56 protein-coding genes and 1 pseudogene (2 of these 57 cut by a window edge) are annotated in these 55,684 nt (G+C 64.5%); 36 read left to right on the top strand and 21 right to left on the bottom strand.

What is annotated here, in order from left to right; genetic code table 11:
- Positions 1-1,151 carry the 3' portion of a M20/M25/M40 family metallo-hydrolase gene (locus tag ACVW1C_RS06665; protein ID WP_456757720.1) on the top strand. 250 nt of this gene lie to the left of the window's left edge, so only the last 1,151 of its 1,401 coding nucleotides appear in the window; its start codon lies beyond the left edge, outside the window; it ends in the stop codon at positions 1,149-1,151.
- 103 nt (positions 1,152-1,254) lie between these two features.
- On the opposite strand, the gene ACVW1C_RS06660 is transcribed toward ACVW1C_RS06665, so the two are convergent.
- Both ACVW1C_RS06660 and ACVW1C_RS06655 read right to left on the bottom strand, forming a co-directional pair.
- On the bottom strand, positions 1,255-2,034 hold the full coding sequence (locus ACVW1C_RS06660; protein WP_173641786.1) for a class II aldolase/adducin family protein: 780 nt from the start codon (positions 2,032-2,034) through the stop codon (positions 1,255-1,257).
- A gap of 169 nt (positions 2,035-2,203) precedes the next feature.
- Positions 2,204-3,853 (bottom strand): glycosyltransferase family 39 protein, encoded by a 1,650-nt coding sequence (locus tag ACVW1C_RS06655; protein WP_456757719.1) that lies wholly within the window; start codon positions 3,851-3,853, stop codon positions 2,204-2,206.
- 342 nt (positions 3,854-4,195) lie between these two features.
- Here ACVW1C_RS06655 and ACVW1C_RS06650 point away from each other — a divergent pair, with 342 nt between their 5' ends.
- Together ACVW1C_RS06650 and ACVW1C_RS06645 are read left to right on the top strand one after the other, a co-directional pair.
- Positions 4,196-5,074 (top strand): DUF308 domain-containing protein, encoded by an 879-nt coding sequence (locus ACVW1C_RS06650; protein ID WP_456757718.1) that lies wholly within the window; start codon positions 4,196-4,198, stop codon positions 5,072-5,074.
- Positions 5,075-5,253: 179 nt separating this feature from the next.
- Positions 5,254-5,667, top strand: coding sequence for a MucR family transcriptional regulator (locus tag ACVW1C_RS06645; RefSeq protein ID WP_176532526.1), 414 nt, complete (start codon positions 5,254-5,256; stop codon positions 5,665-5,667).
- Positions 5,668-5,672: 5 nt separating this feature from the next.
- Here ACVW1C_RS06645 and ACVW1C_RS06640 read toward each other — a convergent pair whose 3' ends face one another.
- The gene (locus ACVW1C_RS06640) at positions 5,673-6,104 is read right to left on the bottom strand and encodes a SufE family protein (RefSeq protein ID WP_173641789.1); all 432 of its coding nucleotides are present in this window, start codon (positions 6,102-6,104) and stop codon (positions 5,673-5,675) included.
- Between the two features lie 143 nt (positions 6,105-6,247).
- Positions 6,248-6,625 (bottom strand): DUF5330 domain-containing protein, encoded by a 378-nt coding sequence (locus ACVW1C_RS06635; protein WP_456763007.1) that lies wholly within the window; start codon positions 6,623-6,625, stop codon positions 6,248-6,250.
- A gap of 435 nt (positions 6,626-7,060) precedes the next feature.
- On the opposite strand from ACVW1C_RS06635, the gene ACVW1C_RS06630 reads away from it, so the two are divergent.
- The gene (locus tag ACVW1C_RS06630; RefSeq protein WP_456757717.1) at positions 7,061-8,872 is read left to right on the top strand and encodes a PAS domain-containing sensor histidine kinase; all 1,812 of its coding nucleotides are present in this window, start codon (positions 7,061-7,063) and stop codon (positions 8,870-8,872) included.
- Positions 8,865-9,629 carry a peptidoglycan-binding domain-containing protein gene (locus tag ACVW1C_RS06625; RefSeq protein ID WP_456757716.1) on the top strand — a complete coding sequence of 255 codons (765 nt, stop codon included), beginning with the start codon at positions 8,865-8,867 and terminating at the stop codon, positions 9,627-9,629. The genes ACVW1C_RS06630 and ACVW1C_RS06625 overlap by 8 nt, the downstream gene beginning before the upstream one ends.
- Positions 9,630-9,693: 64 nt before the next feature.
- On the opposite strand, the gene ACVW1C_RS06620 is transcribed toward ACVW1C_RS06625, so the two are convergent.
- A complete protein-coding gene (locus ACVW1C_RS06620) occupies positions 9,694-11,337 on the bottom strand; it encodes a hypothetical protein (RefSeq protein ID WP_456757715.1) in 1,644 nt (547 codons plus the stop codon).
- Between the two features lie 226 nt (positions 11,338-11,563).
- Between ACVW1C_RS06620 and ACVW1C_RS06615 the strand changes: the two genes are divergently transcribed.
- Positions 11,564-11,908, top strand: a complete 345-nt coding sequence (locus ACVW1C_RS06615) for a DUF1491 family protein (RefSeq protein ID WP_176532524.1) — start codon at positions 11,564-11,566, stop codon at positions 11,906-11,908.
- On the opposite strand, the gene ACVW1C_RS06610 is transcribed toward ACVW1C_RS06615, so the two are convergent.
- Complete coding sequence (locus ACVW1C_RS06610) at positions 11,905-12,837, bottom strand: DUF2336 domain-containing protein (RefSeq protein WP_456757714.1); 933 nt, start codon at positions 12,835-12,837, stop codon at positions 11,905-11,907. The two genes, ACVW1C_RS06615 and ACVW1C_RS06610, sit on opposite strands and share 4 nt — an antisense overlap.
- 295 nt (positions 12,838-13,132) lie before the next feature.
- Here ACVW1C_RS06610 and ACVW1C_RS06605 point away from each other — a divergent pair, with 295 nt between their 5' ends.
- A complete protein-coding gene (locus tag ACVW1C_RS06605) occupies positions 13,133-13,327 on the top strand; it encodes a hypothetical protein (protein WP_298367447.1) in 195 nt (64 codons plus the stop codon).
- 4 nt (positions 13,328-13,331) lie between these two features.
- Entirely contained in the window at positions 13,332-14,099 is a 768-nt protein-coding gene (locus tag ACVW1C_RS06600) for a hypothetical protein (RefSeq protein WP_456757713.1), read from the top strand.
- Here the strand turns inward: ACVW1C_RS06600 and ACVW1C_RS06595 are convergent.
- Positions 14,096-14,956: a LysR family transcriptional regulator gene (locus tag ACVW1C_RS06595; protein ID WP_456757712.1), complete on the bottom strand. Its 861-nt coding sequence runs from the start codon at positions 14,954-14,956 to the stop codon at positions 14,096-14,098. The two genes, ACVW1C_RS06600 and ACVW1C_RS06595, sit on opposite strands and share 4 nt — an antisense overlap.
- A gap of 91 nt (positions 14,957-15,047) precedes the next feature.
- On the opposite strand from ACVW1C_RS06595, the gene ACVW1C_RS06590 reads away from it, so the two are divergent.
- Entirely contained in the window at positions 15,048-15,884 is an 837-nt protein-coding gene (locus ACVW1C_RS06590; RefSeq protein WP_456757711.1) for an MBL fold metallo-hydrolase, read from the top strand.
- Between the two features lie 52 nt (positions 15,885-15,936).
- Here the strand turns inward: ACVW1C_RS06590 and ACVW1C_RS06585 are convergent, their stop codons facing one another.
- Genes ACVW1C_RS06585 through ACVW1C_RS06575 form a run of 3 tightly spaced genes read right to left on the bottom strand, consistent with a single transcriptional unit; the run spans position 15,937 to position 19,407 of the window.
- Positions 15,937-16,557, bottom strand: coding sequence for a DUF1254 domain-containing protein (locus ACVW1C_RS06585; protein ID WP_456757710.1), 621 nt, complete (start codon positions 16,555-16,557; stop codon positions 15,937-15,939).
- Entirely contained in the window at positions 16,554-17,132 is a 579-nt protein-coding gene (locus ACVW1C_RS06580; protein WP_456757709.1) for a DUF1214 domain-containing protein, read from the bottom strand. Before ACVW1C_RS06580 ends, ACVW1C_RS06585 begins: the two co-directional genes overlap by 4 nt.
- 1 nt (position 17,133) lies before the next feature.
- On the bottom strand, positions 17,134-19,407 hold the full coding sequence (locus ACVW1C_RS06575) for a transglycosylase domain-containing protein (protein WP_456763006.1): 2,274 nt from the start codon (positions 19,405-19,407) through the stop codon (positions 17,134-17,136).
- Positions 19,408-19,695: 288 nt separating this feature from the next.
- On the opposite strand from ACVW1C_RS06575, the gene ACVW1C_RS06570 reads away from it, so the two are divergent.
- The 7 genes from ACVW1C_RS06570 to ACVW1C_RS06540 all read left to right on the top strand — a co-directional run bounded on the left by ACVW1C_RS06570 (position 19,696) and on the right by ACVW1C_RS06540 (position 28,265).
- Entirely contained in the window at positions 19,696-20,217 is a 522-nt protein-coding gene (locus ACVW1C_RS06570) for a YcgN family cysteine cluster protein (protein ID WP_456706424.1), read from the top strand.
- A 182-nt stretch (positions 20,218-20,399) separates the two neighbouring features.
- The gene (locus ACVW1C_RS06565) at positions 20,400-21,995 is read left to right on the top strand and encodes an MDR family MFS transporter (protein ID WP_456757708.1); all 1,596 of its coding nucleotides are present in this window, start codon (positions 20,400-20,402) and stop codon (positions 21,993-21,995) included.
- A gap of 383 nt (positions 21,996-22,378) precedes the next feature.
- Positions 22,379-23,602, top strand: coding sequence for an ABC transporter substrate-binding protein (locus ACVW1C_RS06560; RefSeq protein ID WP_456763005.1), 1,224 nt, complete (start codon positions 22,379-22,381; stop codon positions 23,600-23,602).
- Positions 23,603-23,696: 94 nt separating this feature from the next.
- Positions 23,697-24,572 carry a branched-chain amino acid ABC transporter permease gene (locus ACVW1C_RS06555; protein WP_050404977.1) on the top strand — a complete coding sequence of 292 codons (876 nt, stop codon included), beginning with the start codon at positions 23,697-23,699 and terminating at the stop codon, positions 24,570-24,572.
- A gap of 1 nt (position 24,573) precedes the next feature.
- The gene (locus ACVW1C_RS06550) at positions 24,574-25,500 is read left to right on the top strand and encodes a branched-chain amino acid ABC transporter permease (protein WP_456757707.1); all 927 of its coding nucleotides are present in this window, start codon (positions 24,574-24,576) and stop codon (positions 25,498-25,500) included.
- The gene (locus ACVW1C_RS06545) at positions 25,501-26,982 is read left to right on the top strand and encodes an ATP-binding cassette domain-containing protein (protein WP_456757706.1); all 1,482 of its coding nucleotides are present in this window, start codon (positions 25,501-25,503) and stop codon (positions 26,980-26,982) included.
- Positions 26,983-27,020: 38 nt separating this feature from the next.
- A complete protein-coding gene (locus ACVW1C_RS06540) occupies positions 27,021-28,265 on the top strand; it encodes an ABC transporter substrate-binding protein (RefSeq protein ID WP_456757705.1) in 1,245 nt (414 codons plus the stop codon).
- Between the two features lie 123 nt (positions 28,266-28,388).
- On the opposite strand, the gene ACVW1C_RS06535 is transcribed toward ACVW1C_RS06540, so the two are convergent.
- Positions 28,389-29,603 (bottom strand): NAD(P)/FAD-dependent oxidoreductase, encoded by a 1,215-nt coding sequence (locus ACVW1C_RS06535; RefSeq protein ID WP_456757704.1) that lies wholly within the window; start codon positions 29,601-29,603, stop codon positions 28,389-28,391.
- A gap of 82 nt (positions 29,604-29,685) precedes the next feature.
- Positions 29,686-31,320 carry a thiamine pyrophosphate-requiring protein gene (locus ACVW1C_RS06530; RefSeq protein ID WP_456757703.1) on the bottom strand — a complete coding sequence of 545 codons (1,635 nt, stop codon included), beginning with the start codon at positions 31,318-31,320 and terminating at the stop codon, positions 29,686-29,688.
- 318 nt (positions 31,321-31,638) lie between these two features.
- Between ACVW1C_RS06530 and ACVW1C_RS06525 the strand changes: the two genes are divergently transcribed.
- From ACVW1C_RS06525 to ACVW1C_RS06515, 3 genes are all read left to right on the top strand, one after another.
- Positions 31,639-31,803 (top strand): Flp family type IVb pilin, encoded by a 165-nt coding sequence (locus tag ACVW1C_RS06525; RefSeq protein ID WP_173641805.1) that lies wholly within the window; start codon positions 31,639-31,641, stop codon positions 31,801-31,803.
- A gap of 135 nt (positions 31,804-31,938) precedes the next feature.
- Positions 31,939-32,610, top strand: coding sequence for a transposase (locus ACVW1C_RS06520; protein ID WP_456757702.1), 672 nt, complete (start codon positions 31,939-31,941; stop codon positions 32,608-32,610).
- Between the two features lie 149 nt (positions 32,611-32,759).
- Positions 32,760-33,158 (top strand): Imm1 family immunity protein, encoded by a 399-nt coding sequence (locus ACVW1C_RS06515; RefSeq protein WP_456757701.1) that lies wholly within the window; start codon positions 32,760-32,762, stop codon positions 33,156-33,158.
- A 699-nt stretch (positions 33,159-33,857) separates the two neighbouring features.
- On the opposite strand, the pseudogene ACVW1C_RS06510 reads toward ACVW1C_RS06515, so the two are convergent.
- Both ACVW1C_RS06510 and ku read right to left on the bottom strand, forming a co-directional pair.
- Positions 33,858-33,949: pseudogene (locus tag ACVW1C_RS06510) on the bottom strand (oxidoreductase); the annotation flags it as partial.
- Between the two features lie 63 nt (positions 33,950-34,012).
- The gene (ku, locus tag ACVW1C_RS06505) at positions 34,013-34,990 is read right to left on the bottom strand and encodes a non-homologous end joining protein Ku (RefSeq protein WP_456757700.1); all 978 of its coding nucleotides are present in this window, start codon (positions 34,988-34,990) and stop codon (positions 34,013-34,015) included.
- Positions 34,991-35,245: 255 nt separating this feature from the next.
- On the opposite strand from ku, the gene ACVW1C_RS06500 reads away from it, so the two are divergent.
- The 8 genes from ACVW1C_RS06500 to ACVW1C_RS06465 all read left to right on the top strand — a co-directional run bounded on the left by ACVW1C_RS06500 (position 35,246) and on the right by ACVW1C_RS06465 (position 39,781).
- Entirely contained in the window at positions 35,246-35,398 is a 153-nt protein-coding gene (locus tag ACVW1C_RS06500; RefSeq protein ID WP_173641807.1) for a hypothetical protein, read from the top strand.
- Between the two features lie 440 nt (positions 35,399-35,838).
- Positions 35,839-36,015: a hypothetical protein gene (locus ACVW1C_RS06495; protein WP_456757699.1), complete on the top strand. Its 177-nt coding sequence runs from the start codon at positions 35,839-35,841 to the stop codon at positions 36,013-36,015.
- Positions 36,016-36,176: 161 nt separating this feature from the next.
- Positions 36,177-36,374, top strand: coding sequence for a hypothetical protein (locus tag ACVW1C_RS06490; RefSeq protein ID WP_456757698.1), 198 nt, complete (start codon positions 36,177-36,179; stop codon positions 36,372-36,374).
- Between the two features lie 157 nt (positions 36,375-36,531).
- Positions 36,532-36,807 carry a hypothetical protein gene (locus ACVW1C_RS06485; protein ID WP_456757697.1) on the top strand — a complete coding sequence of 92 codons (276 nt, stop codon included), beginning with the start codon at positions 36,532-36,534 and terminating at the stop codon, positions 36,805-36,807.
- Positions 36,808-36,862: 55 nt separating this feature from the next.
- Positions 36,863-37,279, top strand: coding sequence for a hypothetical protein (locus ACVW1C_RS06480; RefSeq protein WP_456757696.1), 417 nt, complete (start codon positions 36,863-36,865; stop codon positions 37,277-37,279).
- A 97-nt stretch (positions 37,280-37,376) separates the two neighbouring features.
- Positions 37,377-38,405, top strand: a complete 1,029-nt coding sequence (locus ACVW1C_RS06475; protein ID WP_456757695.1) for an NAD-dependent epimerase — start codon at positions 37,377-37,379, stop codon at positions 38,403-38,405.
- Positions 38,406-38,512: 107 nt separating this feature from the next.
- Positions 38,513-38,725, top strand: a complete 213-nt coding sequence (locus tag ACVW1C_RS06470; protein WP_456757694.1) for a hypothetical protein — start codon at positions 38,513-38,515, stop codon at positions 38,723-38,725.
- A gap of 843 nt (positions 38,726-39,568) precedes the next feature.
- A complete protein-coding gene (locus ACVW1C_RS06465) occupies positions 39,569-39,781 on the top strand; it encodes a hypothetical protein (RefSeq protein ID WP_092125205.1) in 213 nt (70 codons plus the stop codon).
- Between the two features lie 194 nt (positions 39,782-39,975).
- Here the strand turns inward: ACVW1C_RS06465 and ACVW1C_RS06460 are convergent, their stop codons facing one another.
- Positions 39,976-40,164, bottom strand: a complete 189-nt coding sequence (locus ACVW1C_RS06460; RefSeq protein ID WP_456757693.1) for a hypothetical protein — start codon at positions 40,162-40,164, stop codon at positions 39,976-39,978.
- Positions 40,165-40,831: 667 nt separating this feature from the next.
- On the opposite strand from ACVW1C_RS06460, the gene ACVW1C_RS06455 reads away from it, so the two are divergent.
- A complete protein-coding gene (locus ACVW1C_RS06455; RefSeq protein ID WP_456757692.1) occupies positions 40,832-41,206 on the top strand; it encodes a helix-turn-helix domain-containing protein in 375 nt (124 codons plus the stop codon).
- 42 nt (positions 41,207-41,248) lie between these two features.
- On the opposite strand, the gene ACVW1C_RS06450 is transcribed toward ACVW1C_RS06455, so the two are convergent.
- Positions 41,249-41,554 carry a hypothetical protein gene (locus tag ACVW1C_RS06450; RefSeq protein ID WP_456757691.1) on the bottom strand — a complete coding sequence of 102 codons (306 nt, stop codon included), beginning with the start codon at positions 41,552-41,554 and terminating at the stop codon, positions 41,249-41,251.
- Between the two features lie 95 nt (positions 41,555-41,649).
- On the opposite strand from ACVW1C_RS06450, the gene ACVW1C_RS06445 reads away from it, so the two are divergent.
- Positions 41,650-43,092 carry an undecaprenyl-phosphate glucose phosphotransferase gene (locus ACVW1C_RS06445; protein ID WP_456757690.1) on the top strand — a complete coding sequence of 481 codons (1,443 nt, stop codon included), beginning with the start codon at positions 41,650-41,652 and terminating at the stop codon, positions 43,090-43,092.
- Between the two features lie 40 nt (positions 43,093-43,132).
- Here ACVW1C_RS06445 and ACVW1C_RS06440 read toward each other — a convergent pair whose 3' ends face one another.
- From ACVW1C_RS06440 to ACVW1C_RS06420, 5 genes are all read right to left on the bottom strand, one after another.
- Positions 43,133-43,729 (bottom strand): hypothetical protein, encoded by a 597-nt coding sequence (locus ACVW1C_RS06440; protein WP_456757689.1) that lies wholly within the window; start codon positions 43,727-43,729, stop codon positions 43,133-43,135.
- Positions 43,722-44,501, bottom strand: a complete 780-nt coding sequence (locus ACVW1C_RS06435) for a metallophosphoesterase family protein (RefSeq protein WP_456757688.1) — start codon at positions 44,499-44,501, stop codon at positions 43,722-43,724. The genes ACVW1C_RS06440 and ACVW1C_RS06435 overlap by 8 nt, the downstream gene beginning before the upstream one ends.
- 7 nt (positions 44,502-44,508) lie before the next feature.
- Entirely contained in the window at positions 44,509-45,792 is a 1,284-nt protein-coding gene (locus ACVW1C_RS06430; protein WP_456757687.1) for a hypothetical protein, read from the bottom strand.
- A gap of 125 nt (positions 45,793-45,917) precedes the next feature.
- Entirely contained in the window at positions 45,918-46,181 is a 264-nt protein-coding gene (locus ACVW1C_RS06425; protein WP_456757686.1) for a hypothetical protein, read from the bottom strand.
- A 127-nt stretch (positions 46,182-46,308) separates the two neighbouring features.
- Positions 46,309-46,524 (bottom strand): hypothetical protein, encoded by a 216-nt coding sequence (locus ACVW1C_RS06420; protein ID WP_456757685.1) that lies wholly within the window; start codon positions 46,522-46,524, stop codon positions 46,309-46,311.
- A gap of 306 nt (positions 46,525-46,830) precedes the next feature.
- On the opposite strand from ACVW1C_RS06420, the gene ACVW1C_RS06415 reads away from it, so the two are divergent.
- The 7 genes from ACVW1C_RS06415 to ACVW1C_RS06385 form a co-directional block, all read left to right on the top strand.
- Positions 46,831-48,033 carry a polysaccharide biosynthesis/export family protein gene (locus ACVW1C_RS06415; RefSeq protein ID WP_456757684.1) on the top strand — a complete coding sequence of 401 codons (1,203 nt, stop codon included), beginning with the start codon at positions 46,831-46,833 and terminating at the stop codon, positions 48,031-48,033.
- A gap of 494 nt (positions 48,034-48,527) precedes the next feature.
- Positions 48,528-50,801 (top strand): polysaccharide biosynthesis tyrosine autokinase, encoded by a 2,274-nt coding sequence (locus tag ACVW1C_RS06410; protein WP_456757683.1) that lies wholly within the window; start codon positions 48,528-48,530, stop codon positions 50,799-50,801.
- Positions 50,802-50,879: 78 nt separating this feature from the next.
- A complete protein-coding gene (locus ACVW1C_RS06405) occupies positions 50,880-51,638 on the top strand; it encodes a class I SAM-dependent methyltransferase (protein WP_456757682.1) in 759 nt (252 codons plus the stop codon).
- 3 nt (positions 51,639-51,641) lie between these two features.
- Positions 51,642-52,757, top strand: coding sequence for a glycosyltransferase family 4 protein (locus ACVW1C_RS06400; RefSeq protein ID WP_456757681.1), 1,116 nt, complete (start codon positions 51,642-51,644; stop codon positions 52,755-52,757).
- Positions 52,754-54,046, top strand: coding sequence for an O-antigen ligase family protein (locus tag ACVW1C_RS06395; RefSeq protein WP_456757680.1), 1,293 nt, complete (start codon positions 52,754-52,756; stop codon positions 54,044-54,046). The genes ACVW1C_RS06400 and ACVW1C_RS06395 overlap by 4 nt, the downstream gene beginning before the upstream one ends.
- A gap of 26 nt (positions 54,047-54,072) precedes the next feature.
- A complete protein-coding gene (locus ACVW1C_RS06390; RefSeq protein ID WP_456757679.1) occupies positions 54,073-55,362 on the top strand; it encodes a polysaccharide transporter in 1,290 nt (429 codons plus the stop codon).
- Positions 55,359-55,684, top strand: partial view of a class I SAM-dependent methyltransferase gene (locus ACVW1C_RS06385; RefSeq protein WP_456757678.1) — the 5' portion only. It continues 301 nt past the right edge of the window; only the first 326 of its 627 coding nucleotides appear in the window; the start codon lies at positions 55,359-55,361; its stop codon lies off the right edge, out of view. Before ACVW1C_RS06390 ends, ACVW1C_RS06385 begins: the two co-directional genes overlap by 4 nt.

The following is a 55,684-nucleotide window of genomic DNA, read 5'->3' as shown; positions in this document are numbered from 1 at the left end:
CGCATGTGCTGTTCTACGGCCACTATGACGTGCAGCCGGTCGATCCCCTTAATCTCTGGCACCGTCCGCCGTTCGAGCCCGTGGTGACCGACCATGCCGACGGGCGCAAGATCATCGTCGCGCGCGGAGCCGAGGACGACAAGGGGCAGTTGATGACCTTCATCGAGGCGTGCCGCGCCTGGAAGAAGGTGACGGGATCGCTGCCGATCGACATCACCATCATCATCGAAGGCGAGGAGGAGATCGGCTCGAAGAATTTCGTGCCGTTCCTGGAAGCGAACAAGGCCGAGCTCAAGGCGGACTTCGCGCTGGTCTGCGATACCGGTATGTGGGATCCGAACACGCCGGCGATCACGACGTCGCTGCGCGGCCTGGTCTATGACGAGGTCAAGATCAAGGCCGCCAATCGCGACCTGCATTCCGGCGTGTTCGGCGGCGGCGCGCAGAATCCGATCCGCGTGCTGACGCGGATCCTCGGCGGCCTGCATGACGAGAACGGCCACATCACCATCCCCGCGTTCTATGACGGCGTCAAGGATCTGCCGCCGGACATTCTGGCGCAATGGAAGCAGCTCAATCTGACGGCGGACAGCTTCCTCAAGCCGATCGGCCTGTCGGTGCCGGCCGGTGAGAAGGATCGGCTTCTGATCGAGCAGGTCTCCTCGCGGCCGACCTGCGACATCAACGGCATTGTCGGCGGCTATACCGGCGAGGGCTCCAAGACGGTGATCCCGGCGGAGGCGTCGGCGAAGGTCTCGTTCCGGCTGGTCGAAGGACAGGACCCCGAGAAGATCCGCCAGGCGTTCCGCGATTACGTGACGGCGCGCGTGCCGGCGGATTGCAAGGCCGAATTCATCGATCATTCCTCTGCGCCGGCGATCGCGCTCGACTGGAACATGAAGCCGCTGGCGGCCGCCCGCCGCGCGCTGACCGACGAATGGGGCAAGGAGGCGCTGCTGGTCGGATCCGGCGCCTCGATCCCGATCGTCGCCGACTTCAAGCGCACGCTCGGCCTCGACAGCGTGCTGGTCGGCTTCGGGCTCGACGACGACAACATCCATTCGCCAAACGAGAAGTACGACCTCAAGAGCTACCACAAGGGCATCCGCTCCTGGGCGCGGATCCTGGCGGCGTTCGCCGACGCCAAGTAGCGCGACGGGCCGAACGTAGAAACGCCGCCCGGAATTGGGCGGCGTTTTGATTCAGGTCGTGCAGAGGGTGTTGGCGACGACCTTACCCGAAGATTATGAAATTTCAATCACGGTAGCCGGGATTGACCCGGTCGAGCTTGCGCAGCAGCGGCGGCCAGACCAGCTGGGTCGAGCGCAGCTCGGCGCGATCGGGGTTCGACAGCAGCTCAGTGTTCTTGTCGATCGCGTGCTGGTCGACCGGATAGGCGCTCCCGCCAAGCGCGCGGGTCGCCACCTGCATCGAGCAGGCGCGCTCCAGATGGTACATCCGCTCGAAGGCGGACGCGACCGAGCGGCCGACCGTCAGCGTGCCGTGATTGCGCAGCAGCATGTGGTTCTTGGTGCCGAGATCGCGCTGCAGGCGCGGGCGCTCGTCGTGGTCGAGCGCGATGCCTTCATAGTCGTGGTAGGCGAGGTCATGGGTGACCAGCTGCGCGGTCTGGTTCAGCGGCAGCAACCCATCGGGGCCGCTCGACACCGCGGTGCCGTCGACCGTGTGCAGATGGAGCACGCAGCCGGCGTCCTCGCGCACCTCGTGGATCGCCGAATGGATGGTGAAGCCGGCCGGGTTGATGCTGTAGTCGCTCTTCGAGAGCTGATTGCCGTCGAGGTCGACCTTGACGAGACTCGAGGCGGTGATCTCGTCGAACATCAACCCGTAGGGGTTGATCAGGAAGTGATGCTCGGGTCCCGGCACGCGCGCTGAGATGTGAGTGTCGACCAGATCGTCCCAGCCGTAGAGCGCGACCAGTCGGTAGCAGGCAGCGAGATTGATCCGCTGCTCCCATTCCGCCGCACTGATATCCGACGGCACTTCCTTCAGACGCGCTTCCGCTGGCGACATGGCCGATTGCTCCATTGATGGCTGTTTCCTGCGTCGAACCTAGCGTCGGCGCCGGATCGCGGCAAGGCAGCGTAACGGCGTGACAGTCATGTCAGCATGCGACGGCTGGCCCACGATCTGGAAGATCATGCTTCAGAAGTGGGCAGAAGCGTAACAGAGGTGCTTTGCGTTACGGCGCCGGGATCGCCAGCAGGCTCGAGATGCTGCGGCCGCGGATATCGTAGACGCGGGCGAACACGACGTCGTCGCGCTTGATCTCGACCATCACGGGGGCGGCCAGGCCCTTGCAGTAGAACTCGCCGAGCGTCATCGCGAAGTCGGCGGCATGGCTGTCCCAGCCGATCGTGAAGTCCGGCCCGAGCGCGACCTGCGCGGGGCGCTGCGGTCCGCACACCGCGACCTTCCACTTGCGATGTTGCGGCGGCACTTCCTGCCGCTCCGCCAGTTGCTCGCGCAGCCCGTCGGATGCCTGCTTCAGCGCCAGGCCCCAATAGTCGAGCATGAAGAAATTGTCGGCGGTCCGCACCGTGCCGGCGATGTGGTTGAAGTGCGTGTACTGGTACGGATGCAGGCGGATCATTTCGCTGAGCGGCAGCAGCAGGCCGAACGCGAACACGGCGAGCGCCGCGGGTTGCCAGGCGCGGCGGTTCTCGCCGAGCCAGTCCATGCCGCGGGCGAAGGCGACGCCGCCAAGCACCGCCATCGGCGGGATCACGAAGATGAAGTGGCGGATGCCGTTGTAGAGCGCCGGCCGCTTCACCATTGCGATCACCAGCGGCAGCGTCGCCGCCAGCGTCAGCATCAGCATGATCGACTTGCGCTTCGCCGCCACATCGGTGCGCGACAGCGACATGAAGGCGGTGATGACGGCCGCGGTCAGCAGCACCAGCAGCACTTCGGGAAGCTGCAGCGCGAACAGCGTCGGCAGATAGGACCACGGCATGTCCGGCACCGACACCAGCGCGCCGTCGAACATCTCCTTCCACGGCTTCTCGAAGAAGTGCGAGAAGTAGGTCACCGCTTCCAGCGGATGCCCGGGCTCCATGATCGACCACGGCCAGATCAGGCCCATCACGAGATAGCCCAGCACGAGCCCCGGCAGCAGCACATAGATGACATGGGCAAAGCGATGGGTCGCCTCGCGCGGGCCCTGCTTGCGGAATTCCTCGATCCAGAGCGGGATGAAGCCGACCACTGCGTAGATCAGGGCGAGGCCGCCAAGGACGCGGCAGCCGATCGACAGGCCGGCCCCGAGGCCCACGATCAGGATCGCGCGCGGCGAGGGCGCCGGATATTCCTCGATCAGGCGGACGAGGCCCATGATCAGGATCACCATCGCGACGGCGAACGGCGCATCCTTCGGATTCATGAACATGTGGCCGTAGAAGGTCGGGCACAGCGCGAGCAGCAGCAGGGCCGCCAGTCCCGCCAGCGGGCCACCGACGCGGCGCGCCAGGCGCCAGGTTACGGCAAGCCCGATCACGCCGACGATCGCGCCGAGCAGGCGGCGCGTCTCGAACAATTCGAGTGGGATGACCTTGTGCAGCAGCGCCGCGGCCATATCGAAGCCGCCGCCGTACATATAGAGATTGGCGAAGGAGAGCGCGCCGGTGTCCTTGAACCCGGACCCGTACATGCGCAGCAGGAGGTCGGCGTATTCAGCGTGGGTGTAATCGTCCCAGCCCAGACCGTAATCGCGGAATGTGAGGCCGGCGACCACGGCGACCACGCCGAGGACGAGAAATGCGAGATCGTCGCAGGTCTTCTCCACCGAGCGCCGTGCAGGCGCCTCGAGGGCAGACGTCGTAATCGATGACATAGCTAGTGATACCGGCGTGCCTGTGGCCCAGTTTGGCGCTTTAGGGCCTCATTCCCCGGCATCCATAGCGCAGTTCCGTTTCTGAGTAATTGGTAATTGTGGCGTAATTTCCCAGATGCATTGCAATATATTGGCAGCAATTCGTAGCCAGTAAATCTACGGAAGACGGTGTCCTGCGCGTGGCTGCAGCCGCGATCAAGCAGCGCATCAGGCCCGGTTAAGCTGGATTTTAGGGAACTCCGTCTACAAATTGGCGGTTGGCGGTGTGGGCAATATGACGGTATCGTGGCGTTGGTGGCCCGCGCCGATTTTCGGTCGGGTCTCCCGGGGGTTAGTTCGATGATGGTTGGTCTGTTGGTCGTCGGCGTGGGCCTGGTTGCGGCGGGCTTGGCGGCGATCGGCTTGGGAATCCCCTACAAGGAATTCAGCGTCGGCGGCGCGTTGATCACGACCGGCGTGACCGGCGTATGCACCGGGGCGATCGTGCTGGCGCTCGCCGCCATCCTTCGGGAACTCCAGGTCATCGCCAGGCGGCTCGAGCCTGTTGCCACGGGTGCCCAAGCCGAGGTTCCGCTAGCGTCTGCAACTTTCCCGCGCCCCCCCGAGGATCCTGTTTTCCCGCCGCCGCGCGAGCCCAAGGTCGCCGCGCCTCCGCCGCCGGTCCCGCCATCCGCGTCCACGGCCCCGCCGCCCTGGCACGACGAAATCCCCCCGCGTGGCGCGCCGGGCGAGGCGCCGCCGCCCGTGCCGGGTGGAGCGCCCCCGGAGGGCGAAGCCACGCCCAAGCGGCGCAACCTGTTGTTTTCGTCATCGCGGAAGGAACGCGAGCGGGCCCAGGGCCGTAAGGCCGAGCCGCTGACGCCGGATCTGCTGTCGCCGGAGCTGCGTCCTGGTCCGGCCGCGGCGGATGAGCCTGCGCCGGCAACGTTCGACGATGCCTGGCCGAAGGCCGAGCGGCCGAGGTCGGTCGATGTCGCCCCACGGCGCACGCCCCGGCCGTCGGCCTTCGGCGAGACCCAGTCAGCCGGCGCGGCGCCGTCATCAGGCCATCCACCGCCGCCCCAGGAGCAGCCGCCGGTGACCGTGCTCAAATCGGGCGTCGTCGACGGCATGGCCTATTCGCTCTATTCGGACGGATCGATCGAGGCGCAGATGCCGGAGGGCATGATGCGGTTTGCCTCGATCGACGAGCTCAGGTCGCATCTCGAGCAGCGGCCCTAAGGTCCGCATCAATACTTGCGAGCGGCCGGTTCGAGGCCGGAAAAATACGGCCGTGCTTGTCAGATTTGCTGTAATCCGCTCATATTCGCGAAGTAGTACGCGATTCCATTGATGTATTGCTGCACGTGGATACTGTCCGGTGGGCGCCGGACCGTCGATAGCACGGGGAAGGTTGAGCCATGTCCGATACGTCAGGCAAAACGCCGGTCGAGCTGACCGCAAACATCGTTTCGGCCTATCTCAGCAACAATCCAACGCCTGCCTCGGATATTCCGAGCCTGATCAGCCAGGTCCACGCGGCGCTGCTGCGGGTGTCGAGCGGCCGCGCCGACACGCCGAGCGAGCCGGCCAAGCCGGCGGTGTCGACGAAGAAGTCGATCACGCCGGAATATCTGGTGTGTCTCGAAGACGGCAAGCGCTTCAAGTCGCTCAAGCGCCATCTGCGCACGCAGTACAACATGACGCCCGAGCAATATCGCGACAAATGGGGCTTGCCGGCCGACTATCCGATGGTGGCGCCGAACTATGCCGTGGCCCGATCACAGCTCGCCAAGAAGATGGGACTTGGCCAGCAGGCACGGAAGCGGAAGTAAGGATTTTACGCGGCGGACGCCAGCGCTTCGCGCGCATCGTTGCGGATGCGATCGACCATCGAGCGGAGGCCGTTGGAGCGCTGCGGCGTCAGATGATCGCGGAAACCGAACTCGTCAAACAGCGCGAGCGCATCGGTGGCGAGGATTTCCTTCGGCGTGTGCCCGGAAAACAGCGTCAGCACGATCGCGACCAGGCCGCGCACGATGTGGGCGTCGCTGTCGCCGATATAGTTCAGGCGCGGTTCGCCATTGGCATCGCGATCGATCCGCTTCGACAGCCAGACCTGGCTGACGCAACCCTGCACCTTGTTCTCGGCCGAATGCTCCGCCTCCGACAACGGCTCCAGCGTGCGGCCGAGCTCGATGACATAGCGGTAACGGTCGTCCCACTCGTCCAGCAGCGCAAAATTGTCCCTGATTTCGTCGATCGTCGTCATCGTGGCCCGCGTCCTATTCTCAACGGCTTATATAGGAAGGCGGACCGCGAAAGCGACGAAAATGGAACCGGTTCCCGGATGTTTTGACGCGTTTTCTTCACGTGAACCGGCATCCGTCTCTCGCGAAAGCGCTCGATTGGCGCTTACGGCATCGGCGGCAGGCGAAATTCAATCGCCTGATCGTCCGCTGTCAGCGTGTCGCGGGACGCGCCCGGGTCGGTATCATCCTTGCCGATCGAGCCGGTGTGGTCGGGCGGCTTCTTGTCGGTGATGATCTGGTAGAGCTTGCGCGCGCCATCGGTCGCGCGCTGGCCGATCGCGGTCGCGGCCTGGCCGCCGACTTCGCAGGCGGAAGGCTGACGCTTGCAGAACTGACCCATGTCGTTGATCGTCGCCGTTGCGGCCGACACCGCGTCCGATGCGCTGATCTGCGGCGTCTTGTCCGCTTCAGGTGTTTTGTCTCTCGGCAGCAGCACGAGCACAAGCCCGAGCCAGAATGCCAAACGCAGCAGGAAGAACATGGCGCGATCCCGGTCGTCTATCTTGTCTTTTGCTTCTTGCGCGGTCGATGCCGCTATTGCCCTCACGGTTAGCATCGGTCGATAAATCGGAAGTATCTGCATTGAAGTAAATCCGCCGAAAAAATCGCGGAAAATTCGCCTGAATCGATTCGCCGTAAATTTTCGATTGATGGCTGCAGGCGGGTGCCAAATCGGCCCATTGCGCGGCGTCCACCATTTCGAAACCATAGTTTGTCGCATCCGGAAACCAGCCGTTCACCATCCCCGACAAATGACCGGTGAATGACAGCGTCGAAGCCTCGCCAATGCACGGTGTTTGGCAGCAGGCCGGCCCGCCTTAGCGTTCGCTTAAGTTCGCTCTGACACGTTGGCCTGCAATCACAAAGGAGGCGTTCCGGCGCGTCTGTCTGACGATCAAGCCGAAGCGCGAGTGCTGTGAGTAGTTTGAGTCTGATCCGCGATTGCCTGGATGCGCTGCTGCATCCGTCGGCGCAATATGATGCGCTGACGCGTGCGCGCCACCGTGCCTTCATGGCACCGCGGCTGCTCGGCAGTCTGGCGGCGCTGGCCTCGTTTCCTGGCTTTCTGGCGATGCGCGGTGCGCCGACGGCGATCGAGGTCGCGGCCTTCACCTGGCTGATCGCACCGATCTTGCTGTCCTGGTTCCTGTCGCGCACCGGCCGCTATGAAGGCGCGCATGTGCTGTCGTCGCTGGCGCTCGCCGGTCTCGTGATGATGATCGCGGCGTCGACCGGCGGCATCGCGTCGTTCGCGGCGGTGTGGCTCGTCGTGATTCCGATCGAGGCGGCCCTGTCGGCGTCGCGGCGCGTGGTGGCGTTTGCGTTCGCGCTGGCGATGATCTGTGCCGCGCTGCTCAGCATGCTTGGCCATTACCACGTGCTGCCGGTGGTCGATCCGGCGGGTGCGTCGAACACCACGCTGGTCGGCTTCGGCGTCGTGTCGGCGATCTTCTATGCGGCCGGGCTGGCCTTCGGCGCGGAGTCGCTGGCACGAACCAGCGTGGCGCTGCTTTACGTCGAGGAAGAGCGCTACCGCCTGCTCGCCCATAACATGAGCGACGTGCTGTCGCGGCACAGCCGCAATGGCGCGGTGCGCTTCATTTCGCCCGCGGTCGAGATCATGCTCGGCGTGCCGGCATCGCGGCTGTCCGGCCACGGCCTGTTCGACCGCGTTCATGTCGCCGATCGCCCGGCCTATCTCACCGCGTTGTCGGACGCCGCGCGCGGCGAGTCCCGCAGCGTCGAGTTCCGCGTGCGCCGCGACGGTGCGCGTGGCGAGGCGGCCGCCGAATTCATCTGGGTCGAGATGCGCTGCCGTGCGCTCGAGCAGGCCGCCGCCGATGCCGAGGTCGTCGCCGTGATCCGCGACGTGACCGATCGCAAGGTGCAGGAGCAGGCGCTCGAACAGGCGCGCCATGCGGCCGAGCAGGCCGATGCGTCGAAGACGCGCTTCCTGGCGACCATGAGCCACGAGCTGCGGACCCCGCTCAACGCCATCATCGGCTTCTCCGAGATGATCGCGCAGGAAAATGTGCTCGGCCTCGACGCGGCCCGCCGCAAGGAATACGCGCAGCTGATCAACGACTCCGGCCAGCATCTGCTGTCCGTCGTCAACGGCATCCTCGACATGTCGAAGATGGAATCCGGCAATTTCGAGATTTCGCCGGAGCCATTTGCGCCGCGGCCGGCGCTGCTCAATTGCTGCAATCTGGTGGCGTTGAAGGCGCGCGAGAGCGGTGTCGACCTCGTCACCCGCGTGCCTGACGACCTGCCGATCGTGAACGGCGATTCGCGCGCGTTCAAGCAGATCGTCCTCAATCTGGTTTCCAACGCCATCAAGTTCACCGAGCGCGGCGGCAAGGTGACCGTGTCGGCGGGCGTCGAGGGATCGCGGCTCTTGCTGCGGGTCTCCGACACCGGCGTCGGCATCGCCGCCGACGACCTCAAGCGGATCGGCGATCCGTTCTTCCAGGCCGGCAAGACCTATCAACGGCGCCATGAAGGCACCGGCCTCGGCCTCTCCATCGTCAAGGGGCTGGTTGGCCTGCACCATGGCGAGATGAATGTGGAGAGCAAGGTGGGCGAGGGCACCATCGTGTCGGTCGCGCTGCCGCTGTCGTTCACCCCGCCGGCCGCGGTCGAGCCGTCCAGCAATGTCTCGACGCTGAAGCCCGCGTTGCGATCCGGACTGCAAGAGCAAACCCAACAGGTGAAGAAGAGTGCCTAGACAGACTTTGGATGACGAGGAAACGCCGCGCCGTCGCCGCGGCGCCAAGGCAGTGGTCATCGCGGCCGAGGAGGAACGTGGCCTCGTCCTGCGCCTGCTGCTGCACAGTCCGAAGGATCTGGTCGCCGGCGTGCTGGCAACCTCTGCCATCGTTGCGATCCTGATCAATGCACTGTTCCTGCAGGCTGGCCGTCATCCGTCGCCGATGTTCGGCGGCTCGGTCGTGACGCTGCCGCCGCCGGCCCCGGTTGCCGCCGCCACCAGTCCGATTCCGCGCCCGCGTCCGGCCGAGGCCGCCGCCCGATCGGTCGAGCCCGCTGCCGTGGAGCCGACCAAATCGGTCGACGTGAAGCCGGTGGAGACCAAACCGGCCGAGACCAGGTCCGTCGAAGCCAAGCCGGAGCCGAAGCCAGTTGAAGCGAAGCCGGTCGATCCGATGGCCAATCTGGTGCTGAAATCGACCGCCGCGCCGCCGGCTGCCGCACCGTCCCCGGCCGCCGCGCCGTCCAGCGTCATTCGTCCGCCGGCGCCGATCCCGACACAGCATCTTGGCCCGGCCGGCAAACGCATCGCCGCGGTCCAGCGGACGCTGACCGAATATGGCTACGGCCAGCTCAAGCCGACCGGCACGATCGGCGCCGATACCCAGCACGCGATCGCGAAATTCGAGCGCGCGCGCAAGCTGCCGGTGACCGGACAGATGTCCGATCGCCTGGTGCGCGAGCTCAGCGCGATGATCGGGCACTCGATCGACTAGGGTCCTTGCTATGGCCAGGTTTTGCCCGGCCATGCATGTCCTTTGCTGGTGCGTTGATGTGTCGTCAGACAGCTTCGCCGAGCAGAACGTCTCGGACCTCGTCCGAGAATAATTTTCTGCGGCCGGCCACCAGCACCGATTCCGGATCGTCGCGATCCGGAATGCCGCGCGGCATGCCGTGATCGAGCAGGGCCTGCGCGCAGCCCGCCCAATCGCCGCCACTGACCGGTTCATTGCAGGATGCCCAGGACAAGGTTCCGGACGCGTTGTCACCGAAGCCGTGCTGCTCGGTCCACTCCGCGCCGTGCTCGAGCAGGAACCGTGTCAGCCCGGCATTGCCGCGGAATACCGCATGATTGAGCGCGGATGCATCCCAATCGCCGCCGCGCACCGCGATGGGCCAGCCCAGCTTGACCATCAGCCGCACCGCATCGTCGCCGCCTGCCGCGGCGAGCTCGGGAAGCAGCCGCAGCTGCTGTGCTGAAAGCGAGCCTGGAAGATCGGGCCGGCAGACCTGGATCCGCTGCGCCTCGCCTTCGTTGCCGCTGCTGCAGGCCGCGACGAAACGCTCATCATCGGCCAGCGTCTCGTCGCCGGTGCGTTGCCGCAGCAGTTCGGCGACCTCGGTCAGTCCAAACCGCAATGCGTAGCGGTAGGCGCTGAGACCGTCCGGTGTCGTGATGCGTGGATCCGCGCCGGCGTCGAGCAAGGCCGCGATGCATGTCCGCGACCGCCGCCGCCGGATCGCCCACATCAGCGGCGATCCGCAATCCGTCAACGGCGCGTTGCGGGCCGGCTCGTTCGGATCGCCGCCGTGCCGCAGCAGCAATTCGAGCGCCGGCACGTTCTCGTCGTCGAGCACCTTGTACATCGCGTTGGTGCCCGCGATCCGCGCGCCGTGCTCGAGCAGCAGGCCTGTCGTCACAGAGCCTTCGAGCGAGTGGTACAGCGATTCATTGTCGTTCGGATTGGCGCCGGCCTCGAGCAACAGCCGGGTCAGCGCGAGATCGTGATTGCGCCCGGCGGCGCCATACAGGGCCGACAGCGGATTGCTGTCATCGGGGGCGTCGAGCGATCCGGGCGGCCACCGGCTGCTGATGTGCTGGTCGGGATCGGCGCCGGCCTCAAGCAGCATGCGCGCGCAGCGATGCAGCCGCGCCTGAAATTCCGGAATCTGCAGCAGGCTGGAATGCGCCAAAGCGACCAGCGGCGGCAGTTTCAACGGACCGCCGGGACGGTTGACCCATGCGGGATCATCGGCTGCGGTGCGCCGTATCGTCTCCTCGTCGCCGACGGCGCATGCGAGATAGGGATCATCGGCCACAAGATCGGGATCCTCGGTGAGCATCCGCACCGCGACGCGCGGATTGGCGCGATCGGTAGTGCCGTCGACGTCTGCGGCATAGACCAGCTGCAGCCATCGCCGCACCCGATCGTCCCGGCTCTTGCCTGGCGGCAGTTGGGCTTCGACATAGCGCCGCAGGTCCGGCCACGAGGCGAAGCCGAGATCGCGCGCCACGCAGGACTGCGCGTCATGGAGCCGCAGATCAAGCGCGGCGATCTGCGCGTCGCTGCGCCCGGCCGCAGCCGGCAGCGCCTGCCGGAAACGAGCGTAGGCCTCCGGCGCCTGTCGCCGGTAAAGGCGAATGAGCTCCTTGGCCTGCTTCTTCAGATGTTCGAGATTCAATCGCGCGGGCGATCGGTCCATGGAAACCTCCGTGCATCAATCGCCGATGGTCCACAAAACCGGCTGCACAAAGGCTTGGTTGGCCGCATTGTCGATGCAAGTGGGTTCAACCCTTCCCGCGGACCCGGGCGCGGCTTGCACCGCGGATGCAAGGATATGAGCGACGCTTGTTTCGGTCAACTCGCCGGTGCGTGATGTCATCTGTGACAATTGGACGTGGCCGCGGCGCTGGCCTATAGGTCGGCGCATGCGATTGAAAACCAGCATATGGGTTGCGGCGTATCTGCGCCGCTGCCAGACCGAAGGCGTGTTCGGCGCGATCCGCAAGAAGGGCGCCGAGGAAGCCGGCGCCGTGTTCGTCAAGGTGGCGCTGATGGACGGCAATGCGATGCTGTATGCGCCGGCGCCGCAGACGGTCTATGACGACAGCCGTCCGGCCGAGCGGCTATTCGTGCCGACGGCGCAGCAGCCGGTGTCCGAGCCTTCGGTCGAGGAGCGATTGACCAAGGAGCTCCGCTTCGATCCCGATGCCTGGATCGTCGAGACCGAAGATCGCGCCGGGCGGCACTTTCTCGATCTGGCGAAGGCCTAGCTTCCAGACTTCTGGTTGCGAATGCCGGGCGCGCTGCCCGGTTGAATCGCCGGTCGCGTCGGCGAGGATGCCGCGCGCACGCGATGACGCTCGTCGTCATAGAGCGACGAGCGATATTTGGCGCGCGCCACTGCCATGGTCGAGCCGCGCCATGCCGCCAGCATCACCAGCGCAGACCGCTCGCTGAGGCGATCGTAGAGCCGCGACAACCGGTAGACATAGTTGACCGACGAGCCGGCTCCCGGATTGAGGAACATCAGGATCCGCTGGAATGCGGCGCTCGAGACGTCAAGCGCCCGCATCGCGCAGGCGAGCGGCTCGCCGCCGGGATCATTGACGACCTCCGCCGCGATCCGCGACGGCAGGATCAGTGCCTCGCCGAGTTCGAGCGCGAAGTTATCGAGGTCCTCGGCAAATGCCGCCATCTCCAGGATATGGATCGCGCGCGCGGCGCGGGCCGCTGGAATCCGCGCCGCGGCCTTCAGCGGCGTCTCCTGCAGATTGTGCAGGATCTGCGCGCGTTCCTTCGCGCTGGCGGCAAAGAACATGTCGGAGATTTCGGCGGCATCGTTCGGCCGCATCGCAAGGCTCGCGGCCATCCGCAGCTCTGCCTCGGTCGGGATCTTGGCGGGCAGCGCGGACGGTGGCGGCGCGGGAATTGGCGCGGCGGCCGGCATCGGCTGCTCCGGACCGGTGCGGCGCAGCCCGAGCTTGTCCATGATCCTGGCGGGCGTTGCCGGATAGATCGCAAGCCGCGCACGGACGGCGGCGCGGGTCGCGTCGTCGACCTCGTCGATCAGGCGCGACGTCAGCTCGACGAACTGGCGCTCTTCGTCGGCGGAGTGCGCGCTCGCCTGCACATACAGGTCGGTCAGGACGCGCAGCAAAGTGGGGCGGATGTCGACTCCCTCGCGGCGGGAGAGCGTCATCAGCCCATCGAAACCAGGAAATAGCGGAGCTGCGCTCATCTCGGGCGTACGCGACTTGCCAATAAGACTCGGTTTGAAAACCTTGTGGCAGCGAGCCTACGCAGGCTGTTTTAAGACGCAGTTAAGGAAAACAAGCCGTGAAGGCGAACGCTCGAATTTGCCCGTGTCTATTAAGGCACAGCGCCGCATCCGTAACCGTCCGTATCGGCGGCTTAAGATGTCGTTAACCATGCGCGTTCTTAACTCGGCGAGCGCGGGGCAAATCATGTCCGTGCGGGGCCAGAGAGAACGGAACATGGGCACCATCGTTGAGTTTCCGGCGGATGCGGCTGCGCGGCGGCCGAGCATGGTCGGTGCTGCCGGTGAAGGCATGGGGACCGTGCTGATCCTTCCCGTCGTCCGGATCGAGCGAACGACGGAGGAGACCGGCGGAGGGCGCGGACCGGAGCAGGGCACTGCGCAGGGCCGTCGTCGCCGACGCCGCTCCTGATCCAATGCCGGAACTTGCGCAGCGGACCGCCGCCCGGCGGTCACTCCCGGCGCTGATCCTGCTGGTTGCGGGCTCGGCGCTCGCAGGCTGCAGCGGCGGCGATTTCGGCCGCACCCGAGCCGACTTTCGCAACGACGACATGCATCGCTGGATGGGGGCCGAGGCGACCGGAAGCGTCGGCAAGAACGCCTCGCAATTCCAGCTCACCGAACACGAACGTCAGTTGCGCGATCTCGCCTATCAATTCATCGAGCCGCCGCTGTCGCGACCGGCGTGGAAGAGCGTGTACGGCGACTACCAGCCGCTGCCTTCGCCTTGGCGGCAGAGGGTCGTGTTCGATCGCACGGCGTATGGTCGCAATCTGATCGACGAGCCACATCGCTCGTTCGCCTCGCGCTATTCGCTGCTGATCGACCAGGTCCGCGACGACATCACGCGCTTCGAGCCGTTCTTCGCCACCGCGATCCAGGTGATCGAGCTGGATCGCAAGCGCAGCGCCAGCCTCAACATGATCGCCGACGTGTCGCCGCGCGAGAGGGCCGACGCGGTGGCGCGGATGGAAGAGAACACGCTGATCGTGCAATGGGTGCAGCAGAGCCTGGAGCGGCGGATCTCGTCCTATCGCTGGGCGCTGGAGCGGCTGGTGATTCAGGCGCCCGACGGCATGGCCGCCGACGCCGAACGCCAGATCAACGAGCTCGCCCGGCTCACCGCCAGTGCACCGCTGGTCTCTGGGCCGGTCACGGGCCATGCCGTGGTGACGAAGGGCTAGGCCCGCTTCGCTTTCCGCGCTGCTGATTTCACCCGGCCGCTGCTCGCCTGCCGCGGCAGGCTCGCAATGAACTCCTTCAGCGCATTTGATGGCGGGTGGGCCGAGGGGTAGGCAAGGCCGACCTGGCGCGTCACGTCGACATCAATCGGGCGCACCGCCACATCCGGATTTCCGCGCGCCACGCCTTCGGGAACGATCGCAACGCCGACCCCAGCCGCGACCAGCGCCATCGCCCACTCCTCGGACTCCGCGATCGCTACCGGCTTGCGCGGCGGCGAGGTGCGCTTGAAGAATTCCTGTTGCTCGCAATGGCAGCGATCGATCATCGGAACGCCTGCGAAGTCAGTGGTCCGGAGCCTCTCTTTCAGAGTGAGGGGATGCGACGGCGGCAGTGCCGCGACGTAGCGTTCGCTCCAGAGCGGGATGAAGTGCTCGCCGGCGCCGATCATGGTCTTTGCGACGATCCGCGCATCGGCCTTCTCATTGGCGCCGACCAGCCGAAGCGCGAGATCGGCACTGGCCGTCAGCGGCTTCAGCAGCGCGATCGTCCGCGCCTGATCGAGCGTGCGCAACAGGCCGAGCGTCAGCGCTTGCCTCGGCGCAGGTTTGCGAAACAGGTTTCGCGCCGCGTCCGCCTCGTCGATGATCCTGCGGGCGACGCCGTGAAACTGCGCGGCGGACTCCGTCGGCGCCATGCCCTTCTTGTGCCGGATGAACAGCGTGGTGCCGAGCTCGGCTTCGAGATTGGTGATCGCCGCCGAGATCGACGGCTGCGAGATGAAGCAGCGCTTCGCCGCGGCGGTCAGGTTGCGCTCGCGGTAGACCGCGGCGAAATAGCGGAGTTCGCGGATATCCATAGGCATATCCTATCGTATAGATAGAAAGACAATATTTTACCTATGGAAACGCGACTGGCAAGTCTGCACCGGCTTCAGCGGAGGACTTGTCATGCGCATCCACCATCTCAACACCGGCACCATGTGCCCGATCGGCAAGCGGCTCGTGAACGGCAGCGGCAGTATCTTCCAGCGCGCCCGGATGGTCTGTCACTGCCTGCTGGTCGAGAGCAATGACGGCCTCGTGCTGGTCGACACCGGCATCGGGCTCGACGACATCGGCGACCCGCCGCGGCTCGGTCGCAAATGGGTGCGGCAGACGACGCCGCGGCTCGATCCGGCCGAGACCGCGGTGCGGCAGGTCAAGGCGCTCGGCTTCTCGCCCGATGACGTGCGGCATCTGCTGCTGACACATCTCGATCGCGACCATGCCGGCGGCGTGCCGGACTTTCCCAAGGCCAAGGTGCATGTCCATCGCAAGGAGTACGAAATGGCGGTGACGCATCAGGTCGCGCCGCCGGAAGGCCGCTACATCACGGCGCAGTGGAAGCACGGGGCGGATTGGGCATTCTACGGCGCCGGCGGCGAGGACTGGTTCGGCTTCAAGGGCGTGCGTGCGCTGGGCGATCACGAGCCGGACGTCCTGATGATCCCGCTGCCGGGCCACACGCTCGGCCATTGCGGGATCGCGGTGCGCGACAAGGACGGATGGCTGCTGCACGCCGGCGACGCCTATTTCCACCATGCGCAGCTCGATGCCAGGCCGCGGATCCCGCTGGTGCTCGGCATCTTCCAGCGCCGGGCGGACATGGATCGCATGACGCGCATCCAGAACCAGGAGCGGCTGCGCCAATTGAAGGCGGCGCATGGCTCTGATGTCACGATCGTCAACAGCCACGATCCCGTCGATTACGAGACCTGCCGCTGCGGCCGGCACTTGCTTGTTTGAGCATGATCTTTTCGGAAAACCGCTTCGCACTCTTCCGGATCATGCTTAGGAGCTAGCGCTTGCGTGTCGCTGGCGGCGGGGCGGGAGCGGGGAGCGGCGGAGGTGCTTCCTGCTTCGTCGCGACCGGCTCGGCCTGCACCTTGCAGGATGAGGCCGCGAGCGAGGCCTGTGCCTGCGGCATCAGGCCGGGCTCCGGCGCCAACGCCTTCAGCAGGATCAGGCCGGTCGTGGTCGGCGAGTCGATGATCAGCCGGTCGGCGGCGGTGACTTCCTCGTCCTCCGGCAGCTCGTTGTGCTGCGCTTCCGTCATCAGATCGAGCTCGATCACCTTCTTGCCGGCGGAGCGGTCGTTGATCGCGTAATAGGCGACTTCGTTGCGGGTGTAGAACGACACCGAGGTATAGGCCTGGCTCACGGGCACGGTCAGCTTGAGCGGCCCGGTGGAGAGATCGTAGCGGCAGATCGCCACCGCGAAGGCCGGATCCATCAGCGGCATCGGCGAGTTGCTCGGGTCGGCCAGCGGCAGCTGCGTCACCTCGTTGAGCTTGGTCATCGGCGTGAGCCGCGAATAGGCGTCCTGCGAGGCGATGCGCGGCAGCGCCAGCACGCTGACGAGATGCACCACGCCGCCGAGCAGCACGCCTGCGAGGATGGTGAACAGCACGCGGATCATGGGCAGCCCGTCGTTGCGATCGAGGGCATCGGCGCGTCGCGCTGGGTGCGGGTCGCGACCCCGACCGGCGTGTCGTAGAGGCGCAGCATCAGTGCGTAGCGCTCGATGCCGCCGGTCGGCAGCCAGTTGCCGGCGCGCGAGCGCGAGGCGATGTGGATCTCGAACGTGCCGTCGGAGGCGCGTATGATCTCCTGGCTGGTGAAGCCGTAGCGCTGCAGCGAATTGGCGACGAGGTGGCCCTTGCGGTCGAACAGCGTCAGCGTCCAGAACCGCGCCGCCGGCGTCACGCCGCTGACCACGACGTCGCAGCGGCCGTCGAGCGGCCTGTTCTTGTCGTCGGTGGTTGCCGAAAACGCGATGCCGTCGCCGGTGCCGATCGGCAGCTCGCCGCTGCGCGCGATCGTGGCCCGCGAATACGGGTCGACGTCGGAGGTGCCGTTCTTCGGTCGCGCGGTCCAGGCGCCGATCTTCAGCGTGCCGAGATCGGTGCCGCGCGTCGCCGTCGCGTAGGTCAGGCCGAGGCCGACGGCGGTGGCGATGACGAGGGCCATCAGGGTTGAGAGGAGGAGCCGCACGTCAGTTCTTGCGTGGCGCAGGTGCTGTCGCGCCGTCCGGCCCGGCCGCGGCAACGTAGTTTTCGGGGAACGCCAGCGCGCTCGAGGACTCCGCCTTGCCGGCCTTCGAGGGCTCGTTCAGCGTGGTCTTGTTGGCCGTCTTGGCGGCGTCGTCGAGCAGCTTCTCGACCCGCACCAGGATATCGGCGCCACGCTTGGTCAAAACCGGCGGCGGACCCGGCTTGGTCTCCAGCACGCGCGGCGCCGCGTTGGCCTGGGCATTGGCCTGCGCCGGCTGCGGCGGCAGCTTCTGTCCCATGCCGACGCCGACGAGTTCCTTCACTTCCACGCCCTGATGCGCGGCGACCATGATGTCGTGCCAGGTCTGCGCCGGCAGCGAGCCGCCGGTCATACGGTTGGTCGGCGAATAATCGTCATTGCCGTACCAGACCGCGCAGGTGAAGTTGCCGGTGTAGCCGACGAACCAGGCGTCGCGATAGGCGTTGGTGGTGCCGGTCTTGCCCGCGGTCGGAATGCCGTCGAGTGCGGCGCGACGCGCGGTGCCTTCGCTGACCACGTGGCTCATCATGCCGGCCATGTCGGCGGCAATGTTCGGCGGAATCGCTTGCCGCGGCTTCGGACCGTCGCGGTCCCAGCGCCACACCAGATCGCCGGCGCCGGTGCGCACTTCGAGCACCGAATGCGGCGTCACCGCCTTGCCGCGGTTCGGGAAGGTCGCATACGCGACCGCATGCTCGAGAACCGTGACTTCGTCGGAGCCGATCGGCAGCGAAGGCGTATCCGGCAGCGGCGCGGTGAGGCCGAAGCGGCGCGCCACCTCGACGATCTTGGCGCGGCCCGCTTTCGGGCCTTCCTTGCCGCCCAGCATGATCGAGAGCTTCACTGGCACCACGTTGATCGAACGGGTGATCGCCTGGGTCAGCGTGACCTGGCCCGAATAGGAATGGCCATAGTTCTGCGGGCACCAGTTGCCGATGCAGACCGGGCCGTCGACGATCTTCGAGTTCGGCGTGAAGCCGTTGAGCAGCGCCGTGGTGTAGACGTACGGCTTGAACGACGAGCCGGGCTGTCGGTAGGCGTCGGTGGCGCGGTTGAACTGGCTGGCACCGTAGTCGCGGCCGCCGACCATGGCGCGGATGCCGCCGTCGAGGTCGGACACCACGGTTGCGGCCTGCGTCGCGTGATAATCACGCCCGAACTGCCGGAGCTGGTTCTCGATCGCTTCCTCGGCCGCCTTCTGCACGTTCATGTCGATCGCGGTGCGGACCACGAAGACGCGCTCGGTGTAGGACTTCGGGAACGTGTCGACCAGCTTGCGCATCTCGTCGAAGGCGTAGTCGAGATAATAGTTCGGCGAGTTCTCGTCGCGCCGGTCGACCGCGACCGCCGGATTGCGGCGGGCGCCGAATACCTGGCCCTCGGTCATGAAGCCGGCATCGACGAGGTTGTCGAGTACGACATTGGCGCGGGCGCGCGCCGCGGGCAGGTTGATGTGCGGGGCGTATTTGGTCGGCGCCTTGAACAGGCCGGCGAGCATCGCGGCTTCCGCGAGGTTCACATCGCGCACCGACTTGTTGAAATAGAAGTGCGCCGCGCCGTCGACGCCGAAGGTGCCGCCGCCCATATAAGCGCGGTCAAGATAGAGTTTTAAGATCTCGTTCTTGGTGAGCCGCGTCTCCAGCCAGATCGCAAGGAAGGCTTCCTTCACCTTGCGCTCGATGGTGCGCTCGTTGTTCAGGAACAGGTTCTTGGCGAGCTGCTGGGTGATCGACGAACCGCCCTGGCGCACGCCGCCGGCCTGCGCGTTGGTGACGAGGGCGCGGGCGAGGCCCGGAACGTCGATGCCGAAATGGTCATAGAAGCGGCGGTCTTCGGTCGCGAGCGTCGCCTTGATCAGATTGTCCGGAAAGTCTTCCAGCGGGATCGAGTCATTGTGCTTGATGCCGCGGCTGCCGATCGGGTTGCCGTAACGGTCGAGGAAGGTCACCGCGAGGTCGGACTTCTTCAGCCAATCCTCGTCGGCGGTCTCGCGGAAGGCCGGGATCGCGAGCGTCAGCATCAGGATCATGCCGCCGAGCCCGATGGTCGCGGCTTCCGACAGCGGCTCGATGAACACCCAGCGCTTCCAGCGGCCGACATAGAAGCGGTCCATGAAGGTGGAATAGCGCTCGTAGAGTTCGCGCAGGCCCTTGCCCGACGAAAACAGCGTCGAGTCGATACGCGCATCGAGGTCCAGGAAGAAATTCCGGACCTTCTGTTTCCAATGCGACGGCATGATCTGGAGGACCGGACCCTTGATCAGTTCGACAGCGCTGCGGGCGCCCGAAACGGGCACAGGCCAGCGTCTTGCTTCGATGTTGCGGCAATCCCAAGGCGCTTTTGCGTCGTTGGGGACTCGTTCGCTGTTCTATCCGAGCGGTTGCCATAAACCAATGGCGCGGCTTGTGAATTTAATGAAAGCCCTAACGCTGCCCACCGGCTTTTTCGCCTCCGCAACATCACCCCCCTTGCGAAGGGAGCGCCGGCGTCCCAAGAAGAGCTTTACCGCCATGTCAGGGATATCATGACCGCACCGCCCAAGCGCCCGTCGGGCCAGGAGGGATTCTTCTGGAAAACCAAGACGTTGGAAGAGATGTCCAACGCCGAATGGGAAAGCCTGTGTGACGGCTGCGCACGTTGCTGCCTAGAGAAGCTCGAGGACGAGGACACCGGCAAGATCTATTTCACCCATATCTCCTGCAAGCTGCTCGATTCCGGCCTGTGCACCTGCAAGGACTATGCGAACCGTTCGGACCAGGTTCCGGATTGCGTCCGCCTGACGCCGGAGAACGTCCGGACCCTAAACTGGCTGCCGCCGAGCTGCGGCTATCGGCTCGTGGCCGAGGGGCGGGACCTCTACTGGTGGCATCCCCTGATCTCCGGCGATCCCAACACCGTTCATGAAGCCGGGGTCTCGGTACGCGGGCGGGTGGAAGGCACCGAACTCGATGTCAACGACGCCGATCTCGAGGATCACATCGTGCGCTGGCCGGCCCTGCTGCCGAAACGGGCCCAATTGAAGAAGCGGCCCAAGGTCTCCAAGTAGATTTTCAAGGAACGCTGACGCGCGAGCGCCGGCTGTTCTGCGATCACGTCATCGCGAGAACACCGAGGCGGGATGCACCCATGCGCTGAAGTGGCTGCCTCAGCAGCGAATTGCTGCATAAATTGCGGATCAGAGAATGATTCCACTGCGGCACGCGCCCGCGCAGCAGCATTACGCCCCAAATGAACAAGTATGAACGGCAGAGCCGGATTACTGCCGACCAAGAGACATTGCCTGACGACATTGCCGAAGAGCTGTCCCGCCTCCCGGGCGAGGTGATCGAACTCAGCGACGCGCCGCCGCTGGCGCCGCCGGCACCGCTCAATCCGGACGAAGTCCGCACCATCGTGATCAGCCTGATGCTGACGATGTTCCTGGCCGCGCTCGACCAGACCATCGTCGCGACCGCGCTGCCGACGATCGGGCGCCAGTTTCACGACGTCACCAACCTGTCCTGGGTGATCACGGCCTATCTGCTCGCCTCCACCGCGGTGGCGCCGGTGTTCGGCACCCTGAGCGACATCTATGGCCGCCGCGTCATGATCATCACCTCACTCAGCCTGTTCGTCGTCGGCTCGGTGCTGTGCGCGATCGCGCCCAGCATGACCATGCTGATCGTTGCCCGCGGCCTGCAGGGCCTCGGCGGCGGCGGCATCATGCCCGTGGTCCAGACCGTGATCTCCGACGTGGTCACCCCGCGCGAGCGCGGCCGCTATCAGGCCTATTTCTCCAGCGTCTGGATGGCCGGCGGCATTCTCGGCCCGGTGGTCGGCGGCGTATTCGCCGAGCATCTGCACTGGTCGATGATCTTCTGGATCAACCTGCCGCTCGCGGCGGCGGCGCTGGCGCTGCTGCTGCCGAAGATGAGCAAGATCCCGGTGTTCCACCGCAAGCGCAAGGTCGACTGGCTCGGCGGCGTGCTGCTGATGGCCTCGGCCGTCGTGCTGATGCTGGTGCTGACCTGGGGCGGCACGCGTCTGTCCTGGCTGTCGCCGACCATTACCGCGATGATCGGCGCCTCGATCGCGCTCGCCGGTGCCTTCGTCTGGCACGCGCGTCGCGCCGACGAGCCGTTCCTGCCGCTGTCGCTGCTCGGCGGCTCGGTGGTGCCGTTCGCGATGGGCGCGGGCGGCTGTGCGCTCGGCGCCATGGTCGGGCTCACCGTGCACCTGCCGCTCTACTACGAGGTGGTCTATCACCTCACCGCCAGCGAGGCCGGCCTTGCGCTGATCCCGCTCGCGGCGATCTCGACCTTTGGTGCTGCGATCGCCGGCCGGACCATGGCGAAGGCCAGGCACTACAAACGTGTCGCGATCGTCGGCACCTCGGTGGCCGCGATCTGCGCCGTCGGGATGGCCGTGACGACGCTGCCGCTGTGGGGATTGCTGCTGCTGATGAGCGTGTTCGCGCTCGGGCTCGGCACCACATTCCCGATCAGCGTGGTGTCCCTGCAGAACGCGGTGGCGCGTCCGCAGGTCGGCACCGTGACCGGCGCGATGAACTTCTTCCGCGCGATGATGGCCTCCTTCACGGTCGCCGCCTTCACCACGATCCTGTTGATGACGCTCGGGACCGACATCTCGCTCGCCGGCGAGCATCATGCCGCTTCCGCTAGCACCGTCGGCGCGATCCCGATGGCCGACATGATCACCGCGTTCCGCTATGTGTTCGGCGCCGCCGCCGTGCTGCTGACCACAGCCTCGATCTGCATGATCACGATGGAAGAGCGCCCGCTCGCCGGTCCTGCGACGCGGCCGGCGGTCGAGATGGCGGAGTAGGGCGCTAGCCAAGCTCACTGCTGTCGTCCCGGCCTTCGGTGGGACGACAGTGAGGATGGCTCGCGATTCCAGTTGCCACACCACGCGGTGTCATCACCCGCGCATGCGGGTGATCCAGTATTCCAGAGGCGCTGGTGCTTGAGCCGAGAGGCCGCGGCGTACTGGATCGGCCGGTCGAGCCGGGCGATGATAGTGGGGGTGGAGATACGGCTTCGCATGGCGACCCACTACTTTAGTTGTCGTCCACGCATGGCGATCTGCGCGCAGTTTCACTTGCTGCGCGTTTTGTCGCAGCTATAGTCCCGCCCCAAGAGCTCGAAGCAGCCGAACAAAAAGAGGAGAGAAACAGGGTGAAAAGAACATCGCGACTGCCTGTTCGGGCGATGCAGCAACTTGCCGGAGCGGCCGTGTTGGGCCTCTTGGCAGCCAGCCCCAGCGGCGCGCTGGCGGCTGACACCCTCAAGATCGGCGTGATCGCCGAAGCGCAGGCGATCGCCGGGGCGTCGATCCCGCAGGCGGCGCAGCTCGCCGCCGACGAGATCAACGCCAAGGGCGGCATCGACGGCCGCAAGATTGAAATCGTCTCGTACGACAATCACTCGTCCTCGGCGGACTCGGTGCGCGCATTTCAGCGCGCGGTCAACGAAGACAAGGTCAACGTCGTTATCTCGAGCTACATCAGCGAAGTGGTGTTGGCGCTCGAGCCTTGGGCTTCGCGCCTGAAGACCCCGTTCATCACGCCCGGTGCGGCCTCCAACGAGATCAGCAAGAGCGTCCACGCCGACTACGAGAAGAACAAGTACACCTTCCACGGCTATCTGACCTCGGCGGCGCTGGCATTGTCGGTCTGCGACGCCGCCAAGGAGCTGCTGGTCGATCAGAAGCACATGAAGACCGCGGTCATCATGAGCGAGGACGCGGCCTGGACCAAGCCGCTCGACGTCGGCTACGAGGAATGCCTGCCGAAGATCGGGCTCAAGGTCGTCGACCATATCCGCTTCTCGCCCGATACCACCGATTTCACGCCGATCTTCAACAAGATCGAGGGCACGAAGCCCGACGTGATCATCACCGGCATCTCCCATGTCGGCGTCCAGCCGACGGTGCAGTGGAAGAACCAGCAGGTGCCGATCCCGATGTTCGGGATTTCCTCGCAGGCGACCAACGAGACCTTCGGCAAGGACACCAACGACGCGGCGGAAGGCGTGCTGTATCAGGGCGTGTCGGGTCCGAACGTCGCGGTGACGCCGAAGTCGGTGCCGTTCGCGGAAGGCTTCAAGAAGCGCTACGGCAATTATCCCTCCTATGCGGGCTACACCGCCTATGACGAGGTCTACTACATCGCGGATGCGGTGAAGCGCGCGGGCTCGGTCGAGGCCGACAAGATGGTCGATGCGCTGGAGAAGACCGATTGGGAAGGCACCATCGGACGCGTCCAGTTCTACGGCAAGGACGATCCGTTCACCCATTCGATCAAATACGGCAAGGGCCTGATCACCGGACTGATGCTGCAGTGGCAGGGCGGCAAGCAGGTCGCGGTCTGGCCGAAGGAGATCGCCAAGAGCGATCTCAAGTTCCCGAGCTTCATCAAGCTCACCACCAACTGATCGATGATCATGCTCCCGGGCCGGTCCCGGGAGCATCCGCATTCAGTTCCGCGTCCTCCACAACAGGCAGCTTTGCTGCCGCGGCCGATTTGAGATGCTTGCCTTACAAATCCTGATCGATGGCTTCGCCATCAGTGCGCTATATGCCCTCGGTGCCACCGGCTTCACCCTGATCTTCGGTGTCTCCGGTGTTCTCAACCTCTCCCATGGTGCCATCATGGTGGCCGCAGCGGTCGCGGCCTGGGCCGCGGCCAGCGTGCTGCACCTCGACATCTACACCGGTGCGCTGTTCGGTGTCGGCGTGGCGCTGATCATGGCGTTCGCGACCTATTTCGCGGTCGTGAAGCCGATCCAGAACTCGAGGCGGATCCCCAACGAGGAGAAGGAAATCTTCGTCCTCACCGGCACCCTGCTGTGGGGCATCATGATCCAGGAGCTGATCGCCTATTTCTTCACCAACAATGCCAAGACGGTGCTGCCGATCGTCGAGGGCGTCGTCGATATCTTCGGCAACCGCACGCCACGCAACAACATCTTCACCGCTCTGGTGTGCTGCCTCGTGATCGGCCTGCTGTGGCTCTTGGTGAACCGCACGCGGACCGGCAAGGCGGTGCTGGCGGCCTCGATGAACCCGCGCGGCGTCACCTTGCTCGGGCTCGAGCTGACCCAGATCTACATCGTGGTGTGGGGCATCTACGGCATCCTGGCCGGCATCGCCGGCGTGCTGCTCGGCATGTTCCTCGGCGTCAGCTCCTACAGCGTCGGGCCGCTGACCGCGAGCGCGTTCTCGATTGTGGTGCTCGGCGGCCTCGGCAGTGTCTCGGGCTCGCTGATCGCGGCCTTCGTCGTCGGCTATCTCGAGACCATCACGGCCTACATGATCTCGCCGGCCTATCGCACCATCCCGGCGCTGCTGCTGCTGGTGTTCGTGATGTATATCCGGCCCCAGGGCCTCTTGGGGAGGCGCTGAGATGACCAACTTCTTCTCCTCGCGCCTGTTCTTCATTTCGCTGGTCTGCGTGGTGGTTGCCGCGACGCTGCCGCTTTATGTCTCCGGCTACATCCTCGGGCTGCTCACCGTCGCGTTCTATTTCGGCGTGTTCGCGATGGCCTGGGACCTCTTGTTCGGCTTCGCCGGCGAAGTCAATTTCGGGCCGACCTTCCTGATCGGCACCGGCGCTTACACCGCCGGCATTCTCAACAACCAGTTCGGCTGGTCTGTCTATGTCTGCATCCTGCTCGGCGCACTGGCGTCGGTGGTCGCGGGCTTCGTGCTGGCGCTGCCGGCGCTGCGGGTGAGGGGACCGTATTTCGGACTCACCACGCTGGTTGCGGTCTTGATGCTGCAGAATTTCATCGTGGTGTTCGCTGACCTGACCGGCGGCGAGATCGGGCTCACCATCCCCGATGTCATCACGATCAATGCCGGCGCCAACTACTGGATCGCGCTCGGCTTCATGACCATCAGCGCGGCCATCCTGTATGGCTTGTCGCAATCGCCCGTCGGCCTCGTGTTGCAGGCGAGCGGACAGGACCCGGTGCAGGCCGGCGCGCTCGGCTTCAACATCGTCAAGCACAAGCTCGCGGCCTTCATCGTCAGCGCGTTCTTCTCGGGACTGTCGGGCGCGCTCTTGGTGTTCTACTTCGGCACCGCCTCGGTCGGTACCGTGGTCGACGTCGCGGTCGGCGTGAACGTGATCGTGTCCGCCGTGCTCGGCGGCCGGCGCACCGTGTTGGGCGCGGCGTTAGGTGCGATCTTCCTGATCGTCGCGGGCGAATTCCTGCGTCCGACCGGCGAACTCGCAACCTTCATCGTTTCGGCGGTGGCGCTGCTCGTCGTGCTGTTCTTCCCCGGCGGTTTCCTCGGAGCGGCCCTGTCACGCGAGGCGCGCTCCTAAATGGATCAGACTGTGACCACTACTCCGACACTCGCAGTTCGCGGCCTGACCAAGCGGTTCGGCGGCCTGACCGCGGTGAAGAATCTGAGCTTCGAGCTGCGCCCCGGCGAGATCCTCGGCCTGATCGGGCCGAACGGCTCGGGCAAGTCGACCGCGATGAAGAGCGTGATGGGCATCGAGCGCCCGACCGCGGGCGAGGTGCTGTTCGACGGCGAGAACGTGGCCGGGCTGCCTGCGCACAAGATCGCGCGCAAGGGCTTTGGCATGGTGTTCCAGCACTCGCGGCCGCTGAACCGGCAGACCGTGCTCGAGAACATCATGGTCGCGCTGCTGCCCGACAGCCTGTTCATGCTGTTTCCCGACAAGGCGCTGACCGAGCGCGCCAAATGGATCGCGGATCGCGTCGGCCTCGGGGCGGTGATGGATCGCCGCCCGCCGACATTGCCGTTCGCCGATCTGCGCCGGCTTGAGTTGGCGAAGGCGATCGCGCGCGACCCGAAGGTGGTGCTGGTCGACGAGCCGTTTGCTGGCCTCACCAGCACCGAGGTTGGCACCTTCTCGCAATTGATCCGCAGCTTCCGCGACGAGGGGCGCGCGGTGATGCTGGTTGACCACAACGTCAAGAGCGTCGCCGCGCTGGTCGATCGCGTGCTTGCGATGTATCTCGGCGAGGAGATCACGACCGGCCGCGCCGAGGACGTGATGAAGAACGAGACCGTGCGGCGGGTCTATCTCGGCGGCGCGATCGAGACCCATGCGCGGCCCGAGACCTCGTTCAAGGACAAGGTGCCGCTGCTGCAGGTCGAGAATGTCAGCGTGCATTACGGCAAGGCGCAGGCGCTGGAGAACGTCTCGATCCACGTCCATGAGGGTGAGTTCGTTTCGATCGTCGGCCTGAACGGCGCCGGCAAGACCACGCTGTTCAACACCATCTCGGGCTTCCTGCCCTATACCGGCGAGATCCTGCGCGGCGGCGAGAAGTTGCGCGGAACGGGACCTGCCAAGATCGCCCGCTCGGGCCTCGTGCAGTGCCCGGAATCGCGCGAATTGTTCGGCGAGATGACGGTGCGGGAAAACCTCGACCTCGGCGGCCAGCATCTCGACGACGCGGCGCGGGCGAAGCAGCTGGCCTGGCTGTTCGAGCTGTTCCCGATCCTGAAGGAGCGTCAGGGCCAGATGGCGCAGACGCTGTCCGGCGGTGAGCAGCAGATGCTGGCGATCGGCCGCGCGCTGATGATGCAGCCGCAGATCCTCATCCTCGACGAGCCGACGCTTGGCCTCGCGCCGGTCATCCTCGAACTGCTGTCGAAGGCGCTGGAGAAGCTGCGCCAGACCACCAAGATCACGGTGCTGCTCGGCGAGCAGAACGTGACCTTCGCGCTTCCGCATGCCGACCGCGTCTATGTGCTGGAGCACGCGCGGATCGTCTGGGAAGGCGATCCGGGCCGGTTCGCCGCGGAGGCCGGCAAGGACTTTCTCTGACGCTCAAAGTTTGAAGAATAACAAAAGCAAGGGAGATCATGATGCCAGCATATTCAACCACCACCCGCGTGAGCCTGTTGGCCTCGGCGCTCGCGCTGGGCCTCGCGGCGCCGGCCTATGCGCAGTCCAAGGACCCGATCAAGATCGGCGTCATCGCCGAGGTGCAGTCGATCGCGGGCGCGGCAACCCCGGGCGGCGCGCAGATCGCGGCGGACGAGATCAACGCCAAGGGCGGCGTGATGGGCCGCAAGATCGAGATCGTCACCTACGACAACAAGAGCTCGTCGGCGGATTCGGTGCGCGCGTTCCAGCGCGCGGTGAGCGAGGACAAGGTTTCGGCCGTGATCGCGAGCTACATCAGCGAGGTCGTGCTGGCGCTCGAGCCGTGGGCTTCGCGGCTGAAGATGCCGCTGATCACGCCCGGCGCCGCCTCGAACGAGATCACCAAGGCTGTTCATAACGACTATGAGAAGAACAAGTACACCTTCCACGGTTACCTGACCTCGGCCGCGCAGGCGCAGCTGGTCTGCGACGCGGCCAAGGAGCTGCTGGTCGACCAGCTCAAGTTCAAGTCGGTGGCGATTATGAGCGAGGACGCGGCCTGGACCAAGCCGCTCGACGTCGGCTACGAGGCCTGCCTGCCGAAGGCCGGGCTGAAGGTGGTCGAGCACATCCGCTTCTCGCCGGACACCACCGACTTCACGCCGATCTTCAACAAGATGGAAGCCGCCAAGCCCGACGTGATCGTCACCGGCATCTCCCATGTCGGCGTGCAGCCGACGGTGCAGTGGAAGAACCAGCAGGTGCCGATTCCGATGTTCGGCATCAGCGCGCAGGCGCTGAGCCCGACGTTCTGGGGCGACACCAACGGCGCGGCCGAAGGCGTGCCGTCGCTGGCGGTGGCGACGCCCGACGTCGCGGTGACGCCGAAGACAAAACCGTTCGCGGCAGCGTTCAAGGCCAAGTTCGGCACGCCGCCGGCCTATACCGGCTACACCGCCTATGACGAGGTCTACATCATTGCGGAAGCGATCCAGCGCGCCGGCTCGACCGATCCGGACAAGATGGTCACGGAGCTCGAGAAGACCGACTTCGATGGCACGATCGGCAAGATCCAGTTCTACGGCAAGAACGACGAGTTCACCCACGGCATCAAGTCCGGCCCGGGTGCCGTCACCGGCCTCGTGTTCCAGTGGCAGGGCGGCAAGCAGATCACGGTCTGGCCGAAGGCGATCGCGGAAGGGAAGCTGAAGTTTCCGGATTTTGTGAAGCTGTCGCAGTAACGGACTGCTCGCCGTCATTGCGAGCGAAGCGAAGCAATCCATGATTCCACTCGGGGATAATGGATTGCTTCGTCGTTTCGCTCCTCGCAATGACGGCGCAGAGGGGGCGAGACGAGCCGACTACTATTTCCGCGTCGGCGGTGCCGTCTGGATCGTCGGCGCCGCGGCCGCAAGCAGTGCGGCGCGATCGCCGTTGCGCGGCGGATAGATGCGCTGCTGGTTGATGGTCTGCTTGGTGAGCTTGGCGGCGGCGCCGGTCGTGTGCACCTCGCGGTCCCAGCCGGTGGTGTAGAGCGCGCCCCAGGCGCCGAGATCGAGCACCGTCACATACCAGTCGATAGTGAGCGGCAGCAGCTGTTCACCGAACAGGTCCGCGACCACATTGTGCCCGGCGAAGCGGCCCATCGGCCGCGCGAACTGGCACGACATCACGGTCGGATGCTCGCCGTCGATCAGGCAGGCGGCGACGTCGCCGGCAGCGAATACGCCATTGAGGCCCTCGACGCGCATGCAATGGTCGACCGGGAGGCGGCCGAGCGCGTCGCGCTTCACCGGCAGCATCGCGGCGAGGGGGCTCGCGCACATGCCGGCGCACCACACCACGGTCGCGGCCGGAATGATCTCGCCGCTATCAAGCGTGATGCTGTCGGCGCCGACGGCGCTGACCCTGACGTTCAGCCGCGTCTCGACGCCGAGCGCGGCCAGCGCCTCGTTGATGACGGGACGGCCATGTGCGCCGAACGTCGCGCCGACCACCGGATTGGGATCGATCAGGATGATGCGGTGATCGCCGGCGATGCCGGCGCGGGCGAGCTTGGCCGGCATCTCGGCCGCGACCTCGATCCCGGTGAAGCCGGCGCCGACCACCGCCACCGTCGCGCGGGCCGGCGAGGGCGGCTGCCTGCCGAGCGCGGCAAGATGCGTGTTGAGGCGTGTGGCTGCTTCGAAGGTGTCGACATCGAAGCCGTGTGCGGCAAGGCCTGATATCGCGGGGCGAACCAGCTCGCTGCCGGTGGTCAGCACCAGCCGGTCATAGCTCAGCGTCTCCGCGCCGGAGCCTGTCTTGACGACGACCTCGCGCTTGGCCGGATCGATCGCCGTGACGTCAGCCACGCTATGCCTGACGCCGACCGGATCGAGCAGGTCTTGCAGCGGCAGGGCGACGTCGCCGAGATCGACCTCGTAATTGCGCACCCGGATGTTGTGATAGGCGTTGCGATCGACGACGAGAATCTCAGTGTCGTTAGCCCGCGGGCCGATCTCGTCGCGCTTGCGGGCCGCACCGAGCGCCGCCCACAGACCGGCAAAGCCGGCCCCCAGCACCAGGATGCGCGCCATCTCTCCCTCCGATCTCGGATCGGAGGGAGCTTGCCCGTGCAGGCGAGGTCAAATCAAGTGGGTGAGGGCGTGCGAGGTGCCCTCACGTCCCCGGCCGCGACACCTCGGTCTCCTTGCTGGTGATGAATTCCAGCAGCACCGGCACGCCTTCTTTGGTCTTCTGGATGCCGCGCTTGATCGCGGGGATGATGTCTTCGGGCTTGGTCACCCGCTCGCCATAGCCGCCGAAGGCGCGGGCCATCGCGGCGTAGTCGCCGGAGATATCGGTCGAGCGGTATTTCTCGGTCGAGATCGGCATCACCTTCAGTTCGATCGCCATCGAGAAATTGTTGAGCAGGATCGACATGATCGGAATCCGCTCGCGCACCGCGGTCTCGAAATCCATGCCCGTGAAGCCGATTGCGGCATCGCCCCAGACATTGATGCAGAGCTTGTCCGGTTTTGCCAGCTTGGCGCCCATCGCGAGGCCAAGCCCGTAGCCGAGCTGCGTGGTCTTGCCCCAGCCGATATAGGACAGCGGCTCGACCGATTTCCAGAACGGCGACAGCTGGTCGCGCGGGCTGCCGGCGTCGTGGGTGATGATGGTGTTGTGGATGTCGACGGTGTGCTGCAGATCCCACAGCACGCGGTAGGGATTGAGCGGCGCGTCATTATGCGTCAGCTTCGGCATCCACTTGGCGAGCCATTCCATGTGGGAGGCGGCGATCTCTTCCGCGACCGCGCTGGGATTGCGGTCCGAGGTCACGGACTTGCCGATCTCCTCCAGCAGCGCGTCGAGCACGAGGCCGGCGTCGCCGACCAGCCCGATCCTGGCCTCGACATCCTTGTTGATGTGGTTCGGATCGAGCGTCGAATGGATGATGGTCTTGCCCTTCGGCATCGCGATGCCGAACGACGTTTCGGTGAAGGAGCAGCCGATGCCGAAGATCACGTCGGCCTCAGTGAGGAATTTCGGCACCGCGCGCGGTACGGCAAGGCCGCCGGAGCCGAGCGACAGCGGATGCGTCTCCGGGAATGACGACTTGCCGCCGAGGCTCGTGGTAACGGGGATCGCGAGCCGCTCGGCAAGGCGCTTCAGCTGCGGCCAGGCTTTTGCGTAATGCACGCCCTGGCCGGCATAGATCACCGGACGCTTGGCGTTGACGAGCAGGGTTGCGGCTTCCTTCACATGGACGGGATCGGCGCCATAGCGGGTGCGCAGCACCGGTGTGTAGTTCAGCGGCTCCGGCACCTCCTCGTTCCACATGTCGACGGGGATCTCGACGATCACAGGCCCGCCGCGGCCGTTCTTCAATTTGGTGAAGGCGCGGCGGAAGATGTTGCAGACTTCCGCGGCGATGTTGATCGGCTCCGAGGATTTCGAGAACGCCTTCATCGCCTGGCTGGAATTGAAGTTCGGATCGATGTTGGCAAGCCGGCGCGCATAACCCATCGGCAGCACCAGGACGGGTACGGATTCGCCGTAGCACTGCGCGACACCACCCATCGCGTTCTCGGCGCCCGGGCCGTGCTGCATGCAGAACGCGCCGATCTTCTCGCCCGAGGTGACTCGGGAGATCGCGTCCGCCATGTGCACGCCGATGCGCTCCTGGCGCACCATCACCGGGCGGATGTCGGCGCTGGCGGCGTATTCGATCAGGTGGTTGACCGGGTAGCCCGTGAGGATCTCGATCCCCTCGCGCTTCATGATTTCCGCGATCGCGGTGCCGAGCTTCATGACGCTCACTCCCTTTGGATGCGGCCGGTTCGTTCCGGCCTCGTTGTCGTCCTGTCCGATAAAGGAACAGGATTCCGCCGCGAGGGTAAAGCGCCGCCGGGGCCGGATCAGGTAGTCCTGATATGCGTTTACGCCCAATCGCGGATTGCCGCCCCGCGGGGTCGGAATGCAGGCAGAACTAGCAGCGAGTTTCTCTGCAACCTTTAAGCGATCGTTCATCGTGTCCATCAATGGGCCGTCAACCAATGTGGCCTAGTTTTGCTGGAATATTGCTACGGCGCGGGAGAAAAAGCCGCGGGCGTCGGACAGGAGCTTTTCATGCGCGCGTTGCTTGCAAGATTTCTGCGTGATGACGTCGGGGCTACGGCGATCGAATACGCCATCATTGCCGGCGGCATCAGCATCGTGATCGTCGCCGGCGTCAGAGGCATCGGCACCAGTGTGAGCGGCCAGTTCACCGCCGTCAGTTCGGCATTCAAGTAAGCGCCATCAGCCACGCTTCACACTTTCTGGTTCAGTCGCCTCCGCCGTCTCCATTCAGCGCGCGCAGCATCGCGATAAATTACGGTGACAGTGCACTAAATTTGACTTCCGTCCGCCGGACGACCATCATGTCGTATGGCCCGTCTCGCCCGCGTCGTCGTCCCAGGTCATCCGCACCACGTCACTCAGCGCGGCAATGGCCGCGCGCAGACGTTTTTCGGCGATGGCGACTATGCGCTCTATCGCGATCTCCTCGCCGCCAATTGCGCTGCGGCCGGCGTCGAGGTGTGGGCCTGGTGCCTGATGCCAAATCACGTGCACCTCATCCTGGTGCCCTCCGATGGCGACGGGCTGCGCCGGGCGTTGGCCCGCGTGCATCGGACCTATGCCGGAACGATCCAGGGGCGGCGCAAGCGCACCGGCCATTTCTGGCAGGGCCGGTTCGGCGCCGTCGTCATGGACGAGCAGCATCTCGCGGCGGCGCTGCGCTACGTGTCGTCGAACCCGGTGCGGGCGCGCCTGGTGGCGCGGGCGCAGGACTGGCGCTGGTCGAGCGTGCGAGCGCATCTTCGCGGCAAGGACGACGGCGTCACGACGCTGGCGCCGGTGCGCGATCGCTTCCCGAATTTCGCCGATCTGCTGGCATCCGAACCGGAGGCCGACCTGTTTTCTTCGCTCCGCGCCGCGGAGAGCGTCGGCAGGCCGCTCGGTGACGACCGTTTTCTCAGCCGCCTCGAACGCAAGACCGGGCGAGTTCTCAAGCCCGGCAAGCGCGGACCCAAGCCATCCGCCGAGGATGAAGATTGATCGTCGGAAGAGTTGAGTGCACTGTCACCGTAATTCAACCCAACCATCTGCTCAAGTTGCACAAACCTTCTTCCACGCATGCTACCATCAGGCGCGCAGCTTAACGTTATAACTCCGAATGGCTCGACAGTATTCGTTGGGGTGCATCCATGAGAGCCCAGTTTTTCGACAGACAGGACGCCACGAATCCTCTGAATGGGACAGTAGTTGACGGGTCGCCAGCGTTGCGAAGGATCGTTAACGACACACGGCAGAGGCAACCATTTTTGTCAGAGCTTGTTGGCACAAACGGTCGCAAGCTGCTCTTAGGCCTCGGATCTGGGGATGGTTGCGTACAGTTTAGTTCAACTGATGGGGCTCCGCCTTATTTGATGGCGGTGGCAACAATTGAGCACGAAGGAGGGGGTACGCAAGAGTTCTTGATGGGTGATACATCGACACCAATGCCGCGGCGCTATTGCCTTCCAATGGAGAAGGTAGTTGAGATTGCGGTCGCTTTCTTGGAAACTGGCGAGCGATCGTCGAGCGTGGAGTGGGAGGAAATTTAAGCCGCAGAGAGCGCGATACCGGAACTCCCAGCCTTTGTGCAAGGTGGTAAGACGGTGGGCGTTTTGCACACGTCGGCCGGAGAGTTATCTCTCGAAAGTGGATGGGCTGGACCTGCCGCAGACATTCCGCGCGAAACCTCTGCCAATTGCCGTGACAGCGCACTTAACTCCCCGACAATGATCATTCTTGACCCTGTTCTGGTTCGGACGGCCTCGGCCCACGCTTGCCTGGCTTCAGGACACGTCCGGTCACCCGCTGCAGGCGGGCGAGAAAGCGGTCGTCGCCGAGCGGCCGGCTCGATGCTCTCGGCGGCGCGCAGGCGGTCGAACAGACCGGGCTCGGGCTCGCTGGCCAAGCAGTCCGGCGAAGTCGGGGAAGCGCTCCCTGACTGCCCTCAGCGCCGTGACGCCGTCATCCTTGCCGGGCAGATGCGCCCGATTCCGGTGACAGTGCACTAAGCCGCCAACTAGAAGTTGAGTGCACAATTGCTGTAATCGAGGGCGGCCACACGATTTCGGAATAATGGAAGTGTGCCCCTGATTTGCCCGACATGTCAAGTTGACAAATCGACTGCCGGCGGCCGGCCAGCTCCTTTGCATGGGGTTGTTTTCGATATTTTGGCAGCGTGCACCCGCGAGGCGGCACCGCACGGCAGGTGACCTGCCGGCGCGGGTCATCTGGCCGTTTGCGAGCAGGCGTTAGCGCTGCAGCCTCGCGAGCAGGCTCGGCGTATCCCGGCGCTTGCCGCCCATCTTCTCGACCTCGCATAGAACTGGTCGACCAGCGCGCTTCCAGCTGGGCGTCTTCCGATCGTCTTATGATGTAGTCGGCGGCCTGCGGCAGCGCCGCGACCTCAACCCGCCTTCTTCCGCGCCGCGGTGCCCTGCGCGCGCGCGGGCTTCTCGGCCTTCTTTGGCTCGGGCTTGACGGCCTCCTTGGGCTCGCGCTTGCCGCTGCCCGAGATCGGCAGCAGCATCTCGCGCTGGCCCTCGATGCGCTTCTTCGGCTTCTTGCCCTTTGCCGCCTTTGCTTCAGCCTTGGCGGGAGCAGCCTGCTTCTCATTGGCGAGGCTCTTCTTCAGCGCGTCCATCAGGTTGATGACATTGCCGCCGGCCTTCGCCACGGGCTTGGCGATCTTGATGCCGTTGCGCTTCTGGTTGATCAGGTCGATCAGCGCCTGCTCGTAGCGGTCCTCGAACTCCTCCGGATCGAACTCGGCGGACTTCTGCTCGACGATGTGCTTGGCGAGGTCGAGCATATCCTTGGTGATCTTCACATCCTGGATGTCGTCGAAATATTCCTTCTCGCTGCGCACCTCATAGGGGTAGCGCAACAGCGTGCCCATCAGCCCGTTGTCGAGCGGCTCGAGCGCGATGATGTGCTCGCGGTTGGTGAGCACGACGCGGCCGATCGCGACCTTGTCCATGCTGCGGATGGTCTCGCGGATCACCGCGAAGGCGTCGTGGCCGACCTTGCCGTCGGGAACGAGATAGTAGGGGCGGATCAGATAGCGGCTGTCGATCTCGCTGCGCGGCACGAATTCGTCGATCTCGATGGTGCGCGTCGAATCCAGCGCGATGTCGTCGAGCTCTTCCTTGGTGACCTCGATATAAGTGTCGGTGTCGACCTTGTAGCCCTTCATGATGTCGTCGGTGGAGACTTCCTCACCGGTCTCCGCGTCGACCTTGGCGTATTTGATCCGGTGGCCGGTCTTGCGGTTGATCTGGTTGAAGGAGACCTTCTCGGTATCCGACGTCGCCGGGTACAGGGCAACCGGGCAAGTCACGAGCGAAAGGCGCAAAAAGCCCTTCCAGTTGGCGCGGGGGGCCATAGGCAAACTCCGATTACGCAACCGACGGAACGATCAAGGATAACACCGGCAACCCCGGTTTGAAACAACGCGGCCCGGCGAATTTGGCAACGGCGTTAACCGTGGCCTCGAGCCTGCGCCCGTTTGACGCGGCGGCGGCGACAACGGTTGGACAACAGTCAAACGGCCCCGGAACATCGCTCCGGATCACGCGTTGGCCCTGCGAAGGGGAGCGGCAATCGCCGGAATTTCAGGCACTTAAGCAACGAGGTCGCCATGGCAACGGAACGACACGGTCAGATCACAGAAACCCCGACCGAGGCGCGCCAGGCCGAGCCCGGACCATCGGTTCTCGCGCTGCTCACGGCCTCCACTGGGCTCGCAGTCTTGATCCTCGGAATTATCTGGTTCGCCTTTTTCCGGGTGTGACGCTGCGATCGCGCTCTCCCGCATGCGAGGTCTTGATTGTTAAACTGAGATACGAGCAGGGCGGCCACCATGCGCTTGCGGAGTGTCCGGTCGATCATGCCTGCACCTCGCCACGGCCGTCGTGCGTGCGGTCGCATGGCATTCTCTGGCTCGACGATCGGTTTGACGCGCGACGCGCATTCGCGGCGTAGAGCGCAATATCACACAACTGAAAAATTCCGACGAGCGGACTGATGAGGTCGCGGGAGCCGATCGCTGACCATGTTGCGCGGAATTTTCTTGAGCCAGGACTTTGTCAGCCAGGACGTGAGCTACGAACCGTCTTCGACGGCTTTCGCCTTCACGAGATTTTGCGGCCGAGATCTGTGACGTGCGAAGCGAATTGCCGCCGTGACGCGTCATGAGATCATCGAAATTGGCTGCTAGCTGATTTGAATCAGATGCGCCTTGAGCTTGAGATGTTCTATCCGCAAGAAGAAAAAAACTCGCTGTTGGCGCGCCTCAAGGAGAAAAGCGTTTCAGGTGCCTTCGTCGGACTGACGCTGCTGGCGATGGCGGGGTGGATTTATCTGCTCAGCTCGATGTTCCTGAAATTCATGCTGTGGTGGTTCTCCTGAGGCGCCTCGCGCACGAGAACAACCGATGTGGGCACCGGGTCATTGTCGCGCCGTTCGATTGCACAAAAAATTCCAGCGGCTGAACATTCTTTCGGCGCGCGCAATCATGATGTCGTCACAACTCCGAATGTTAATAACATCGGTTTACGTGGACGAATGTGATGCTTTCTCCTGTTCTCATCCTTGCGGCGGCGTTCGTCGCCGGCTTCTTCTCCGGTTTCGCCGCGCGCTCGTGGCGATCGCGCAAGCGCCGCGCGCAATATCGGATCTATGCACCGTATGTGGCGCCGCCAACCGCCAAATCGGCGAGGCGGGAACAGCCGGTCACCGCATTCGGCCACATGCGCCGCGCATTCTAGCGGGCTAGCTCGGCAGAGGTAGCGCGACAGTGGCGTGAGTTGGGGTTGGCGGGCGACATGCAATCGGTCATCTTGTCTTCGTTGCGGCAGCCGGGCTGCGTTCGCGTGCCGGCGGGGTGTTGCCGTTGGCCCGCGCATCGTGAGGGAACTTGCACGCATGAGTGATCTCAGGGCGCATTCGCCAAGGCGGTATGTCGTCGATGTCAGCGGACGGCGCGTGCTGGTCGGTCTTACGCTTGAAGAGACCTCGGAATTCGAAGGATTGGACGCCTCCCTGCCGATGCCGGGCGGGGAAGCCCACGGTGCGGGGCTGATGCCGTCAGCGGTCGAGGGACGGTGGGTCGAGCTCTATGACAAGCACGACAAGGCCTGGATCAAGTGGAAAGCCGACCTGAGGGCCGGGCAACAGGATGGTTCACCCTTTTTTAACTAAGACCGGGCGATTTTCAGCGATACTGCCTGAGTGGGCCCGAACCGGATACTGACAGATGTTTCAGCTGTTTCTGCGGGCTCGCGCGCATGACCTGATCAGGTCGCGGCGGAGCGAGGAAGGTTTCAAGGCACGCTCGGCCGAGCGCGATGCCGAGACCGATCGCGCCCGGATCGGATCGATCATGGCCGCGATCGAGGCCGCCTTGCAGGCGGCCGAAAGCGAGCAATCCGGCCTCGGCCGCCGTGTCGACGACGTTCTGGCCCGCGCGGCGGTGACGCTGGGCAACGGCACCGACGAGTATCTGGAACGCGAGGCGCTTGACAACTATCATCAAGATCTATTTGACGCCGAGATCTCCAACGGCCAGCGTCGGCTGAAGGAACTGGCGACCGAGATTGCGCACTTCAAGTTCATGAAGGCCGCGGTACTGAGCCGCTTTCCGGACTACAAACCTCCGGCCGCCGGCAACTGACGCGCCTCGCGGCCGCAACGCCGAGCCGGAAGCTGCAGCCCGCGCCTGACGGCGTGTGCGGCCTGGTCCGGCGCAATGCGAAAGGCACAGGCGAAACGTGGTGATCGCAGGCAATCTACTCGTCACGGGCTGCGCCGGCTTTATCGGCTTCCATCTGGCGGAGCATTTGCTGCGGGCAGGGCAGCCGGTCATCGGCATCGACAATCTGAACCAATATTATGATCCGGCGCTCAAGCACGCGCGGCTCGATCTGCTCAAGCAGCACCGTGGCTTCACCTTCCTGGAACTCGACCTCGCCGATCGCGCCGGGATGAAGGCGCTGTTCGAGCGCTATCGCTTCGAGGTCGTGGTGCATCTCGCTGCCCAGGCCGGCGTGCGCTACTCCCTGCAGAACCCGCATGCCTACATGGATTCCAATCTGGAGGGCTTCCTCAACGTCCTCGAGGGCTGCCGGCATACGGCGTGCCGCCATCTGCTGTTTGCGTCGTCATCGTCGGTCTATGGCGCCAACACCAAGCTGCCGTTCTCGGTCCACGACAACGTCGATCATCCGGTCAGCCTCTATGCCGCGACCAAGAAGGCCAACGAGCTGCTCGCCCATTCCTACAGCCACCTCTATCGCATCCCGACGACGGGGCTGCGGTTCTTCACCGTATATGGGACGTGGTATCGGCCGGACATGGCGCTCTATGCGTTCGCGGATGCGATCACCAAGGGGAAGCCGATCCAGTTGTTCAACAACGGCAACATGCGGCGCGACTTCACCTATGTCGATGACGTGGTCGAGGCGATGGTGCGGCTGATCGACCGCGCGCCCGAGGGCGACGTCAACTGGTCTGGCACGCATCCGGACCCTGGTTCGAGCAAGGCGCCGTGGCGCGTCTACAACATCGGCAACTCCAGACCGGAAGAACTGATGCATGTGGTGGAGCTGCTCGAGCAGGGCTTCGGTCGGCAGGCCGAAAAGCAGTTGTTGCCAATGCAGCCTGGGGATGTCCTGGAGACGGCAGCCGATGTCTCCGATCTGGAGCGTGAAATCGGCTTTCGGCCGCAGACGCGGATCGAGGACGGCATTGCGAAATTTGTCGCCTGGTATCGGTCTTATCACAACGTCGATCGGACGTAGTGCGCCCGTTAGCGAATTCCCGCTCGAGAAAAACCTGGCTCGGCGCGGAACGGAGTGCGGCACTGAGAGTTATCGACGGTTCTGCATTCGCGTCAGCCGTGATCATCATGTCCGGCGCAATCGTTCCGGCGCACGCGATCGACGCCCAGGTCGCACGCGCCTGCGATGCCTTGGTCGCGAGGGCGTTTCCGCCGCGAGAGCCCGGCAATCCTGCTTCCGGCAGCGCGAGGGGCGGGGCGAAGGATCAGCGCGACTATTTCAACACATGCGTCGCCAATGGCGGCAAGATGGGCGACGACACGCCTCCCAAATCGAAATAGCGCACGATCGCGACGCGCGTTGCGAATTAGCGATGCTTATGGCGGTTGGTCGAATCCGCTGCTGTCCGCCGTGGCAATCGTGCAAGCGCACGTGAGATGAGAACGCGAAGCGCATTTCGCTGCCTCTGCTGAAGCAGAAATGCCTCATTACCGCTCATTTCGAATTAGATTAGCATTGTCGGATTCGGTCAGGTCGAGGTGAATATCTTGCATGATCGAATGTGTGGCGTTGATTCCCTCCGCCGCATCGTCAGGGCGGATCCCAATGCTCAGATCGGCGACCTCGAGATCTGAAACGGATCGAAATATTCTGCGATCAATGCGGAGGACGCGGTGTCGGTTCGCTGCATCCATGCTGTTCGGTTCAACCTGTTATGCGCGGCGAAAAAAGCTGATTGATCGAAAGCAGCAGATTTAGTGTGTGCACGTCGTGTTTGGTGGAATATCTGGTCCGAGGCAGGAACACCCCATCACGTTCCGAGTCATCGACGCGGCGACATTGTGCTAGCCGGCAGGCGTGTCGCCGGTTTCGACGGCGATTGCTGCGATCAACGATCGTCAAATGATTTCATGCTCTTGCTCGCGCCTCATGGTCAGTGCCGGCTGCGCTCCTTGGCGGCGCGCCGCGTCGCTGCCGCTGACATCCCATCGCGAAGACACATATAAGGCCATCGATCGAACGTTTCGCGATCAGGTTGTGGAACCTGGTTGAGAAAATTTATCGCGGAGCCACGTTCGTCGCAAACCTGCCCCATTAACCGCATTCCATATGTGTGGTCTAACCCTGTCATCGAAACTTCAATCACATCGCTCATACCCTTAACCGCAGAGCGAGGGCGCGCCATGAAGCAGCACAAAGTTCAACATTCGCATCAGCCAATCGAAGAGGCGTTGCTCGCGACCAATCAATCGCTGCGCAACGAAGTCGTTGCACTGATGCTTGATATCGCCGCGTTGCGTGAAATCCACGAGCGCCCTGGCGCGTCTCGTTCGTTCGGCATGTCGCGTGAGCAGAACGCCCCGCGCGTCGCATTGCGTCGGGTTCACCACAGCTAAAGTCCGTCAGCCCATTTCTCACTGAGCAGAATTTGCGGCCACATCCAAGCCAGTCTGGCAAGGATGTGGGCGCTTGCTGTTATGGACAATTCAATTATAAGTTGAATATTGTCCGCCCGATCCTGGTTTTGGGCGAGCTGGATCGATCGAGCGGATGCTTGCCGCGGACAATTTGTGGTCGTGAGGGCGGGCAGTCAGTGCTCTTGCCGCACCGGCTTGTGCGCCGTGACGTAGGACAGGCGCTCGCGCAGGATCCACGTCTGCAACACCAGCTCGACGGCGGTATGCCGGAGCTCGGAATTCTCCGCGACGAGGCGTTCCAAGGCGTCGGTCGCCTCGCTGGACGCGGATTGCTTCCCCTCGAAGACCTTGAGATGCGCCATAGTGTCGATCCTCGTAAAGTGTGTCGATCAGAGGCTGGCTCTGACAAGCGTCATCACAGGATGGTTCGCGGATTATCGGGCGGTCGTGGTTCCGCCTGATGGCCTCGGGTGGCAAAGCGCCTAATTGATAATTCGCGGATCGAGCTAAGAGTGTTAGGTTTCCTAAAAATGATCCTCAAATATGTTGGAACTCTCATGACACCTAACATCTTAGTAACTAGCGCTGCGCGTGCGCGCCCGCAAGTCGCCGGCCGCGAAGGTCGCGGGATTAATCTGTTAGAATGTTGTGAAACTCTCGCTTGACCGGCAGCGTAGATATCGCGGAGAGGCATGGTGCACCCACAATCTGTCGCGGGACCGATTGGATGTTCTCATTTGCTTCTCATTCGGGAATGCAAACGGTGCGCCAGTTATCCAGATCAAATTGTCATGCGCAGAAAGTCGTATAACTTTTTCTGTGAGGTCGTCTTACGTCGGGAATATTGCTCATATATTCCGGTAAACACCTTGCAGCTTCGGTGTTTCTTCGCACAATGCGGCGCTGCCGACGGCAAGTTCGAGGCTCCCGAAGGCCCCCCGGGAAATCCTCAATTTGAATTTCCTGTTGCATTTACATAGCTTATAGGCCATGCGATGATTGCTAATCTAGGGGGCAATGAGATGACCAATGAGGCGTCATTCAACTGACGAGATCAGTTCCAAGGTCAAACAAGCCGAGGAACTCATGGCGCGGGGGCAGTCACAAGCCCAGGCGTGCAAGGTGCTGGGCGTTAGCGTGATGACATTTCACCGCTGGCGCAAGCAGGAGGCTGCACGCAGCCATCAGCCGCACGGTACTGTGACCGAGCTTGCCGCTCGTTCCGATGATCGAGATGGTATTCCCCACTCTCACAACCGTATTGACGAATTGCGGCTGGAAAATGAACGGCTGCGCCGGATTGTGACCGACCTGCTGCTCGAGAAGATGAAGATCGAGGAGAAGCTCGCGCTCAGATCCAGCGGCGGGAACGGTTTGCCCCGCCGTGGCGAAATCCAGAGCTGAAATCCAGAGCTGACGTAAGCTGATCCGGTATAAGCTAATCCGCTAGTGGATACGCGAGGGCCTGGGAGCCAGCAGCAGCTGGTCGCTCAGATGCGCTTTCTCTGATCTTGCGCGCAGCTCCTCGAGGATCGGACGCAGCCTCGCCTGTGCGAGGTCCAGGCCTTTGACAATGTCCTGATTCGGCATTTTGGCGGGAAAACGGGCTGATCGCAGCTTTGTTTCGACCGCCTTGACCAGCATCTCGACGTCGTCGCGGTGCTGGCCTGCGACGAGCTCGGCGCCCATCAGGCGGATGAGATGGAGGAGGGCCAGCAGCGCGGCCTCGGTTTCGCCAGCCGATGAACTCATAGACGCTCTCTGCCTGATATTGCCGGCAGGTCTTGCGAGCTCACGATCTGCCTGATATTAAACATGTGAATTGTTAACACGAATGTTAATTCCCGATGGCGGACCTTTCGAACGCTCGAATAGCGAAGGTACCGGTTAGCTTCGGCGCGTTCTCGTTCGCTTTTGCCTCGCTCGACGCGTTTGCTGTCGGCTTCGAGATGATCATCGTCGTACTGTCCAGCATCATTGGCGGCGCGGCCTATCACCTATTTTACTACCACACGGTTTATAGCAACAGCCTCGAGGGTTTTCTAGGGATCGGGGTCCTCGCCGCCATCCTTCACATGTTCGTGGCGAAGTCGCAGGGCCTCTACAATGCGCAGGTGCTGGCCGGTCTCGACCGGCGCTGGAGCAGCCTGCTCGGCGGGTGGCTGCTGGTGGTCCTGCTGATGACCCTGATCATCTTCCTTCTGAAGGTTGGCTCCGGCGTCTCGCGCGGGTCGGTGATGTCGTTTGGCGTGATCGGCGGCCTTGGGCTGGTGGCCGGACGGATGCTGCTGCAGGCGCCGTTGCAACGTGCGATCGACCGCGGCATGCTGGCGACGCGCCGTGCGGTGCTGGTCGGGACAGCGGACGAATTGTCCCGGGTGCGGCAATCGAGCCTGCTGCGCGATTTCGGCCTCAGCGAGGTGCGACGGATCCAGTTGTCCGGCCTGTCGGACGACGCGGGCGACCGCGCCGCCGTCGCGTCGGCGATTCGCGCGGCACGGGAGTGCGGCGCCGACGAGATCGTCCTGGCGATGCCCTGGCAGCAGGAACCGCGCATCCAGTTCGTGTGCGATCAGCTGCGGGCGTCACCGCTGCCGGTGCGGCTGCTGCCGGATCGGACGGCGGAGCGGTTCCTGGCGCTGCGGATGGTGGCGTCTGGCCCGATACCGACGCTGGAAATGCAGCGCTCGCCGCTGACCTCGCTCGAGCGTGCCGGCAAGCGGCTGTTCGACATCGTGGCATCGAGCGGTCTTCTGGTGCTGTTCGCGCCGCTTTTGATCGGGACGGCGATTGCGATCAAGCTCGACTCCAGGGGGCCGGTCCTGTTCCGGCAGCGCCGCAACGGGTTCGACGGCAGGCAATTCATTATCCTCAAATTCCGCTCCATGCATGTGCTCGAGGACGGCGATGTCATCACCCAGGCTCGCGCGAACGATCCGCGGCTGACCGGGATCGGCGCCACGCTGCGCCGCCGCAGCATCGACGAGCTGCCGCAGCTGGTGAACGTGCTGCGCGGCGACATGTCGCTGGTCGGGCCGCGACCGCATGCGCTGGCGCATGACGACAAATATTCGAAGCTGATCGCAAGCTATGCGCAGCGCCAGCACGTCAAGCCGGGCATCACCGGTCTCGCACAAGTGCAGGGACTGCGCGGCGCGACGCCCGCGATCGAGGACATGCAGCTGCGCGTCGCGCACGACCTCATCTACATCAAGAGCTGGAGCTTCGTGCTCGACCTGCGCATCCTGCTGCGCACCGTGGGCGCGGTGCTGCGGCACAAGGGAATCTAGCGGATCGTGTATCCGACGGCTGCCCGTGTGCCGGCGCGTACTACTCCGGCATGCTCTGGCTGGCGTCCTTGAGTTCCGCCTCGATGATGCGCCGGTTGGCATCGGTCGCCACGCGATAGGCCTGGCCGATCGCGCCCTTCAGCTCCGGCGCGCGGGTGAGGATTAGGCGGACCTGCCGCTGCAGCAGATCGACCAGTTCCACATCGCGCGTGGTATCGACCTGCGCCAGCAGGATCAGGCGCGGCGCGATCAGGTCGCTGCGGTTGAAGCCGGTGTAGTAGGACATCTTCAGCGCCTTCGATGCGGTCGGGTTCAGCCAGTCGAACCGCCCGGTCGCCGAGGCGAGGCCGAACCAGCCGCCGGCGTCCGTCGGCGAGAGCCGCAGCGCACGGGTGAAGGCGGCTTCGGCCGCCTCGGGCGAGGTCTGCAACTCGCTCCAGCCGTCGGCGAGCCACAGCTCACTCCTGACCACGCCGAGGGCGGCCGCGAGCGAAGGGTTGCCGCGCAATGCATCGGCGGCGAGCCACCAGATCGACAACGCCAGCGTCGCGGCGCCGATCAGGATTGCGGCTGGCACGAAGGCCGGCGACAGCTGCCGCGGGTGATGCCGGCTCGCGTCAGCCTTCGCGTCAGCCATGGCGCGCTGCCCGGTTGCCGGTCATCAGCAGGGTTCGCCGCGCGCCCTCCAGCTTGACGCAGGTCAGGCGGCCCGTCGCATAGGCGCCGGTGTCGACATTGATGCGGTTGCGCAGCAGCTCGGCCTCGCGCACCGGCGTATGTCCGTGGACCACGACCTTGCCGAAATCATCTTCCGACACCAGGAAGTCGTCGCGGATCCAGAGCAGATCTTCCTCGCGCTGCCGCATGAGCGCGACGCCGGGCCTGACGCCGGCATGCACGAAGAAATAGCGGCCGCAGGAAAAGGTGATCGGCAGCGAGCGCAGGAAGGCGAGATGGGCCGGCGGCATCTGGCGGACCAACTGCCCGGCGAGCGCCCTGCGTTCCGCGGCGTCGGGATTGAGCGAGGGCGTCAGTCCATAGGACATTAGCGTCTGCAGGCCGCCGAATTGCCGCCATTGCGCGAGCATGTCGGGATTGACCAGAAACTCCAGCAGGCAGGCCTCGTGATTGCCGAGCAGGCAGACCACGCTGTGGGTCCGGCGGCGTTGTTCGAGCATCGCGATCACATCGCGCGAATCCGGTCCGCGATCGATGTAGTCGCCGAGGAAGACCTGGATCGGCCGCGCCGGCCGGAACTTGCGCATATCGGCATCGATCCGTGCGCAGATATCGTGCAGCAGGTCGGCGTGTCCGTGGATATCGCCGACCGCATAGATGCAGGTGTCGTCGCCCTCGTCATGTTCGAGGTCGCCGGTCTGGCCGACCATACGCCGGAGGAGGCTGCGCATCTGTGGTCTAGCCCGCCTGCAACGATGAACGGCTGATCCGCTGTGCCAATCCTGTTCCGATCACGGCTCCCAACACGATCACTCCGGGCAGCGCCGGCAATTCCGGCAAGGTAAAGGTGGCGAGCGCCAGCGTCAGCAACACGGCTGCCGCCGCCGCGGGATAGGACCAGTCACGACCGCGATTGCGTGCACCGGCCGTGAAAGCAGCGATGCCCACGATCGTAACCGCGAGTGAAGTCCAGAACATGGCGGAACCGAACTGCGCGATCAAGGCTGCGGCACTGGTCGCCACCACGGGCCGCGTAGTCGCCCCTTGCCAGTCCATGTAGGTCGATGCCAGCGTCGCGGTGGTGCCGGCGCCGCTGCCGAGCACGGGCAGGTCGGCGAGCAGATTGTGGGTCGACTGCACGAGCTCGTCCGGCGCATGGGCGAAGGCTATGGCAAGCGCCACGTCGGGACGACGGTTGGCGACCGCCGTCACCAGCGCGATCAGCGCGATCGCAGCCGCAGCGGCAGCGCTGCTCCAGCGAGGCAGATGAAGCTTTCGCGCGGCGAAGGTCATCAGGACGAGCGCGATGCCCGCTGCGATTGCGATAGCGGCGCCACGCCGGCCGTACCAGCAGGCGCTGGCGGCGCAAAACAGCGCGCTGGCGGCGAGCAGCCGGCGCAATCGGGCCGACCGGGCCGCCGTGCGGCCGCCAATATGTCCGCCGACATCGAGCGCGCGCGCAAGGCTGAGCGGGACGCCAATCAGAACGACGACGAGGAATCCGTTTGCCGTCTCGTCTCGCGTAGCGCCGAGCCAGGCTTTGAGCGGATCGCCATACAACGGCAGGATCAGCGCCGCGACGGCCGCCGTCGCTGCAATGCTGCGGGCCACCCTGTCGGCGCGGCGGGGATCGATCGCGATCGCCGCGGCGGCGATCATGACCGCGAGCAGCGACAGCCAGAGCAGTAGCGCGCCAAGGCTTGCGCCGGTATCGATCGTGATGCTGCCGCTGAGCGGTGTCTCCAATGTTTCGCCGGCGAACTTCCACACCGGATGCGCCCAGAACGTCAGCGGAAGCATCTGCAGGATGATCCAGAGCATCGGCACGAGCGCCGCCGCAACAGCGGGCCCGGCGACCCGCTTCAGGAAAGACAGCTCACCTGGCCGGATCGCCGTCAGGCCCGCCAGCAGCCCGAGCGACGTTGCGGCGCCGACCAGGCCAATGGCGAGCGACGCCTCGATCAGACCCGCCGGAATCGACGCCCCGATCAAGATGCAGATGAAAGCCGTGACGTTCCACACGGGAGGGGCAAATCCTTGGAAAACAGGTCCTGTGGAAGGTGAGAACGCAAGGCAGCGGGATGCCCCGGGCTCGCCGCGAGGTCAATGGAAATCGGGCGCGCCAGATAAGGCAGCGTTATGTCGCGTTAATGCGGACGGCGCAGGGCGATGAGCGGCGTCGAGGTGCGGGACCGGAGCCGCGGCGCGAAGGTGCTCGCGAGATATCCGCCCTGCAGCGATACCATGGCGGTGATCATGAGCAGCGCGGTCTCCGACCACGAGAGGCGCGCTACGCCGACGGCAGCCAGCAGCATCAGTTCCGCAAGCGCGACCGGCACCAGCACCAGACAGTGCTGGCGCAGCCCGAGCACGGCGCCGCCGATCAAATTGCCAAGCAAAACAAATAACATAACCAAACCCTGCGCCCGCATATTATCGGGCCGGGTCCTAAGCCGGGGTTAACCGGTCGTCGCAAATCGGCAGGCGCGATGCCGGCTGGTGTTCGAACGGCCGGCGACTATGTTGATAAACTAACATTTAGAACGGGCGCAGGTCGCCGTAACTATAGGCGGCCCAGTAGTCGCGGCCGCCATACGGCCCATAGGCGCCATAGAGCGGCGCGCAGGAATAGCGATCCGGGCAACCGTGCCAGCAGACCCGTTTCCACTGACAGACATCGCCATGACAATATTGCAGCCGCTGGCAGTTGCCGCCGACGCGCTGCGCGACGCGTGGAGCAGGAAAAGCAGCCAATTCCGCGGCAAAAACGCCAGATCCGCCAGGAGAGCAGCCGAGAGAGCCGCCAAGCAGAGCGACAGTTCCCAGTACGATCGCCAGTGGCTTCATGCAGGGCATCGAACCCTCAACCGGTTAACTCAAACCATCTCATTCACAGATAATCGGAACATCACACGAAATCAAAGCCGGAGTGAGGTCACGCGGGCCGTGCCTCACGGCGCCGCGCCAGTGTCGCTGAATTGCCTCACCTTGCTAACATTATATCACGTAACCTTGTGATTGTGATAGTCGGCGTGTTACGGCACGGCCGGAGCATTTTAAATGTCGCGTGCGAATTTCATTCGAGCAATGTTATTGCTTGCGGCCGCCTGCTGGGTCGGCGGTTGCCATTACATGCCGACCAACGGTCCGACGAGCTCTGATGTCGTCGCCGGGCAGCGGGATCCGGAAAGCCTGCCCTACGCGATGGTCAAGATCACGCCGCAGGTCGAGAACGTGCTGGCGTCATTCGCGCCGCAACTCGCCGGCGGCATTCAAGGCCCGCCGCCCAAGGACATCCGTTTCGGCATCGGCGACGTCGTCAGCGTCACGATCTTCGAGGCCGCCGCCGGCGGTCTGTTCATTCCGGCCGAGGCCGGCGTGCGTCCCGGCAACTACATCACGTTGCCGAACCAGAACGTCGATACCGACGGCAACATTTCGGTGCCCTATGCCGGCGCGATCCGGGCCAAGAACCGTACCCCGACCGAGGTGCAGCGCTCGATCGTCGATGCGCTGAAGAATCGCGCGATCGAGCCGCAAGCGGTGGTCGCCCTGATCGAGCAGCGTACCTCGCTGATCTCTGTGCTCGGCGAGGTCAATAACCCGAACCGCTTCCCCGCCAACGCCGCGGGCGAGCGCGTGCTCGACGCCATCACGCGCGCCGGTGGCCCGAAGGGGCAGGGCTTCGATACCTGGGTGATGCTGGAGCGCGACGGCAAGCGGACGACAGTGCCGTTCGGCCAGCTGGTCTACGAGCCCAAGAGCAACATCTACGCGCATCCGGGTGACACCATCTATGTCTACCGCGAGCCGCAGACCTTCGTCGCCTTCGGCGCGTCGGGCGCCCAGGGCCAGTTCAATTTCGAGGCCTGGCGCATCTCGCTCGCCGAAGCGGTCGCCAAGGCGGGCGGCCTGAACGACTCTTCGGCCGATCCGGCCTCGGTGTTCGTCTATCGCGGCGAGCTGCCGGAAGTGGCGGCCAAGCTTGGGATCGACGTCAGCAAATATTCAGGGCCGATCATCCCGGTCGTGTACAACATCAATTTCCGCGATCCGGCCGGCTATTTCCTGGCCACGCGTTTCCAGTTGCGCAACAAGGACGTGCTTTATGCGTCGAACGCGGCATCTGTCGAGGACGCCAAGCTCATGCAGCAGATCCGCCTCGTCACCGCAACGGTGAACGATCCGATCGTGGCGGCCTACAACGCAACGCTGCTCCGCAACTCGATCAAGTTCGGGACGCCGGCGCAAATCATTCAATGATCGATATGTCGTTCCAGATCACGCTCGATGCCGTCATTATCGCGGCTGCGGGGCGCCAAGGATCGCATGGACGAGGCCGGCCACAGTGACCGCGCGCAGCGCCTGTTTGCGGCCGGTTCGCCAGTTAGCGTTAGTTTCACGGGTCAGCCCGGGGGGCGGCCGGGCAGGGGTTTTAATTGGCGCGATAACCCCGACTATGCTAACGAGCTGTTAGTATTCGTTAGGGAGATGGCAGTGTTCACATTTGAGCGATCCGGCGGTCTTTCCGCTCCGCGCCTGGCGGTCTTGGCACGCGCGGCGCCCGGGCGGCGGCGCGCTCGAGGCCCGTAGCGGCAACACGCTTCTTTCAACTGTTACTCTCTGAGCGGGCTCGCGGTCGCCAATGGAGAATTCTCTGCAGCTACGCGCTTCGGTGTCAGCGACTGGACGCTTCTCAGCATCATTGGAGGGCGCGAGGGCAGGATGCATCCTGCCGGCGCGGCGATAGGACGGAGATGCTTCAGCGCAACCAGATTTCGCCGTCTGTCGATCTGAGAAATCGTCCGGCCGAACTGCCGTCGCTGGCGGAGACCTTCGACGCCTTTGTCACCTATCTGCTCCGGCAGTGCCGGGTGATCCTCGGGACGGCGGGCCTCTGCCTGTTCGGCGGCATCTGCTACCTGATGACGGCGGCGCCGAGCTATACCGCGCTCGCCACAATGATCATCGACACGCGCAAATTCCAGACCTTCCAGCAGCAATCGCCGGTGAGCGAGCTCCCGGTCGATTCCTCCGCGGTCGAGAGCCAGGTCGAAATCCTGAAGTCCGAGAACGTGGCGCTAGCGGTGATCCGCGACCTCAAGCTCAACGAGGATCCGGAATTCATCGGCTCCAGGGCCGGCGCGGCGGGAGCGGTGCTGGATTTCGTGTCCGGCCTGTTTGCCGGCCGCGCGCCGCCCAACGAGTTCGACCGGACCCGGCGCGCGGTCCGCACCTTCCAGAAGCAGCTCGACGTCCGCCGCCGCGGCATGACCTATGTGATCGAGGTCTCTTTCCGCTCGCTCGATCCGGAACGCGCTGCGCAGATCGCCAACGGTGTTGCCGACGCCTACATCGTCGACCAGCTCGACTCCAAGTATCAGGCGACCCGCCGCGCCAGCGTCTGGCTGCAGGACCGCATCCAGGAGCTGCGCACCCAGGCATCCAATGCCGAGCGCGCGGTGCTCGACTACAAGAAGACCAACAACATCGTCACGTCCAGCGGCAAGCTGCTCAACGAGCAGCAACTCGGCGAGCTCAACACCCAGTTGGTCCAAGTGAAGTCGCAGGTCGCCGACGCCAAGGCCAAGCTCGACCGCATCGAGGCGGTGGTGAAGGGAGGCGTCCCCGATGCGACGGTTGCCGATACCCTGAACAATCAGGTCATCACCAAGCTGCGCTCGCAATATCTCGAACTTGCCAACCGCGAGGCCGACTGGTCGTCCCGCTACGGCTACAATCATCTGGCCGCCGTCAATCTGCGCAACCAGATGCGCGAGATCCAGTCGTCGATCATCGACGAATTGAAGCGGCTCGCCGAGAGCTACAAGAGCGACTATGCGATCGCCCTGCAGCGTCAGACCGAGATCGAGCGCGCCGTGAACGATTCGGTTTCGCAGTCGCAGTCCACCAACCAGGCGCAGGTCACGCTGCGCGAGCTCGAGAGCTCGGCCCAGACCTATCGCTCGCTCTATGACAATTTCCTGCAGCGCTATATGGAAAATGTGCAGCAGCAGTCGTTTCCGGTCAGCGAGGCGCGGGTGATCACCCGTGCCTCGCGTCCGCTCAGCAAGAGCCACCCGCAGACCTTGGTCGTGCTCGCGCTCTCGGCGCTCGGCGGCCTGATCGCCGGGCTCGGGCTCGGCGTGTTGCGTGACCTCTATGACCGGGTGTTCCGCACCGCTGAAATGGTCGAGACCACCCTCGATGCCGATTGCGTCGCGATTGTTCCCCGCCTCTCGCCGAGCCAGCTCAAGGCGCCGGTGGCCGGTCGTCCGAACCTGCCGGTCGCCGCGCGCGTGATCCAGCGCGGCGACGAGCCGGTGCTGTGGGCGGCGATCGATTCACCATTCTCGCGGTTCTCGGAAGCGATCCGCTCGATCAAGGTCAATGCCGACCTCAACGTCACCAAGCCGTCGAAGATCCTTGGCCTGACCTCGGCGCTGCCCAACGAGGGCAAGTCGACGCTGGCCTTCGTGTTCGCGCAGCTGGTCGCCCAGAGCGGGGCGCGCGTGCTCCTGATCGATTGCGACCTGCGCAATCCCTCGCTCAGCCGCAAGGTCGCCGCGAACGCCGAGCGTGGCATTCTGGATGTATTGTCGAACAATGCGACGTTGCAGGACACGCTGTGGCGCGATCCCGAGACCGGTCTTGCCTTCCTGCCGGGCGCTACACGGTCGCGCATCGCGCATTCGCACGAGGTGCTGGCCTCCGACCAGATGAAGGATTTCATCGCCGGGGTCCGCGGCCATTATGATTACGTGATCGTCGACTTCCCGCCGCTGACGCCGGTGGTCGATGTCCGCATTACCGCGCACTTCGTCGATTCCTTCGTCTTCATCGTGGAATGGGGCAAGACCCAGGTGCAGGTGGTCGAGCGGGCGCTGCGCAGCGCGCGTGCGGTCAACGAGAACCTGCTCGGCGTCGTGCTCAACAAGGCCGATATCGCCGCGATGAGCCGCTATAGCGGCTATGGCGGCAAGAACTACTATTACAACTCGCACTACGGACGATATGGCTACACCGAGTGAGACGCGGGGTGGAATGCCCCGGCGTGCCGCCGCCTGGCACGAGCTTGCCCGAATGCCGCCCGCAGCGATGGCCAGACCATGACGATGGAATTCAGCATCGGACAGCATAACGCGCATTATGAGGGCGTCTATTCGGCGCGGGAGCGCGACTGGCGCCGCGTATGCGCGGTCGACAAGGCCGATCATATCGCCGGCTTGCTCGGTGCGTCCGCCGCCGGTGTCGACAATGTGCTCGAGGTCGGCTGCGGCACCGGCGCCGTGCTGGCGCGGCTGTCCGCGATCGGCATCGGCCGTGACTTCACCGGCATCGACGTCATCGACCCTGCAACCAACCTGGAGACCGACGGGGCCGCTTCGGCCCCGTTCCGCTGGTCGAGCTATGACGGTGCAACGATCCCGTTCGCCGACGGATCGTTCGACCTCGTCTATGCCAGCCACGTGCTCGAGCACGTGCCCGAGCCGCGCGCGTTCCTGCACGAGCTTGCCCGGGTGGCGCGGAATTTCATCTATCTCGAAGTGCCGTGCGAGCTGCATGCGCGGACCAATCGCCGGGCGCTGCAATCGACGCTCGACATCGGCCACATCAATTTCTACACGCCGGACACGTTTCGCCTGGTGCTGGAGACCGCGGGGCTCGATGTTGTCGGCTTCGGTACCTATGATCACAGCCTGCCGGTGCACGCCTTTCATTCATCGCGAGTCAAGGGGCTTGCCAAGAGCCTTGTGCGGAAGTCGCTGTTGTCGGTCAGCCCCGGGCTTGCGACCAGGCTTGCGACCTATCACTGCGGGGCGCTCTGCCGGCGCGCCGAGGCGCCGCCGCCGCCGCGGGACGGATAAGCCATGGCGCCGCGCGTGGTCGTCTTCAACAACATGATCACACCCTACACCAACCGGCTCTACAACGAGCTGGTCGACCGTGGGCTCAATCTCGCGGTGCTGTCCTGTACCGCGCAGGAGGCCGATCGCTCCTGGGCGGGATCGTTCACGCCGCGCTACACGACGCGCACGGTGCCCGGTGTCTCGATCCCGCTGTCGCGGTCGCGCTACACCCATCTCAATATCGGGATCAGGCGCGCCTTGAACGCGCTGGCACCCGACCTGCTGTTCGTCAATGGGCTTTATCCCTCGATGCTGGCCGGCGCGGCATGGGCGCGCGCCAACGGCAGGGCGCTGGCGCTGACGATCGACGGCTGGCGTGAGACGATGCCGAACACGGCCTATCATCGCCTGGCGCGGCCATGGCTGTTGCGCCAGTGCGACGCGGTCGTGTGCTGCAGCGACAAGGGCAGGGCGTATTTTCGTGGCGAGGGTGTCGGCGACGACGATCTGTTCGTGGTGCCGCTGGTGCCGGCATGGGATCCGCCGGACACCGTCCCGGGTTTCCACGACCGTCCATTTCACCTGCTCTGGTGCGCCCGCATCAACGACGACGCCAAGAACGCGATCTTCTTCGAGAACGTCGCCATCGCGCTCGGCCGGGTCTTGCCCGGCTTGAGGGTTCGCGTGGTCGGGTCCGGCGCTGCCGAGCAGCGCATGCTGGCGCGACTCGGCGACGCCGGCATCGATGTCAACCACGACAGCTATGTGCCGTGGCAGACGATATCGCAGGTTTATCTGCAATCGCGGCTGTTGCTGCTGCCCTCGTTGCTGGAACCGTGGGGTCTGGTGTGCAACGAGGCCTTGCAGTGCGGCGTTCCCTGCGTGGTGTCGCCCCATGTCGGGGCAGGCGGCGAGTTGGTGCGCGACCAGATTAATGGCCATGTTTGCGCGCTCGATGAGCGGGCTTGGGTCGGCGCGGCGCGCCGCTTGCTCGAACATCCTGCGCGCTGGGAGGCGATGTCGCAGCAGGCCCGGCAGAGCGTGCGAAAGGATGCACTTGCCGACGCCGCGGCGCGCTTTGCAGCCGCGGTCGATCATCTCTTGAGGGCGCCGGCCCGGCAGGAAGCCGTTCAATGATCGGCAGATGGTGGTTTCGAACCGAGGTCTTTCTGCACGCTTATCTGGTGATGGTGCTCGGCTGCATCTATTTCCTGTTCAATTTCATCGAGGGCATCTCGTTCACGGAACGGGCCGGGGAGTCCACGCTGTTCCGTGGCGCGTGGCTGCTGCTTTATATCCTGCTGATGCTGCACATTGCGGTCGATCGGAAGCGCTTCGGCCTGCTGATGCTGCAATCGCATCTCTACCTGACGTTCATTGCCTTCGCGCTGGTGTCACTGGCGCTGAGCGCCGACCCCGCGGGCGCGTCGATCAAGTTCGCGATGTACCTCCTGACCACGCTGTTCTCGGCATGGGTCGTGATCAGCTGTCCCGTCGATCGGCTCGTCGACACTCTGTTCCGGATCGGGATCGTGGTGCTGATCGTTCACGTCCTGCTGTTTCCGGTGATCGGCTCGCAATGGGACTATGACCCGCTGCATCGGCCGACCGTGCTCGGGACCCAGGCCTATGCCGGCGTGTTCGGCCACAAGAATCTCGCGGGCGCCTTCTTCGGTCTCATGGTGCTGATCTGTTTCGTCCGCATGCTGGCGGGGCCGCGGCGGCAGTTCGGCTGGTCGCTGTTGCTGATGGGGTGTCATATTTTTGCGCTCGCCGCGGCCGGCGCCGCAGGACCGCTGATCAGCATGTTGACGGCACTCGCCGTGACTTTCGGGCTGCTGCTGGTGGTGCTTGGGCACAGGGGAGCTGCCTCGATCTACTGGCTCGGCCTCGCCTTTGTTGCGCTTGTCATGTTCGCCGTGCCGAGCGACGCGTTGTACGGGCTGGTCGGCCGCAGTGGAAACCTGACCGGCCGCTCGTTCCTCTGGGCGGTCTGGCCGCACTTCTTCTGGCAACACCCCTGGCTGGGCTACGGCTTCTCCGGGTTCTTCAACGAGTTGCCGAACTCGCCCGTGAACGAGCTGACGAGCATGGCGCCATGGAACACCGAGTTCGGCTCGTTCGAGAATTCCTATCTCGATGCCTTCCTCCAGTTCGGCCTGCTCGGCGGTGCGTTCTATATGCTGCTGCTGGCGCGGGCGTTGTGGAACACTATCGTCTTCACGTTCGAGCGGCGCGGGATGTACTGGCTGGCGCCGTTCGCGATGCTGCTGTTCGTCGTGATCGCGTCAGCCAACGATTCGAGCCAGTTGTTGCATAATTATTTCGGCTGCGTGCTGGTGTTCTGGTGCTATTTCGGGCCGGAAGCCAGGCTGCAAACGGCGCCGCGGCGGGCGTTTGCCAGACTGCGTGTGAGTGAGGCGTGAGTGCGTTGACCGAAAGGCCGGATCGAATGGCGGCCCAGACCCGGGTGGCCGGTGCTGCGCGCGGAGCGCTCGGCCGACTGCGGCGCGCCGGGGGCAATGTCGCGCTCGGCTTGATCGATCAGGCGCTGCTCAGCGGCTCGGCCTTCGTGCTGACGATCGTGCTGGCCAACGTGCTCGATATCAATTCGTTCGGCCGATTCAGCGTCGCCTGGTCGTTCTCGATCCTGATCGAGGCGGTGTTTCTGCGCGGGTTGTTCGACGACGGGCTGCCGGCGACCGCGAATCGCATTCCGAAATCGCTGTGGCCGCAACTGCGGCTCGGCCTCTATCTGTCGTCGCTGCTGGTCTCGGCTGCGCTTGGCCTGCTGCTGGTGATTGCCGGCCTCGTGATCGTTGCGGTCGGCGGCGTCGCGAGCGGGCTCGTGATCGCAACCGGGCTCGCGATCCCTGCGGTTCGGCTGCAAAGCATGTTCCGCCGCATCTGCTATCTCGATGGGCGGCTGCCGCGCGCGGTGGTGTCGTCGCTGACCTATTGCGCGGCGGTTGTCGTCTCGGCTGGGCTGATGATCACGCTCAAGCTGACCGGTGCTGCCGCCGCGATGGCGTGCATCGCGATCTCCGCGGCACTCGCCGGCAGCCTGCTGCTCGCTCACACCCACGAACTGGCCTGGCCGCAGACCAGGATCTTCCGCGGCTCGCTGCGGCGGCTGTTTCGTAACGGTCGCTGGTTCGTCGCGACCTCGCTCACCTACTGGATCGGCAGCATCGGGCTGATCCCGGTTTGCGGCTTCCTGATCGGGCTCGACGCGAGCGCGTCGCTGCGGATCCTGCTCCTGGTGTTCGCACCGCTCAGCCAGTTCTGCGCGACGATGTTCTCGGTCCGGCTGCCGGAGATCGCAGCCGAGCTGCGCGCCGGCCGGCGCAGCGCGGTCGCCGCTGCTGCGCGCGAAAATGCCGTGCTGCTCGGCTCGATCGCGCTCGCCTATGGCGCGATGGTCGTGCTGCTCGGCCAGCGCATGCTCGCCCTCGTCATCCACGGCCAGAGCTACGAGATCGGTACCGGCAGCATCGCCTTGATGGGGACCGCGATGGCGCTCGACGCGGTGTGGCTCGGCCTCGCGCTGCCGCTGTTTGCGACCGGCAGGCCGCAGCGGTTCATGCTGAGCCGGATCGCCGGCCTCCTCGCGCTGTGCTGCGTTCTGCCGCTTGCGGCCGAGGCGTGGGGGGTGATGGGGGCGGCTGCGGCGATGGTGGCCTCCAGCGCGGCATCGGTGATCGTGGTCGTGCTGACCAATTCGGTGCGGGAGCAGATATGACCGGCGACGCATCCGGCCGCTCGCTCTCGAAGCTGCATATCGGCGCCTTCAATTGCGGCATCGCGGGCTGGATCAACACCGATATCACGATGCATCTGTGGATCGCGCGGCTGCCGTTCGCGGCCAAAGCGTTGCATCTCGCCGGCCTGCTGAGCGACGCCCGCTATGCCGAGCATCGCCAGGGGAGGTTTGCCGGGCTGCGCTACATGGACCTGACCAAGCCGTTGCCGTTCGCAGATGGCAGCCTCTCGGCGGTGTTCAGCGCGCATGTCTTCGAGCACCTGTTTCCTGACGAGGTCGAGCGGCTGGCGCGCGAGATCGC

This window comes from Bradyrhizobium sp. USDA 4011 (genome assembly GCF_054063415.1).
Note: the sequence above shows the minus strand (reverse complement) of the source record. Positions and strands in the feature narration are given on the sequence as shown.

Coding starts and splice junctions, on each gene's coding strand:
- ACVW1C_RS06660 (WP_173641786.1), bottom strand. CDS start 2,034: ATGTCGCCAGCGGAAGCGCGTCTGAAGGAAGTGCCGTCGGATATCAGT.
- ACVW1C_RS06655 (WP_456757719.1), bottom strand. CDS start 3,853: ATGTCATCGATTACGACGTCTGCCCTCGAGGCGCCTGCACGGCGCTCG.
- ACVW1C_RS06650 (WP_456757718.1), top strand. CDS start 4,196: ATGGTTGGTCTGTTGGTCGTCGGCGTGGGCCTGGTTGCGGCGGGCTTG.
- ACVW1C_RS06645 (WP_176532526.1), top strand. CDS start 5,254: ATGTCCGATACGTCAGGCAAAACGCCGGTCGAGCTGACCGCAAACATC.
- ACVW1C_RS06640 (WP_173641789.1), bottom strand. CDS start 6,104: ATGACGACGATCGACGAAATCAGGGACAATTTTGCGCTGCTGGACGAG.
- ACVW1C_RS06635 (WP_456763007.1), bottom strand. CDS start 6,625: ATGTTCTTCCTGCTGCGTTTGGCATTCTGGCTCGGGCTTGTGCTCGTG.
- ACVW1C_RS06620 (WP_456757715.1), bottom strand. CDS start 11,337: ATGGACCGATCGCCCGCGCGATTGAATCTCGAACATCTGAAGAAGCAG.
- ACVW1C_RS06615 (WP_176532524.1), top strand. CDS start 11,564: ATGCGATTGAAAACCAGCATATGGGTTGCGGCGTATCTGCGCCGCTGC.
- ACVW1C_RS06610 (WP_456757714.1), bottom strand. CDS start 12,837: ATGACGCTCTCCCGCCGCGAGGGAGTCGACATCCGCCCCACTTTGCTG.
- ACVW1C_RS06605 (WP_298367447.1), top strand. CDS start 13,133: ATGGGCACCATCGTTGAGTTTCCGGCGGATGCGGCTGCGCGGCGGCCG.
- ACVW1C_RS06600 (WP_456757713.1), top strand. CDS start 13,332: ATGCCGGAACTTGCGCAGCGGACCGCCGCCCGGCGGTCACTCCCGGCG.
- ACVW1C_RS06595 (WP_456757712.1), bottom strand. CDS start 14,956: ATGGATATCCGCGAACTCCGCTATTTCGCCGCGGTCTACCGCGAGCGC.
- ACVW1C_RS06590 (WP_456757711.1), top strand. CDS start 15,048: ATGCGCATCCACCATCTCAACACCGGCACCATGTGCCCGATCGGCAAG.
- ACVW1C_RS06585 (WP_456757710.1), bottom strand. CDS start 16,557: ATGATCCGCGTGCTGTTCACCATCCTCGCAGGCGTGCTGCTCGGCGGC.
- ACVW1C_RS06575 (WP_456763006.1), bottom strand. CDS start 19,407: ATGCCGTCGCATTGGAAACAGAAGGTCCGGAATTTCTTCCTGGACCTC.
- ACVW1C_RS06570 (WP_456706424.1), top strand. CDS start 19,696: ATGACCGCACCGCCCAAGCGCCCGTCGGGCCAGGAGGGATTCTTCTGG.
- ACVW1C_RS06565 (WP_456757708.1), top strand. CDS start 20,400: ATGAACAAGTATGAACGGCAGAGCCGGATTACTGCCGACCAAGAGACA.
- ACVW1C_RS06560 (WP_456763005.1), top strand. CDS start 22,379: ATGCAGCAACTTGCCGGAGCGGCCGTGTTGGGCCTCTTGGCAGCCAGC.
- ACVW1C_RS06555 (WP_050404977.1), top strand. CDS start 23,697: ATGCTTGCCTTACAAATCCTGATCGATGGCTTCGCCATCAGTGCGCTA.
- ACVW1C_RS06550 (WP_456757707.1), top strand. CDS start 24,574: ATGACCAACTTCTTCTCCTCGCGCCTGTTCTTCATTTCGCTGGTCTGC.
- ACVW1C_RS06545 (WP_456757706.1), top strand. CDS start 25,501: ATGGATCAGACTGTGACCACTACTCCGACACTCGCAGTTCGCGGCCTG.
- ACVW1C_RS06540 (WP_456757705.1), top strand. CDS start 27,021: ATGATGCCAGCATATTCAACCACCACCCGCGTGAGCCTGTTGGCCTCG.
- ACVW1C_RS06535 (WP_456757704.1), bottom strand. CDS start 29,603: ATGGCGCGCATCCTGGTGCTGGGGGCCGGCTTTGCCGGTCTGTGGGCG.
- ACVW1C_RS06530 (WP_456757703.1), bottom strand. CDS start 31,320: ATGAAGCTCGGCACCGCGATCGCGGAAATCATGAAGCGCGAGGGGATC.
- ACVW1C_RS06525 (WP_173641805.1), top strand. CDS start 31,639: ATGCGCGCGTTGCTTGCAAGATTTCTGCGTGATGACGTCGGGGCTACG.
- ACVW1C_RS06520 (WP_456757702.1), top strand. CDS start 31,939: ATGGCCCGTCTCGCCCGCGTCGTCGTCCCAGGTCATCCGCACCACGTC.
- ACVW1C_RS06515 (WP_456757701.1), top strand. CDS start 32,760: ATGAGAGCCCAGTTTTTCGACAGACAGGACGCCACGAATCCTCTGAAT.
- ku (WP_456757700.1), bottom strand. CDS start 34,990: ATGGCCCCCCGCGCCAACTGGAAGGGCTTTTTGCGCCTTTCGCTCGTG.
- ACVW1C_RS06500 (WP_173641807.1), top strand. CDS start 35,246: ATGGCAACGGAACGACACGGTCAGATCACAGAAACCCCGACCGAGGCG.
- ACVW1C_RS06495 (WP_456757699.1), top strand. CDS start 35,839: ATGCGCCTTGAGCTTGAGATGTTCTATCCGCAAGAAGAAAAAAACTCG.
- ACVW1C_RS06490 (WP_456757698.1), top strand. CDS start 36,177: ATGCTTTCTCCTGTTCTCATCCTTGCGGCGGCGTTCGTCGCCGGCTTC.
- ACVW1C_RS06485 (WP_456757697.1), top strand. CDS start 36,532: ATGAGTGATCTCAGGGCGCATTCGCCAAGGCGGTATGTCGTCGATGTC.
- ACVW1C_RS06480 (WP_456757696.1), top strand. CDS start 36,863: ATGTTTCAGCTGTTTCTGCGGGCTCGCGCGCATGACCTGATCAGGTCG.
- ACVW1C_RS06470 (WP_456757694.1), top strand. CDS start 38,513: ATGTCCGGCGCAATCGTTCCGGCGCACGCGATCGACGCCCAGGTCGCA.
- ACVW1C_RS06465 (WP_092125205.1), top strand. CDS start 39,569: ATGAAGCAGCACAAAGTTCAACATTCGCATCAGCCAATCGAAGAGGCG.
- ACVW1C_RS06460 (WP_456757693.1), bottom strand. CDS start 40,164: ATGGCGCATCTCAAGGTCTTCGAGGGGAAGCAATCCGCGTCCAGCGAG.
- ACVW1C_RS06455 (WP_456757692.1), top strand. CDS start 40,832: ATGAGGCGTCATTCAACTGACGAGATCAGTTCCAAGGTCAAACAAGCC.
- ACVW1C_RS06450 (WP_456757691.1), bottom strand. CDS start 41,554: ATGAGTTCATCGGCTGGCGAAACCGAGGCCGCGCTGCTGGCCCTCCTC.
- ACVW1C_RS06445 (WP_456757690.1), top strand. CDS start 41,650: ATGGCGGACCTTTCGAACGCTCGAATAGCGAAGGTACCGGTTAGCTTC.
- ACVW1C_RS06440 (WP_456757689.1), bottom strand. CDS start 43,729: ATGGCTGACGCGAAGGCTGACGCGAGCCGGCATCACCCGCGGCAGCTG.
- ACVW1C_RS06435 (WP_456757688.1), bottom strand. CDS start 44,501: ATGCGCAGCCTCCTCCGGCGTATGGTCGGCCAGACCGGCGACCTCGAA.
- ACVW1C_RS06425 (WP_456757686.1), bottom strand. CDS start 46,181: ATGTTATTTGTTTTGCTTGGCAATTTGATCGGCGGCGCCGTGCTCGGG.
- ACVW1C_RS06415 (WP_456757684.1), top strand. CDS start 46,831: ATGTCGCGTGCGAATTTCATTCGAGCAATGTTATTGCTTGCGGCCGCC.
- ACVW1C_RS06410 (WP_456757683.1), top strand. CDS start 48,528: ATGCTTCAGCGCAACCAGATTTCGCCGTCTGTCGATCTGAGAAATCGT.
- ACVW1C_RS06405 (WP_456757682.1), top strand. CDS start 50,880: ATGACGATGGAATTCAGCATCGGACAGCATAACGCGCATTATGAGGGC.
- ACVW1C_RS06400 (WP_456757681.1), top strand. CDS start 51,642: ATGGCGCCGCGCGTGGTCGTCTTCAACAACATGATCACACCCTACACC.
- ACVW1C_RS06395 (WP_456757680.1), top strand. CDS start 52,754: ATGATCGGCAGATGGTGGTTTCGAACCGAGGTCTTTCTGCACGCTTAT.
- ACVW1C_RS06390 (WP_456757679.1), top strand. CDS start 54,073: ATGGCGGCCCAGACCCGGGTGGCCGGTGCTGCGCGCGGAGCGCTCGGC.